General features: G+C 60.2%; 53 protein-coding genes and 5 pseudogenes (1 of these 58 cut by a window edge). 34 read left to right on the top strand and 24 right to left on the bottom strand.

The annotated features are described in order from the left end of the window. Positions 1-85 precede the first annotated feature (85 nt). Together LB571_RS04310 and LB571_RS04305 are read left to right on the top strand one after the other, a co-directional pair. Positions 86-2,203 (top strand): ParB/RepB/Spo0J family partition protein, encoded by a 2,118-nt coding sequence (locus LB571_RS04310; RefSeq protein ID WP_224592449.1) that lies wholly within the window; start codon positions 86-88, stop codon positions 2,201-2,203. Positions 2,204-3,052: 849 nt separating this feature from the next. Continuing rightward, entirely contained in the window at positions 3,053-3,364 is a 312-nt protein-coding gene (locus tag LB571_RS04305) for a DUF736 domain-containing protein (protein WP_140787357.1), read from the top strand. A 94-nt stretch (positions 3,365-3,458) separates the two neighbouring features. Here LB571_RS04305 and LB571_RS04300 read toward each other — a convergent pair whose 3' ends face one another. Further along, complete coding sequence (locus LB571_RS04300) at positions 3,459-3,983, bottom strand: MucR family transcriptional regulator (RefSeq protein WP_411961422.1); 525 nt, start codon at positions 3,981-3,983, stop codon at positions 3,459-3,461. Between the two features lie 428 nt (positions 3,984-4,411). Between LB571_RS04300 and LB571_RS04295 the strand changes: the two genes are divergently transcribed. After that, positions 4,412-5,617 (top strand): DUF932 domain-containing protein, encoded by a 1,206-nt coding sequence (locus tag LB571_RS04295; protein ID WP_411909921.1) that lies wholly within the window; start codon positions 4,412-4,414, stop codon positions 5,615-5,617. Positions 5,618-5,845: 228 nt separating this feature from the next. Here the strand turns inward: LB571_RS04295 and LB571_RS04290 are convergent, their stop codons facing one another. Continuing rightward, positions 5,846-6,061, bottom strand: a complete 216-nt coding sequence (locus LB571_RS04290) for a helix-turn-helix domain-containing protein (RefSeq protein WP_224528487.1) — start codon at positions 6,059-6,061, stop codon at positions 5,846-5,848. A gap of 109 nt (positions 6,062-6,170) precedes the next feature. Between LB571_RS04290 and LB571_RS04285 the strand changes: the two genes are divergently transcribed. From LB571_RS04285 to LB571_RS04240, 10 genes and pseudogenes are all read left to right on the top strand, one after another. After that, positions 6,171-6,449 (top strand): DNA -binding domain-containing protein, encoded by a 279-nt coding sequence (locus LB571_RS04285; protein WP_224528485.1) that lies wholly within the window; start codon positions 6,171-6,173, stop codon positions 6,447-6,449. A gap of 135 nt (positions 6,450-6,584) precedes the next feature. Next, positions 6,585-6,794 (top strand): transcriptional regulator domain-containing protein, encoded by a 210-nt coding sequence (locus LB571_RS04280; protein ID WP_224528482.1) that lies wholly within the window; start codon positions 6,585-6,587, stop codon positions 6,792-6,794. A 70-nt stretch (positions 6,795-6,864) separates the two neighbouring features. Beyond that, positions 6,865-7,386 carry a DUF2285 domain-containing protein gene (locus LB571_RS04275; protein WP_224528480.1) on the top strand — a complete coding sequence of 174 codons (522 nt, stop codon included), beginning with the start codon at positions 6,865-6,867 and terminating at the stop codon, positions 7,384-7,386. Between the two features lie 132 nt (positions 7,387-7,518). Further along, a complete protein-coding gene (locus tag LB571_RS04270) occupies positions 7,519-7,794 on the top strand; it encodes a helix-turn-helix transcriptional regulator (protein ID WP_140787366.1) in 276 nt (91 codons plus the stop codon). Between the two features lie 60 nt (positions 7,795-7,854). Further along, positions 7,855-8,349: pseudogene (locus LB571_RS04265) on the top strand (replication initiator protein A); the annotation flags it as partial. 155 nt (positions 8,350-8,504) lie between these two features. Next, the gene (locus tag LB571_RS04260) at positions 8,505-9,269 is read left to right on the top strand and encodes an ABC transporter ATP-binding protein (RefSeq protein WP_224585417.1); all 765 of its coding nucleotides are present in this window, start codon (positions 8,505-8,507) and stop codon (positions 9,267-9,269) included. Positions 9,270-9,320: 51 nt separating this feature from the next. After that, positions 9,321-10,379, top strand: a complete 1,059-nt coding sequence (locus tag LB571_RS04255; protein ID WP_224592445.1) for a porin — start codon at positions 9,321-9,323, stop codon at positions 10,377-10,379. A gap of 103 nt (positions 10,380-10,482) precedes the next feature. Then, positions 10,483-11,658 carry a serine hydrolase domain-containing protein gene (locus LB571_RS04250; RefSeq protein WP_224585421.1) on the top strand — a complete coding sequence of 392 codons (1,176 nt, stop codon included), beginning with the start codon at positions 10,483-10,485 and terminating at the stop codon, positions 11,656-11,658. A gap of 62 nt (positions 11,659-11,720) precedes the next feature. Then, positions 11,721-12,581 (top strand): annotated as a pseudogene (locus LB571_RS04245) (M81 family metallopeptidase); the annotation flags it as partial. 27 nt (positions 12,582-12,608) lie between these two features. Continuing rightward, a complete protein-coding gene (locus tag LB571_RS04240; RefSeq protein ID WP_224593000.1) occupies positions 12,609-13,202 on the top strand; it encodes an MlrC C-terminal domain-containing protein in 594 nt (197 codons plus the stop codon). 32 nt (positions 13,203-13,234) lie between these two features. Here LB571_RS04240 and LB571_RS04235 read toward each other — a convergent pair whose 3' ends face one another. After that, complete coding sequence (locus LB571_RS04235; protein ID WP_140787409.1) at positions 13,235-13,675, bottom strand: Lrp/AsnC family transcriptional regulator; 441 nt, start codon at positions 13,673-13,675, stop codon at positions 13,235-13,237. Positions 13,676-13,809: 134 nt separating this feature from the next. Here LB571_RS04235 and rocF point away from each other — a divergent pair, with 134 nt between their 5' ends. Together rocF and LB571_RS04225 are read left to right on the top strand one after the other, a co-directional pair. Continuing rightward, positions 13,810-14,745 (top strand): arginase, encoded by a 936-nt coding sequence (rocF, locus tag LB571_RS04230; RefSeq protein WP_224585425.1) that lies wholly within the window; start codon positions 13,810-13,812, stop codon positions 14,743-14,745. Next, positions 14,742-15,797, top strand: coding sequence for an ornithine cyclodeaminase (locus LB571_RS04225; RefSeq protein ID WP_224528421.1), 1,056 nt, complete (start codon positions 14,742-14,744; stop codon positions 15,795-15,797). Before rocF ends, LB571_RS04225 begins: the two co-directional genes overlap by 4 nt. Before the next feature lie 52 nt (positions 15,798-15,849). Here LB571_RS04225 and LB571_RS04220 read toward each other — a convergent pair whose 3' ends face one another. Genes LB571_RS04220 through LB571_RS04205 form a run of 4 tightly spaced genes read right to left on the bottom strand, consistent with a single transcriptional unit; the run spans position 15,850 to position 19,857 of the window. After that, positions 15,850-16,782, bottom strand: a complete 933-nt coding sequence (locus LB571_RS04220; RefSeq protein ID WP_224528416.1) for a 3-keto-5-aminohexanoate cleavage protein — start codon at positions 16,780-16,782, stop codon at positions 15,850-15,852. 42 nt (positions 16,783-16,824) lie between these two features. Beyond that, positions 16,825-17,673, bottom strand: coding sequence for a carbohydrate ABC transporter permease (locus tag LB571_RS04215; RefSeq protein ID WP_224585429.1), 849 nt, complete (start codon positions 17,671-17,673; stop codon positions 16,825-16,827). Further along, the gene (locus LB571_RS04210; RefSeq protein ID WP_224592443.1) at positions 17,670-18,605 is read right to left on the bottom strand and encodes a carbohydrate ABC transporter permease; all 936 of its coding nucleotides are present in this window, start codon (positions 18,603-18,605) and stop codon (positions 17,670-17,672) included. Before LB571_RS04210 ends, LB571_RS04215 begins: the two co-directional genes overlap by 4 nt. A 1-nt stretch (position 18,606) precedes the next feature. Further along, complete coding sequence (locus tag LB571_RS04205; protein ID WP_224585433.1) at positions 18,607-19,857, bottom strand: extracellular solute-binding protein; 1,251 nt, start codon at positions 19,855-19,857, stop codon at positions 18,607-18,609. Between the two features lie 138 nt (positions 19,858-19,995). Between LB571_RS04205 and LB571_RS04200 the strand changes: the two genes are divergently transcribed. The 4 genes from LB571_RS04200 (at position 19,996) to LB571_RS04185 (ending at position 24,756) form a co-directional block, all read left to right on the top strand. Further along, positions 19,996-20,931 (top strand): BadF/BadG/BcrA/BcrD ATPase family protein, encoded by a 936-nt coding sequence (locus LB571_RS04200; protein WP_224585435.1) that lies wholly within the window; start codon positions 19,996-19,998, stop codon positions 20,929-20,931. After that, entirely contained in the window at positions 20,928-21,950 is a 1,023-nt protein-coding gene (locus tag LB571_RS04195) for an SIS domain-containing protein (protein WP_224585437.1), read from the top strand. The genes LB571_RS04200 and LB571_RS04195 overlap by 4 nt, the downstream gene beginning before the upstream one ends. Before the next feature lie 127 nt (positions 21,951-22,077). Then, entirely contained in the window at positions 22,078-23,283 is a 1,206-nt protein-coding gene (locus LB571_RS04190) for an ROK family transcriptional regulator (RefSeq protein WP_224592440.1), read from the top strand. Positions 23,284-24,615: 1,332 nt separating this feature from the next. Then, on the top strand, positions 24,616-24,756 hold the full coding sequence (locus tag LB571_RS04185) for a hypothetical protein (RefSeq protein WP_224585440.1): 141 nt from the start codon (positions 24,616-24,618) through the stop codon (positions 24,754-24,756). Between the two features lie 5 nt (positions 24,757-24,761). Here the strand turns inward: LB571_RS04185 and LB571_RS04180 are convergent, their stop codons facing one another. Beyond that, a complete protein-coding gene (locus LB571_RS04180; protein WP_181763205.1) occupies positions 24,762-24,968 on the bottom strand; it encodes a hypothetical protein in 207 nt (68 codons plus the stop codon). 403 nt (positions 24,969-25,371) lie between these two features. On the opposite strand from LB571_RS04180, the pseudogene LB571_RS28935 reads away from it, so the two are divergent. The 3 genes and pseudogenes from LB571_RS28935 to LB571_RS04165 all read left to right on the top strand — a co-directional run. Continuing rightward, a pseudogene (locus LB571_RS28935) lies at positions 25,372-25,791 on the top strand (PAS domain-containing protein); the annotation flags it as partial. Between the two features lie 15 nt (positions 25,792-25,806). Next, a pseudogene (locus tag LB571_RS28930) lies at positions 25,807-28,055 on the top strand (PAS domain S-box protein); the annotation flags it as partial. Then, positions 28,045-28,542 (top strand): response regulator, encoded by a 498-nt coding sequence (locus tag LB571_RS04165; protein WP_224585446.1) that lies wholly within the window; start codon positions 28,045-28,047, stop codon positions 28,540-28,542. The pseudogene LB571_RS28930 and the gene LB571_RS04165, both read left to right, overlap by 11 nt. A gap of 467 nt (positions 28,543-29,009) precedes the next feature. On the opposite strand, the gene LB571_RS04160 is transcribed toward LB571_RS04165, so the two are convergent. Beyond that, on the bottom strand, positions 29,010-29,744 hold the full coding sequence (locus LB571_RS04160; RefSeq protein ID WP_224585448.1) for a Crp/Fnr family transcriptional regulator: 735 nt from the start codon (positions 29,742-29,744) through the stop codon (positions 29,010-29,012). 210 nt (positions 29,745-29,954) lie between these two features. On the opposite strand from LB571_RS04160, the gene LB571_RS04155 reads away from it, so the two are divergent. The 3 genes from LB571_RS04155 to LB571_RS04145 all read left to right on the top strand — a co-directional run bounded on the left by LB571_RS04155 (position 29,955) and on the right by LB571_RS04145 (position 32,524). After that, positions 29,955-30,059, top strand: a complete 105-nt coding sequence (locus LB571_RS04155; protein ID WP_224585450.1) for a putative RiPP precursor — start codon at positions 29,955-29,957, stop codon at positions 30,057-30,059. 309 nt (positions 30,060-30,368) lie between these two features. Then, positions 30,369-30,692 carry an ArsR/SmtB family transcription factor gene (locus LB571_RS04150; protein ID WP_224585452.1) on the top strand — a complete coding sequence of 108 codons (324 nt, stop codon included), beginning with the start codon at positions 30,369-30,371 and terminating at the stop codon, positions 30,690-30,692. Positions 30,693-32,320: 1,628 nt separating this feature from the next. Beyond that, a complete protein-coding gene (locus LB571_RS04145) occupies positions 32,321-32,524 on the top strand; it encodes a hypothetical protein (RefSeq protein WP_140792069.1) in 204 nt (67 codons plus the stop codon). 312 nt (positions 32,525-32,836) lie between these two features. Here LB571_RS04145 and LB571_RS04140 read toward each other — a convergent pair. Beyond that, positions 32,837-33,520, bottom strand: a pseudogene (locus LB571_RS04140) (ETC complex I subunit); the annotation flags it as partial. 931 nt (positions 33,521-34,451) lie between these two features. Here LB571_RS04140 and LB571_RS04135 point away from each other — a divergent pair. Together LB571_RS04135 and LB571_RS04130 are read left to right on the top strand one after the other, a co-directional pair. After that, a complete protein-coding gene (locus LB571_RS04135) occupies positions 34,452-34,661 on the top strand; it encodes a helix-turn-helix domain-containing protein (protein ID WP_224528394.1) in 210 nt (69 codons plus the stop codon). Between the two features lie 48 nt (positions 34,662-34,709). Next, the gene (locus tag LB571_RS04130) at positions 34,710-34,973 is read left to right on the top strand and encodes a hypothetical protein (RefSeq protein WP_224585454.1); all 264 of its coding nucleotides are present in this window, start codon (positions 34,710-34,712) and stop codon (positions 34,971-34,973) included. Here the strand turns inward: LB571_RS04130 and LB571_RS04125 are convergent. From LB571_RS04125 to LB571_RS04105, 5 genes are all read right to left on the bottom strand, one after another. Further along, positions 34,963-35,748, bottom strand: a complete 786-nt coding sequence (locus LB571_RS04125; RefSeq protein ID WP_224585456.1) for an anti-sigma factor family protein — start codon at positions 35,746-35,748, stop codon at positions 34,963-34,965. The genes LB571_RS04130 and LB571_RS04125 overlap by 11 nt on opposite strands. Next, entirely contained in the window at positions 35,735-36,268 is a 534-nt protein-coding gene (locus LB571_RS04120) for a sigma-70 family RNA polymerase sigma factor (protein WP_140792079.1), read from the bottom strand. Before LB571_RS04120 ends, LB571_RS04125 begins: the two co-directional genes overlap by 14 nt. A gap of 938 nt (positions 36,269-37,206) precedes the next feature. Further along, entirely contained in the window at positions 37,207-37,695 is a 489-nt protein-coding gene (locus LB571_RS04115) for a hypothetical protein (RefSeq protein WP_224528389.1), read from the bottom strand. Positions 37,696-37,954: 259 nt separating this feature from the next. Next, entirely contained in the window at positions 37,955-38,512 is a 558-nt protein-coding gene (locus tag LB571_RS04110; RefSeq protein ID WP_224592437.1) for an SH3 domain-containing protein, read from the bottom strand. 262 nt (positions 38,513-38,774) lie between these two features. After that, complete coding sequence (locus LB571_RS04105) at positions 38,775-39,182, bottom strand: hypothetical protein (protein WP_224585460.1); 408 nt, start codon at positions 39,180-39,182, stop codon at positions 38,775-38,777. 1,036 nt (positions 39,183-40,218) lie between these two features. On the opposite strand from LB571_RS04105, the gene LB571_RS04100 reads away from it, so the two are divergent. Continuing rightward, on the top strand, positions 40,219-40,635 hold the full coding sequence (locus tag LB571_RS04100) for a BA14K family protein (RefSeq protein WP_411908856.1): 417 nt from the start codon (positions 40,219-40,221) through the stop codon (positions 40,633-40,635). 651 nt (positions 40,636-41,286) lie between these two features. Then, a complete protein-coding gene (locus LB571_RS04095; RefSeq protein ID WP_224592434.1) occupies positions 41,287-42,396 on the top strand; it encodes a helix-turn-helix transcriptional regulator in 1,110 nt (369 codons plus the stop codon). Between the two features lie 258 nt (positions 42,397-42,654). Here LB571_RS04095 and LB571_RS04090 read toward each other — a convergent pair whose 3' ends face one another. Further along, positions 42,655-43,116, bottom strand: a complete 462-nt coding sequence (locus LB571_RS04090) for a cupin domain-containing protein (protein WP_140792130.1) — start codon at positions 43,114-43,116, stop codon at positions 42,655-42,657. Between the two features lie 105 nt (positions 43,117-43,221). Between LB571_RS04090 and LB571_RS04085 the strand changes: the two genes are divergently transcribed. Further along, positions 43,222-44,784 carry a winged helix-turn-helix domain-containing tetratricopeptide repeat protein gene (locus LB571_RS04085; protein ID WP_224585468.1) on the top strand — a complete coding sequence of 521 codons (1,563 nt, stop codon included), beginning with the start codon at positions 43,222-43,224 and terminating at the stop codon, positions 44,782-44,784. Between the two features lie 637 nt (positions 44,785-45,421). On the opposite strand, the gene LB571_RS04080 is transcribed toward LB571_RS04085, so the two are convergent. Continuing rightward, positions 45,422-46,168 carry a hypothetical protein gene (locus tag LB571_RS04080; protein ID WP_224592431.1) on the bottom strand — a complete coding sequence of 249 codons (747 nt, stop codon included), beginning with the start codon at positions 46,166-46,168 and terminating at the stop codon, positions 45,422-45,424. Between the two features lie 293 nt (positions 46,169-46,461). On the opposite strand from LB571_RS04080, the gene LB571_RS04075 reads away from it, so the two are divergent. Beyond that, positions 46,462-46,911, top strand: a complete 450-nt coding sequence (locus LB571_RS04075; protein ID WP_318011582.1) for an isochorismatase family protein — start codon at positions 46,462-46,464, stop codon at positions 46,909-46,911. On the opposite strand, the gene LB571_RS04070 is transcribed toward LB571_RS04075, so the two are convergent. Both LB571_RS04070 and LB571_RS04065 read right to left on the bottom strand, forming a co-directional pair. Next, a complete protein-coding gene (locus LB571_RS04070; RefSeq protein WP_224585644.1) occupies positions 46,843-47,028 on the bottom strand; it encodes a hypothetical protein in 186 nt (61 codons plus the stop codon). The genes LB571_RS04075 and LB571_RS04070 overlap by 69 nt on opposite strands. Before the next feature lie 201 nt (positions 47,029-47,229). Then, on the bottom strand, positions 47,230-48,618 hold the full coding sequence (locus tag LB571_RS04065; protein ID WP_224585474.1) for an FAD-binding oxidoreductase: 1,389 nt from the start codon (positions 48,616-48,618) through the stop codon (positions 47,230-47,232). A gap of 111 nt (positions 48,619-48,729) precedes the next feature. On the opposite strand from LB571_RS04065, the gene LB571_RS04060 reads away from it, so the two are divergent. Next, on the top strand, positions 48,730-49,638 hold the full coding sequence (locus LB571_RS04060; RefSeq protein ID WP_224585475.1) for a LysR substrate-binding domain-containing protein: 909 nt from the start codon (positions 48,730-48,732) through the stop codon (positions 49,636-49,638). A 401-nt stretch (positions 49,639-50,039) separates the two neighbouring features. Here the strand turns inward: LB571_RS04060 and LB571_RS04055 are convergent, their stop codons facing one another. After that, on the bottom strand, positions 50,040-51,539 hold the full coding sequence (locus tag LB571_RS04055) for a winged helix-turn-helix domain-containing tetratricopeptide repeat protein (protein ID WP_224585477.1): 1,500 nt from the start codon (positions 51,537-51,539) through the stop codon (positions 50,040-50,042). Positions 51,540-51,658: 119 nt separating this feature from the next. Here LB571_RS04055 and LB571_RS04050 point away from each other — a divergent pair, with 119 nt between their 5' ends. Beyond that, positions 51,659-51,916, top strand: a complete 258-nt coding sequence (locus LB571_RS04050; protein ID WP_140792142.1) for a hypothetical protein — start codon at positions 51,659-51,661, stop codon at positions 51,914-51,916. A gap of 465 nt (positions 51,917-52,381) precedes the next feature. On the opposite strand, the gene LB571_RS04045 is transcribed toward LB571_RS04050, so the two are convergent. Together LB571_RS04045 and LB571_RS04040 are read right to left on the bottom strand one after the other, a co-directional pair. Next, positions 52,382-52,525, bottom strand: a complete 144-nt coding sequence (locus LB571_RS04045) for a hypothetical protein (RefSeq protein WP_181171421.1) — start codon at positions 52,523-52,525, stop codon at positions 52,382-52,384. A 999-nt stretch (positions 52,526-53,524) separates the two neighbouring features. Further along, positions 53,525-54,004, bottom strand: coding sequence for a ferritin-like domain-containing protein (locus tag LB571_RS04040; protein WP_224585621.1), 480 nt, complete (start codon positions 54,002-54,004; stop codon positions 53,525-53,527). A 593-nt stretch (positions 54,005-54,597) separates the two neighbouring features. Between LB571_RS04040 and LB571_RS04035 the strand changes: the two genes are divergently transcribed. Next, a complete protein-coding gene (locus LB571_RS04035; protein ID WP_224585479.1) occupies positions 54,598-55,221 on the top strand; it encodes a chemotaxis protein CheB in 624 nt (207 codons plus the stop codon). A 277-nt stretch (positions 55,222-55,498) separates the two neighbouring features. On the opposite strand, the gene LB571_RS04030 is transcribed toward LB571_RS04035, so the two are convergent. Both LB571_RS04030 and LB571_RS04025 read right to left on the bottom strand, forming a co-directional pair. Further along, on the bottom strand, positions 55,499-55,819 hold the full coding sequence (locus LB571_RS04030) for a DUF982 domain-containing protein (RefSeq protein ID WP_224585480.1): 321 nt from the start codon (positions 55,817-55,819) through the stop codon (positions 55,499-55,501). Positions 55,820-56,066: 247 nt separating this feature from the next. Continuing rightward, positions 56,067-56,455 carry the 3' portion of a class I SAM-dependent methyltransferase gene (locus LB571_RS04025; protein WP_140792150.1) on the bottom strand. 151 nt of this gene lie beyond the right edge of the window, so only the last 389 of its 540 coding nucleotides appear in the window; the start codon falls outside the window, past its right edge — the gene reads right to left on this strand; the stop codon is at positions 56,067-56,069.

The following is a 56,455-nucleotide window of genomic DNA, read 5'->3' as shown; positions in this document are numbered from 1 at the left end:
CCCCTCTCTGCCGCGCGCTCACGCGCCCCCGGAAGGCATGCCGAGGGGCATGCCTTCGGCATGTTAAGAGAAAGGACCCAGAACCATGACCATCCATGCAAAAAACGTCGAAACCGGCACCGTTAGCCAAAGCGGCACCGAGGCTTTCATTCCGCTGAACAAGCTGAAAAAGTCGCCGCGCAATGCGCGCAAGACGCCGCATAGCGAGGCGATCATCGAAGCTTATGCGGCAAGCATTGCCGCCAAGGGTGTCCTGCAAAACCTTGTGGTTGAGCCGGAGCTTGGCGGCGAGGGGACTGAAACCGGCTTCTATCTCGTCACCATCGGTGAAGGCCGCAGGCTGGCTCAGCTTTTGCGCGTGAAGCGGAAGCAGATCAAGAAGACCGAACCGATCCGCTGCGTCATCGACACCGTGAACGATGCGCACGAGATCAGCTTGGACGAGAACGTTACTCGCGAGGCGATGCATCCCGCTGACCAGCTCGAGGCATTCCGTCGCCTCAATGAGGAGCGCGGATGGGGAGCGGAAGAAATCGCCGCCCGCTTCGGTGTGACCGCACACGTGGTGCGGCAGCGTCTGCGACTTGGTTCTGTCAGCCCGAGGCTGATGCAGGTCTACCGCGATGGTAATCTGACCCTCGACCAGTTGATGGCCTTTGCCATCACCGAGGATCATGCACGGCAAGAGCAGGTTTTTGACAGCCTCACCTACAATCGCGATCCGTACATGATCCGTCGCCAGCTTACACAGACCCATGTTGCGGCTGCCGACCGCCGCGCCATCTTCATCGGTGAAGAGGCCTATATCGACGCCGGCGGCATGATCATCCGCGACCTGTTCACGGATGATCGCGGTGGTTTTTATGATGACGCGGCCTTGCTCGACCGAATGGTCATCGAGAAGCTGCAAGGCGTCGCGGAAACCGTCAGGCAGGCCGAAGGTTGGAAATGGGCGGATGTCCATATCGACTATCCGCACGCGCATGGTCTGCGCCGCACCTATCCGCAGCCGGTGGCTTTGTCGGAGGAGCACGAAGCTGCCTATGCGCAGGCGTTGGAAGAGTTTAATCGGCTGACGGAAGAATGGAGCAGCGCCGAGGAACTGCCTGACGATGTCGATAAGCGTTTTGGCAAGCTTGAGGCTGAGATCGAGCACATCGACGCACTGCGCCACGCCTACGATGCCGATGTCGTTGCGCGCGGCGGAGTGTTTGTCGTGCTTTCCCATGACGGGACGGCGCGCATCGAACGCGGCTTCATCCGGGGCGAAGACGATCAGCCGGAAACGGAAGTGCAGGAAGAGAGCGATGGCTACACCATCAATGGTGATGGTGAGATCATCGAGGAAGGTGTCGGTCCGGACGGTGATAGCGACGACGAAGCGGAGGATTCCGGCAAGCCTCTTTCCGATATTCTCGTGCGCGACCTGACCGCGCACCGGACACTCGGCCTTCGCCTTGCGCTTGGCGAGCAACCGGACATCGCGCTGATCGCCGTCACGCACGCACTTGCCGCGCAGGCTTTCTATCAGGGTGCCGAAGCTCACTGCTTGGAAATTCGCCCCACCAGCACTTACTTGGCCGGCCACGCGGATGGCATCGAGGACACGGCGGCGGCCAACGCGCTGGCGGATCGTCATGCGGGATGGGCGGCGGATATGCCGGTCGATGTGGCCGACCTATGGGGCTACATCGCCGCGCTCGACCATGTCAGCGTCATGGCGCTGTTTGCGCATTGCGCCTCGCTCACGGTCAACGCCGTGAAGCAACCTTGGGAGCGCAAGCCACGCGCTCATGAGACGGCCGACATGCTGGCAGCGGCGGTCGCGCTCGACATGACGGCACATTGGAGGCCGACCGTGAGCTCCTATCTCGGGCGTATCACCAAGGCACATATTCTTTCCGCCGTATGCGAGGCAGTGAGCGACGAGGCGGCCGAGAGGCTTGCTGCCTTGAAGAAGCAGCCGATGGCCGAAGCCGCCGAGCAGTTGTTGGCCGGAACAAGCTGGCTCCCGGCACTCATGCGCACAACGGAGCCCGCTGCGCTTGGAGAGGCGCATGACGTGACCGGTGAGGCAGCGGCGGCAGCAGACGAACCGTCCGGGGCGGACTTTGAGCCTCCTCAGGGCGAGACGGACTTGGCCGCAACGGATAGCGGGAGCGTGGCCGAGGAAGGCGAACCGCTCCACATTGCAGCCGAGTGATAGGCGCAGGCCGGAGCTGCTTCGGCGGCTCCGGTTTAGTTGCTTTGACAGGTACTAGAAATTTCCGGCCGCGCTTCCGCGCGGCCGGAACCTCGACAGCACGACACCATCAATCGGAACAACGAAAAGCCATTCCAAACGCGACACGCTTCAATCCCACGACGCGGCGGACGGCGGGGGACTTTCCCGCCGAAGCTCCGGCGGGGGACGCAGGTTTTTCGGTGGCCGATCATACTGCAACGCTGGGGAGGATCATTTGGGCATCGTCCGCGCTCTGGTCTCGACCAGGCTCGCACAGACCGGGCGGCGGTCGGATATCCCGCTGGATGTGGCAGTAGTCGCTGCCCTGGCGCGGGTATGGCTTTCCGTGCCGCTTCGAATGCAATGGGTTTCAAGGCAAAGAGCGGCGAAAGCCTGGATCTTCCATCGTCACCATCATATTTCCGCGGGGCAGGATCCCTCCCTTGCCGTGTATTGGCTTCCCTGATCCACGAGCCCTTTGCGCTGTGAATCCAATTGACCGCCATTGCGGCGGTTCCTCTTTCGTCTGCCGGCAAGCCACGCCCACGGCGTCCTCGAATGGATTGGGTCTGACCGAAGACCGGCTTCGCCTCGATCGCTTCCCGCAACGGCGGCGCTCCGTTTTCTTCCCCTGGCCGAACCACCCCACCACGAAGCGTGGCGGGGACCCCGGTTTGCGCGGCCATTCCTCGCGGTCCAAGAAAGCCTCGCCCTGCCGTCTTCCACTTCGTTTCAGCCCCTTCGGTATGCGGACCGATCGTCTCCAGTCTCACGACCACCATCGAGGCCGCGATGGGCGCGGCTCGAGCAATAGAAGGAACCACCGCAATGGCTACGATCGGCATCTTCACCAGGACCGCAAAGGGCTTCAAGGGCTCAGTCAAGACCCTCAACCTCAACGTCAAGACCGTCGATTTCGTCCCCGCCGACGGCGACAACGAAAAGGGCCCGGACTACCGCATCTTCGCCGGCGCCACCGAATTCGGGGCGGCATGGAAGAAGACCTCGCGCGAAGGCCGCGATTATCACTCCGTCAAGCTCGACGACCCGAGCTTCCCCGCTCCGATCTATGCGAGCCTGGTCGAGACCGAAACCGAAGGCGAGTTCTCACTCATCTGGTCACGCCGCACCGCCGAGTGAAATCAACACCGCCAAGAAGCCCCGGCGCGCCGCGCCGGGGCTTCACCATGCTCAGTCCGCCACCGCCCGATCGTAGTCAGTTCGATGGAGCAGGCTAGGCCTTGGCAACTTTCCGTGTTTTCTTGACCGGCGACTTTGCAGCAGGCGAGGTTACGGTCGCGGCAGCTGCACGAGTCGTCCGTTTCGGCTTCTGCGCCTTGGTTATTTCTGGTGCAACCGGCTTGCGCCCGAGACCGACCGCCTTCGCCAACGCCGAGCGGGTAGCGGCATAGTTCGGGGCGACCATCGGATACTCGGCAGGCAGGCTCCACTTCTGCCGGTATCCCTCGGGGCTCAGATTGTAATGCGTGGCCAGGTGCCGCTTCAGCGACTTGAACTTCTTTCCGTCTTCCAGACAGATGATGTAGTCCGGCGTCACCGACTTCCTGATCGAAACGGCAGGCTCCAGTTTCACCGCAGGTTCGGCCACGGATGTGCCGACGTTCTGCAGAGCGATATGAATATCGCCGATCAGTTTCGGCAGCTCTGCCGCCGGCACCGGATTGTTCGACACATAGGCGGAGACAATATCGGCAGCGATCGATACGAGATCGGCTCTGGTCTGTAGGTCCTCGGACACGGTCATGAAATCTTCCCTCTTGATTCTCTTGGGCAGCAATTAAAAATTTGTGTGGCTGTCTATCTGATCATCAAGCAAATAATTCGTTATCATCTGACGATCGCCATTCTTGCGAATATCAACTCGGCAAGCACCACTACCATGATCTGATCGCAACCGAACGACGCTGGCGATCGTTTTCAGGGAAGCGAGGAGACTTCCCCCTCGCTTCCCCGCCATTGCCGCCTGTGCAGAGCAGGACCGCCGGCTCGCAAAGCGGCCGACCGGTCGCCAACCATCAATCAATCCATCCGCTCCGCTCGACCGTGCAGCCCGGCTCCGCGCGCCGGCAATGGCCCCCATCACTCCCGCGCGCTCACGCGCCCCCGGAAGGCATGCCGAGGGACATGCCTTCGGCATTGACGGAAAAAGGAGCGACCCCAATGAACATGACCACGAACACCAACAGCATCGACAACAGCCAGCAGCAGCCAGTTTCCGGCGGCTTTCGCGTCGACATCTCGCGCGGCGAGCGGATCGGCCGTGTTTCGTCGGAATGGTTCTCGCGCCCCGACGATGAGCGCTATCTGTCGCTGACCGAGCTTTACGATGCGGTGCGCGCCCGCACGGATCACGCCACAGCCCGCACCGTTGAGAGCCGCGCCGTCCGTGTCGAGGCGAGCCGTGAGAATGCGGAAAGGCTTTCGCTAATTGTTCCCGGACAAGACCAGCCGATTGCGCCCACCCATTGGAGCTTCGGCCAACTTTGCAGCCTTGTCGGCGCTCCCGCGACTTACATGCGCCAGCTTCCCGCGCCGCTGGCAGGCATCAACCTGCAGCACGGCCTGCTCAATCACCGCGCCGAGCTTGTCAAAACCTTGGAGGCAGAAGACGGACGCGTCGAGCTTCGTGCCGTCACCGGCCCGGACTACGGGCGCATCTGGGATCACGAGCTAGTCGCCGCCGTCATGAAGATCGCAGGCAACGGAATCGGCGACACCATGTGGAAGGTGCCGGGCATGCTGGATTGGGCGACCATGACGCACAATCCCTTCATGGACATCACCAAGGACACCACCACGCTTTACGCGAGCGATCGCGACGTGTTCCTGTTTCTGGTCGACGACACCCATCCCATCGAGGCGGGACGCCTGCCGAACGGAGAGCCGGATTTGTACTTCCGGGGATTTTATTGCTGGAATTCGGAGGTCGGCAGCAAGACACTTGGCATCGCCTCTTTTTATCTTCGCGCCGTGTGTATGAACCGCAATCTTTGGGGCGTCGAAGGTTTTGAGGAAATCAGCATCCGTCATTCGAAATTCGCGGCGCAGCGCTTTGCCCACGAGGCGGCACCTGCCTTGACCAGTTTCGCCAACTCCTCACCCGCGCCGTTTATCGCTGGCATCAAGGCAGCCCGCGAGAAGATCGTCGCTCGCTCTAATGACGACCGCGAAACCTTCCTGCGCAAGCGCGGGTTCTCGAAGGCTGAAGCCGGCAAGGTCATCGAAACCGTCTTGCAGGAGGAGGGTAGGCCACCCGAAAGCATTTTTGATTTCGTGCAGGGCATGACAGCGCATGCGCGCACCAAATCCCATCAGGACAGCCGACTTGAGCTTGAAGGAAAGGCCAAGGCATTGCTCGAAAAGGCAAGCTGATTGTCCGACACTGCGCGGTCGGATATCTGGCCGCGCAATGGCCACGCAATTTGCCGTCGATCCGCGAACGCGGATCGACCGTCGCGGTGGCGCTTGGCTGGCTGCCCCCGCTCGCCGGGCTCCGCCCGGCTCGCGATGCGACTACGGTCATGGTTATCAAATGCATTTCGGACTTATGTACCCGTCCTGCCGATCCGCACGATCCGCTAAGCGGTACCCAGCGTCGACTTACCGTTTTGATATTCTGATGAGCTCGCATGGGTCCACATTCAGCGCAGCGGCGATTCTGCCGAGAACACTGACGCTGGCCGAAACTCGAGCACGCTCGATCGAGCCGACGTAACGCATGCTCAACCCAGAGCGGTCCGCCAATTCCTCCTGCGTCACATCCTGATCATGGCGCAAACGACGCAAATTGGTCGCCATGACCTCCTTGAGATCCATGACGACTACGGACCAGAAGAGGAACTATCGTTCTAGGAATGATCGTTCCTATTCGCTACAGTCAGATCCGGTCTGAAGAATGGTCTGTTGAAGCGGGACAGTTCACACTATGCTTAAACCTCTGCTTGATCCCGACGTCGCCGACGTTGCGCCGGTCGCCTCGATCCTGACCGGCTACGATGAGGAGCGTCTTCTCACCTACATCCGGCTTCTTGATGCGGCAGCTGAGGATGCCGACTGGCGCGAGGTGGCCAGGATCGTTCTGCACATCGATCCCGAGAAGGAGCCCGATCGCGCTTTCAGGGCTTGGGAAACACATCTCGCCCGTGCTCGATGGATGACGACCAACGGCTATCGGTATCTCCTGGCAGGCGGTGCACCACACTAGGCACCGTTGACCCTCTAGCTGTGCTGAATCAGCAAAGCGGTTTGCCGACTCTCTGACTACCCAGCCGAACTGGCGTCTCGGAAGCTGATTGCGAAGCTCGCTGCCGAACGCGAGCCTCCGATGAGGACCGTTGCCATGTCGCACAGCGATTGGACCGATCCGGCGGCATACGAGCACATGCGCGGCTACGAAGCCGATAAGTTTGCCGCCGAGTACCTGATCCGGAACGCTGATTTCGCCGCCGAATGCGACCGGCTGGCGTCACGTCCATTGATGGCAGGAGAACTCGCCGGTCCGCCAGATTTCGCCGCTCGTTGGGGCGCGCGATTTCGCGATCGTTGGTGACGAGCCTCTATCTCCTGAACACATCGTCTGGACCGAACAGGCTTCGCCACGAGTTCTTCGCGCAACGAAGTTGGCAGCTGCCGCCGGTTCCTCGCAGCCGGCCCTTCAACCTACCCAACTCAACACGGCTCACAGCTGGACCGAAGCCGAGCAGGTTCATATGATTCTCTGGCCGCAGGCGCCGGAGGCATGTCACATTGTCTCTGGTGAACCTGACGGCCTGCTCGACATTAACGCCATTGTCCTGCCGCTCGATGCGAACTTCGAAACCCGCCTCGACGCCGCGCGCCGGTTCTGGCGTGCGGCGAACGGTCGTCCACTCGGCACCCTCTATGGTTCCTTGCCTCAACAAACCAGGCTGAGGCACATACTCAATCTGCGCGTCTTTGATGGAAGAAGCACGCGGGTGCCCTATCGCCGGCTGGCCGAGGAACTCCTGTCGCGAGAACCTATCGCACCGCGCGACTGGCGCGATCATCATCTTCGCCACAAGCTACGGGCGATCCTGCGACGCGCCGACCGCCTGGTCGCCGGAGGCTATCGCGACCTTCTCCTCTATCCCCAGAGCCGCAGCCGCAAATCCGACTGCTGAGATTTTCAGCCGGGGGGTAGCAAAAACGCGCCCGCGATCTTTGCCCTCCTCCCATTTTCTCAATTCGGCCATCGTCCGTTTCGCGCGTCCCGGCAGGCCAGGGCGACAGCAGAACCCAATGGAGATTAAGCGATGTCGAAGGCGGACGCGCCCCAAAAATATCTTCGCACCAAGGAGGCCGCACCTATCGTTGGTCTCTGCGCCCGGACACTGGAAAAACACCGGACCTATGGCACTGGTCCCAAATACCGCAAGGTCGGTGGCCGCGTTCTCTACGACATCGCCGACCTGCATGCCTGGATCGAGCTTGGCGCGCGCACATCCACCAGCGACATAAACGCCGCCTATGTTCCGCCCGCCAAGCCACATGCGGCGCGCGCGCCCGCCTACGCCGGCAAGTCGCGCTGAGATTTCGAGCTGCGGGATCTGGACATGCGCCCAACACCGACAGACCTGGAGCCGATTGCGATGTTTCATGCGCGGCCCGGCAAGATGGCGTTGCGCGATGCGCAGGACTTGATGGCCTGGCCATTCTTCTCGCTTGCCAAATCGCGGCGTATCACGCCGATCGATTTCCGAGTGGGTGAAATCGCCATCCGTGTCGAGGCTACCATCGAGCACGGCATGGCAACTATCTGGGATGCCGACATCCTGATCTGGGCCGCCTCGCAAATTGTCGATGCCCGTGACAAGGGGCTGCGGACCTCGCGCATGATGGCGGCGACGCCGCACGAAATCCTGACCTTCATCGGTCGCGGTACGTCCGCCCGCGAGTATCTGCTGCTCAAGGCAGCGCTCGACCGTCTCCAGTCGACCACCGTCGCCACCTCGATCCGCCAACCCACCGAGCGGCGCATGCACCGCTTCTCCTGGATCAACGAATGGAAGGAACGGGCCGACCATCGCGCTCGACCGCTTGGCATCGAGCTTGTCCTGCCCGACTGGTTTTATGCCGGCATCATGGTCATGTATGCTGGCAAAGTCGTCGAGCAGCTCAAGGCATCGGAATTGAGTCAGGCCCAGCATCCCTACACGCGCGGGCTGCTCAACTGCATGCCAAAAATCGGCGCCGACCGTCACCCGCTGCCGGTGCTCGACCGCAAGCCGGAGTGGGCGCAATGACCGCAGCCATCGCCATTTCCGGCCTGGAGGTCACCTTCAAGAGGTTTCGTGCGTTAAAAGGCGTGAGCCTTGTCGTGCAGCCCGGCGGATCATTCGGCCTTGTCGGCGAATCTGGGGCTGGCAAGTCGACGCTGCTGAGGGCTATCGCTGGGCTGGCGCCGATCACATCCGGAACTGCGCTGGTCCAAGGCCGGCCGCTTGGCCACCACCGCGACATTGCATTTTATCGGCAGGTGCAGATGGTCTTCCAGGACCCGTACGGTTCGCTGCATCCGCGCCAGACAGTCGATCGGCTGCTGCAGGAGCCTCTCGCAATCCATGGCATCGGCGATGGCGAGAAGCGGATCCGGCGAGCGCTAGACGAAGTCGGACTGGGCTCTGGCTTTCGTTTCCGCTACGCGCATCAGCTGTCCGGCGGCCAACGCCAGCGCTTGGCAATAGCGCGCGCCCTTATCCTCGAACCATCAATCCTGCTGCTCGACGAGCCGACCTCGGCACTCGACGCCTCCGTGCAGGCCGAAGTGCTGAATCTCCTGCAAGACGTGCGGCAGCAGCGCAAGCTCACTTTCCTGGTGGTCAGCCATGATCTCGGTGTGATCCACCACATGTGTGAACGGCTGATGGTGATGCAGAACGGCGAGAGCGTCGAAGAAGTCGCAGCTGAAGACCTCGTGGCCGGCCAGGTGCGCCAGGAATACACGCTCAATCTGCTTCGGGCCAGCAAAGGTTTCGAGCGCAGCCCGAAAGGCCTTTTGGACTGAGGCGCTCCGAGCCGAAATAGATCAATTCCATAACCAATTAGGTGGGAGATGATGAGACAGGGCCAGATCCTTGAAGGCCAAATTCTTGGCTGGATGAGTGCTTTACTGTTCGAAGTGCCGCTCGTTCACGCGACGGACGCCGTATCTCTCAGGGATTACGATCCCTCTCAAAACGTAAGTATTTGTGCTACAATGGGGGAGGGGTTTGTTCAGCTCCCGCAAAGCCCCACCTGCGTTAGGATCGGCGGATCCGTCGAGTACGAAATTACAGCCGGCGCCGACCCTTCCTCTGGTGAGCGCCGAAAAACTTGGGGCCAATCTACCAGCGCTACCCTGTACGGTGATGTCCGGACCCAAACTGAACAGGGGATGCTGCGCGCACATTTCGAATTGGAATCCAACATCGTTGACGGCGTCAATGAAGGCGTCACCTTTTCTGAGGGGGTGATTGGCCTGGGTGGTATCCAAGTCGGCGCCTCCAGCTCGCAATTTGATAGCTGGCTGGATTCGGCCGGCAATGTTCTAAACGACGATGTCATCCCCTACGCTGGCGGCAAGACAAATCAGCTGAATTACACGGCCAGCCTCGGGAGTGGGATTTCCGCGATGCTTGGCGCCGAGCAAGGGGACGAAGGCGACGATGAAAAGGGCGATCAAGGGCATGCAATCGACAGCTATATGCCTCACCTCGTCGGCGGGCTGAAGCTCGAACGGAACTGGGGGGCGATTGGCACGGTCATCGGCTACGACTCCATGGCTGAAGAAGTCGCGGCAAAGGCGCGGCTGGACCTCAAGCTTGGCGACACCTTCTCAGTGTTCGCCATGGGTGGGTATCAATCAAATCCTGGAATCCCGAGTTACTTTGGAGCGTGGAACGGGAGTTACGCGGCCTGGGGCGGCCTTTCTGTATTCCTGTTGCCAAAGCTCACCCTCAATGGCCAAGCGGGCTATGAAGATGCCGGCACCTATGCCTTGGCGTTCAACTTTGACTACGAGATCGCTCCAGGGTTCACCGTAACGCCCGAACTCGATTACACCGTCTTCGGCAGCGATCCCTCGAAGCCCAGCGACGCGCTGGGCGGCATGATCAGCATTCAGCGTGATTTCTGACGGGAACATGTCGCCAAGCGATTGCTCCACTGACGCCACTGATGCGCGGACCGGCCATCAGAAAAATCAATCTGCCAGACACTTCAAGACAAGGAGAATGATCATGACCTCAACCCGGCGTTCGCTGCTTAAGATGGGACTGGTGGGCTTGCTTGTGCCGCAGGCGAGGGTTGTTTTGGCGGATCAAAAGCCAAACCAGACCTTCGAGACCTGGCGCCGCAACTTCGAAACCGGAGTTCCGGCACGCATGGCCGTGGCCAAGGTGTCAGGAGCCGCCGTGGGGATAATTTCGAAAAATGGCTCAACCAGCTATTCGGCCGGCTTTGGCTTTGCCGACATTCAACAGCAACGAAAATTCACTGCAGACACTCCAACGCATCTGGCATCGGTCAGTAAGTTGTTTACGGCCTCCGCCCTAGTCCAGCTGTTTGAGCGCAAGGGCCTCGACCTGCATCGAGACGTGAACGAGTTCATCGACTTTACCGTTATAAATCCCCACCACCCCAACATCCCGATCACGCCCCATCAACTCATCACCCACACGTCCAGCATCTCTGATGACGGATATGGAGACTACTCCGTCGTGGGAGATCCAACGCAAAGCCTGGCTGACTTCCTTCGCGACTATCTTGTGAAGGGTGGGGACACCTATTCGCCCAGGAAATCGTACTACAAGGCAAAACCTGGCAGGAAGTGGTCCTATTCCAACGTTGCCGTTGCCCTGGCAGGTTACGTCGTTGAGTGTCTCAGCAAACAGGGCTTCTCCTCTTATGTGGAGAAGCAAATATTCGAACCGCTCGGCATTCGCAACGCGCATTGGCATCTGAAACAATTTGCGCCGGACGTGATTTCGACACCTTACAGGTTCGAAAAGGGGGCTTTTGTTCCACTGCCTCAGGAAGGATATCCCGATGTCCCTGCAGGCATGTTGCGCTGTTCGGTCAGCGACCTTGCAAAGATGCTGCGTGCAATGCTCGGGGGTGAAACGGCCAGTCAGGCAATTCTATCGCCTGCCGCCGTCACCGCCATGCTGCGCGACCAGATCGACCCAGCGATCGTTCATTACCAGGGGCTTGGCTGGATCGAGGAGGAAATCAACGGGACACCCTTTGTTGGGCACTCCGGCAGCGATTTCGGCGCTTCCAACATGGTTATCCTGACGAAGGACCATCGCCATGCAGTCGCTGTGCTGATGAACATCGATGGAACGGAAAAGACTGACACGTTCAGGAGTTCGGTAATTGAAGATCTGCTGGCCGGCGCAGACCTCGCAACGTGAATTGGTCCAGAAGGAGACTTACTCCGAATAGCGGAGATTCATGCCTCTAGCAGGAAGAGCAAATGACGCATTGTGTTTTGACGGCCGAATTCACTCACGAAACGAACACCTTCAACGTGATCAAGACGGACTATGAAGCCTTTCGGAGCAGCCGCATCCTGGAAGGCAATGACGCCATTTCGGCTCGCGGCGATGCCAATACCGAATTGGCCGGATTTCTGGATGTTGCGCGCAAATACTAGTGGGATCTGGTGCATACGATCAGTGCCGATGCCGAACCTGCTGGTCCGGTCACGCGTGACGCGTTTGACCGCATCACCGATAAGATACTGGCTAAGGCGGCGGCTTTGGGCGACAAGCTTGATGGCATTTTGCTTGGCGTGCATGGCGCCATGGTGACCGATTTTTCTTCAGATGGCGAAGGTGAATTGCTTGAGCGTTTACGTCGAGTGCTGAAGCGCCGCATACCGATCGCCGTCACGTTGGACCCGCATGCCAACGTTACCGCCAGCATGTGTGAAAACGCGGACGTCCTGATTTCTTTCAAAACTTATCCACATGTCGATATTCGCGAAACCGCTCGCCATGCCGCCGAGTTGCTGCACAAGGCAATTCAAGGTTCCATCAGACCCAAGACTCTTTTGATGCGAAGGCCAATGCTGGAGGAGGCAAATGCCGGCCGCACGGATATCGGGCCAATGATTGATTGGATAGAAGAAGCAAGGGAGCATGAAAGGAGTGCCGGTGCACTCGCGGTCAGCATCAATGGGGCCTTTCCAGGTGCCGATGTGAAGGAAGTCGGCCCCACCGTGGTGGTGACCTATGACGGCGAGCCCGACAGACACATAGCTTTTGCGGAGCGCATCGCCGACAAAATCTGGGACAATCGCGAGAATGTCCTCAACAAGTTCTACACGCCTAAAGAGTCGGCCGAGATTGCTCGCTGCTACATGGGTGAACGGCCGCTCATCATCGCTGACTACGCCGATAATCCGGGTGCCGGCGCGTATGGCGACGCCACCGCGCTTCTCGATGCACTCTTGAAGGCGCGCGTCCAGAATGCGTGTTTTGGCCCAATGGTTGATGCCGGGACAGTTAACCAGCTATCAAATGCGAAGATCGGTGATACCGTTTCCGTTTCCCTGGGCGGCAAGATGGACCCGCGCTTTGGCGGACCACCATTGCAGGTTGAGGCTAAGCTTTTGCGTCTAAGCGACGGAAAGCTTGTAGGCACCGGGCCGCAGTTGGGCGGGCTCCAATTCAGTTTTGGTCCCACGGCCGTCATCTCGGTCGGTGGAGTGAAGGTGCTCGTCGTCACTGAGCGCTCGCAGTTGCTGGATCAGGAGCAATTCCGAGCCTTTAGCATAGAGCCGACGGCACACGACGTCATCGTTGTGAAATCCCAACAGCATTTCCGCGCGGACTTTGAATCTATCGCTGGAGAGATCATCATCTGCGATTGCGGTGCCCTGTCGACGATGGACTACGTCAAAATGCCGTTCAGGAACGTGCCGCGGCCGATTTACCCGCTCGACAAATTCTAGTGCGAGAACACGGACGATCCCGAGCGCCGGTACTATGTTAGGCGTGCTCGCGTCGTGCGCGGCGTAGCTAGCAGAAGGCTGGTTTCGCTCCCGGTTATGCCGCCAATCAGACGGATGCGGCGCAGCACCGCATCGAAATCAGTCAGCGAGGCGGTTCCAAGTTCCACAACCAGATCCCAGCGGCCGTTGGTGGTATGGATAGTCGACACTTCGGGAAACCCGCCCAGTGCCCTGACGACGCGGTCGGCGGCATGACCCTCAATTTCAATAAGCATGATGCCCCGAATGCGTTGATCGACGGCGTCCGCGCGCAGCACCACCGTGTAGCCGATGATGTCGCCGGATCGTTCCAGCCGCTCCATGCGCGTCCTGACCGTGGCGCGCGAGACGCCGAGATCGACGGCAAGATCAGACACGCTGCGCCTGGCGTCATGCCGAAGCAGGGTCACAAGGCGTTCATCGAGAGCGTCCATTGAGGTACCATTTTGATCAATTTCGCTGCCATTACGATAAACAATGCTTTTCGGATTGCCAATTCACCTGCTTCATATCGCCGGCTCACCGTGATCTCATCCCGGCCATTCGAAACTTGGTCGTCGGGAAAACAATGCGTTGCAAAATCGTCGGGGCGCCAGTGCAAGATGGCGCTGGCAGGATGGGATGCGAGATGGGGCCGAGCGCGCTCAGGACCGCCGGGCTGGCCGAGGTGCTGGCCGGCCTTGGCCATATCGTCGAGGATCTGAGGGCCGTCCAGCCGCTTCCGGCAAAGCGCGTCGTGCATGGCAATCTGGCCCTGAAGGCCCTGCCCGAAATATCGGCCTGGACATCTGCCATCGCCGAAGCCGCCTATGCCGCAAGCGAGGACGCCATGCCGATCTTTCTGGGTGGCGATCATTCGATCTCGGCCGGGACCATCGCAGGCCTCGCGCGCCGCGCCGCCGAAACCGGACGTCCGCTGTTCGTATTGTGGCTCGACGCGCATCCAGACTTCCACACGCTCGACACCACCGCCAGCGGTAATCTGCATGGTGTTCCGCTTGCTTACGCCAGTGGTCAGCCCGGCTTTGGGGGCTATTTTCCGGAGCTGCCGGCAGCGGTCGATCCCAAGCGTATCTGCACCATGGGCCTGCGCAGTGTCGACCCGGCTGAGCGAACGGCGCTCAATGAGGCCGGAGTAACCGTGCACGACATGCGCGCCATCGACGAGCATGGCATCGCTCCGCTGCTGCGCGCTTTCCTGGCGCGCGTGTCGGCGGAAGACGGCCTGCTGCATGTCAGCCTTGATGTCGACTTCCTCGACCCGTCGATCGCTCCGGCAGTCGGCACCACCGTTCCTGGCGGCGCGACTTTCCGCGAGGCACATCTGATAATGGAGATGCTGTCCGATAGCGGCCTCGTCTCAAGCCTGGACCTTGTCGAGCTCAATCCCTTTCTGGACGAGCGTGGCCGCACCGCGACGCTGCTGGTCGACCTGACGGCCAGCCTGATGGGCCGCCGCATCATGGACCGCCCCACCCGCAGCCATTCCGGGAGCTTTTCATGAACACGATGAAGCTGAACGTCGTCCCCTTCGTCAGTGTCGACCGCATGATGAAGCTGGTGATCGCCATCGGTGTCGAGCGCTTCCTGACCGAGCTCGCCAGCTACATCGAGGAAGATTTCCGTCGCTGGGAACTGTTCGACAAGACGCCTCGCATCGCCTCGCATAGCCATGACGGCGTCATCGAGCTGATGCCGACAAGCGATGGGCGCCTCTACGGCTTCAAATATGTCAACGGCCATCCGAAGAACATGCGCCAGGGCCTGCAGACGGTGACGGCCTTCGGCGTGCTCGCCGATGTCGGCAACGGCTACCCGATGCTGCTCACCGAGATGACCATCCTGACCGCGCTTCGCACCGCTGCCACGTCCGCGGTCGCCGCGAAGTATCTGGCGCCGAGCGGCGCGCGCACCATGGCCATCATCGGCAATGGGGCCCAATCTGAATTCCAGGCGATCGCCTTTAAGGCGCTGACCGGCATCGATCGGCTCAGGCTCTATGACCTCGACCGGTCCGCCTCGCTGAAATGTGCGAAGAACCTGGCCGGGATGGGCTTCGACATCACCATCTGTGGGAGTGCACAGGAGGCGGTTGAAGGTGCCGGGACTATCACTACCGTTACCGCCGACAAGCAGAACGCCACCATTCTCACAGATAACATGGTCGGGTCCGGCGTCCACATCAATGCCGTCGGTGGCGATTGCCCCGGCAAGACTGAACTGCACAAGGACATCCTGCTGCGCTCTGACATTTTCGTCGAGTTTCCGCCACAAACCCGCATCGAGGGCGAAATCCAGCAACTGGATTCCACCCATCCCGTCACCGAACTCTGGCAAGTGATCGCTGCCAAGGCGCAAGGTCGGCGAGACGCCAAGCAGATCACGCTCTTCGATTCCGTCGGCTTTGCGATCGAGGATTTCTCGGCACTGCGATATGTTCGCGATCAACTGCAGGCGACCGGCCTCTATGAGGAGCTCGATCTGCTGGCCGACCCCGACGAGCCGCGCGACCTCTTTGGCATGCTGCTGAGGGCGGCCCTGCAGCCGGCAGCTTAATGAATCGGCCGAGCTAACGGAGATCGGTGACCGCGCTCATTGGTGTTTTACCTTAGAAAGAGACCTTGTCGCCGCCCTTGAGCTGCAGGATCCGCCGCGCCTCGTCGGGGGTGGCGATGGAGGCGCCGAGCCCCTCGATGATCTGGCGCACCTTGTTCACTTGCTCGGCGTTGGATTTTGCCAGCTGGCCCTTGCCGATCCACAGCGAGTCCTCCAGCCCAACGCGCACATTACCACCCAGCGCTATGGCCTGCGTGGCGATCGGCAACTGGCTGCGGCCGGCGCCCAGCACGGACCAATGATAGTCATTGCCGAACAGGCGGTCGGCGGTGCGCTTCATATGCGCGACGTCCTCCGGATGGCTGCCGATGCCGCCCAGTATGCCGAACACGCTCTGGACGAAGAACGGTGCCTTGACCAGGCCGCGCTCGACGAAGTGGGCAAGCGTATAGAGATGGCCGATGTCGTAACACTCGATTTCAAAACGAGTGCCGCTTTCCGCGCAGGTGCGCAGGATGTGCTCGATGTCACCAAAGGTGTTGCGGAAGATGCGGTCGCGAGAGCCTTCGAGATAAGGGCGCTCCCAATCATGCTCGAAGGTCTTGAAGCGCTCCAGCATCGGATAGAGACCAAAATTCATGGAGCCCATATTCAGCGAGGCGACTTCCGGCGCGAAGGTCGCGGCCGGCTTGACCCGCTCCTCGACGCTCATCGTCGCGGCGCCGCCGGTGGTGATGTTGATGACGCAATTGGAGCGCTGCTTGATCACCTTCAAGAAAGGCGCAAAGGCCTCGGTCGACTGGTCGGGCCGGCCGTCGGCGGGATTGCGCGCATGCAGGTGTACGATGGCTGCACCAGCCTCGGCCGCCCCGATCGCGGCGTCGGCGATCTCTTGCGCGCTCACCGGCAGATGCGGCGACATTGACGGCGTATGGATCGAGCCGGTGACCGCGCAGGTGATGATGATCTTGTTCTGGTTCGCCATTTGAAGGTATCCTGGTCCTTTGAGCGCTTGGTTCACCGCGCCTTATTTCACCGCACCTTGCGTGATGCCTGAGATGAACTGCTTCGACAGCACGACATAGAGCAAGGTGATCGGTAGGGCCGCCAGCGTCAGCCCGGTGAACAGCACGCCCCAGTCGGTGGTGAATTCGCCGACGAAGACCGTGAGGCCCTGCGGCAGCGTCTTGAGATCGTCGGACGTGATCAGCACCAGCGGAAAGAAGAAATCGTTCCAGATCGGCACCGCATTCTGGATCGCAACGATAACCAGGGCCGGGCGCGCCAGCGGCAGCATGATCGAACGCATGATGCGAAATTCGCTGGCACCGTCCATACGCGCCGACTCCTCCAGTTCGCGAGGCAAGGTCCTGAGAAAGCCGGTCATGATGAACACCGCGGAGGGAATGCCCATGGCAACATAGACCAGCACCAGGCCGGCATAGCTGTCGACCAGGCCAAGCGAATCCAACTGGATGAACAATGGAATGATGGCCAGTTTCAGCGGCACGGTCATGCCGCTCAGGAAGAACATCAGCACCAGCGCGCTCAGCCTGAACTGGTAGCGGGCGATGGCATAGGCGGCCATGGTGCTGAACAGAAGGATCAAGGCCACGGCGGCCATGGTGATGCCGAGGGAATTGGCGAGGTAGCGGACGAAATTGGTTTCGCTCCACACACGCTCGGCATTGGCCAGCGAAAAGTGCGCCGGCAGGGCAAAGGGCGACGAGAAGATCTCGGCATTGGTCTTGAAGGATGACATCACCATTACGAACAGCGGATAGATCATGATCAGGGCATTGATCGCCAGCATCAGCTGGATGGCCCCGTTCTTCAATAGCTCGCCGGGTTCCCTGGTGCCGACCGCTGCGCTCACAGTTCGATCTCGCGACGGCGCAGATAGCGAAGCGCGATTGCGGTAACGCCGGCAACGATGACGAACATCATCACCGCCAGCGCGCTGCCCTGGCCGAAATCTTGAATGCCTGTCGTCGTCGAGCCGAAGGCGGTGCGGTAGAAATAGAGGCCGAGCACATCCGTCGCGCCGCCGGGGGACCCGGTTAGGCCGGCCATGACATAGGGGATTTCGAACCAGTTGAAGCTGCCGATGAAGGTCAGGATGGTGACGATGGTGACGCTCGGCGCAATCAGCGGCCAGATGATGCGCGTCATCAGCACATAGTCGCCGGCGCCATCGAGACGGGCAGCCTCGATCACCTCCTTGCCGATGCGCTGCATGCCGGCGAGCAACACCAGCGTCGGGAAGCCGAGCCAGTGCCAGACATTGGCGAACAGGATGCTGCCCAACGCGGTGTTTTCATTGCCGAGCCACGGGATGGCACCGATGCCGACAAGCGCCAGCGTCTGGTTCACAAGACCAAACAGCGGATGCAGGAACAGTTTCCACAGGAATCCGACGATGACGGCCGACAAGACGACAGGCAGAAAGACGATGACTTGGTGGATGCGATGGCCGGGCAGCGCCTTCAGCAATGCGTAGGCAAGCAGGAAGGCGGTGCCGTTCTCGAACACCATCAGGGCCACGAAGGCGATGATGTTGTGTTTCAGGGCATTGTAGGTCCAGCCGCTATAAGGCTGTTCGAACAGCGCCTTGCGGAAGTTTTCGAAGCCGATGAATCCGGTCGGCTGCAGGCCGTTGAACTCATAGAAGGCAAGCCGGAAGGCCGAGAGCAGCGGCCACAGCACGAACAGCACCATGACCACCAAGGCCGGTGTCAGCAGCGACGCGATCCAGAGTGACCGGCGCCACGGGAAAGCTTTTGGGGTGTGGCGCCGACCGCTGCTCATCTCACTTGCCCTGGAAAGGCTTGTACCATTTGGCGAGGCCGTCGGTCAGGTCGGCGGCCAGTTGGTCCGGGGTGATCGAACCCGACATCATCTTGGTGATGTCGCCCTGAAGCAGCTCCGATCCCGTCGGCTTCTCGAAACGAAAGTAGACGACATTGATATGCGGCATGGCGGTCTCGTTCAATTTGGCGACCTGGGCGAGCAGCTCGTCCTTAATGACCACGCCCTTGATCGGCGAGATGTTGCCGAGCAACGCCGAGAACTTGTCGCCGAATTCCTTGGTGCCCATCCAGTTGACCAGCTTGAGCGCGGCCTCCTTGTTGGCCGACTTGGCGTTAACGGCGTAACCGCCGTCAAAGAACTTGGTCGCCTGCGGCACACCGCCGGCCTTGGCCATTGGCGGGGCGACGAAGTCCATGTTCATGGCGGGGTTCTGGGTCCGGTAGCTGGCGATGTCGAAGCTGCCGCCGGCCAGCATCGCCGCCTTGCCGCTGATGAACAGCTGGCCAGCGGTGTCGTAGTCGATGCCTTCAAAACCGGGAGGCATGTAGTTGCGCAATTCGAGCAGCTTGCCGAGTGCCGCGATGTAGCGTGGGTCCTTGAAGGTGGTCTTGCCCGACGTCAGATCTGTGACAAAGTCCTGGCCGAGGAACGGGTTGGTGAAGATGGCGACGAACATCTCGTTGAACCAGCTTGTCCCCATGCCGTTGGCCAGGGGATAGATACCCTTGTCCTTCAGCGCCTTGCTGACGGTTATGAATTCGGCCCATGTGGTCGGCGGGGTCAGTCCGGCCTTGGCGAAGACGTCCTTGTTGATGAACAGACCGAGCGTCTGCGAGGCGAAGGGCAGGGAATAGACCTTCTTGTCGGCGCGGTAGGTGCCGGCCACCAGCGCATCGGCGGGCTGGTTGGCGAGTGAAGGAACCGTGGTCAGATCCTGCGGCTCGAAATAGCCTGCTTTCACGAACTGCTCGAGCCAGCCATAGGCGTGGGTATGGATGACATCGCCACCCTTGCCGGCGGCCAGCGCCGTGGAGACGATGGTCGGATAATTCTCGTCCGGGAACGACTCGAACTTCACATGGATGTCCGGGTTTTCCTTGGTGAAGTCGGTGAAAAGCTCGTTGTAGGCGGCCTTGTCTTCCTGACGCCAGGTCCAGAACGAGATGTCGGTAGCGTGAGCCACGCTTGCCGTGAGTCCCCATGCGAAAGACGCGGCCGCGAGGGCCAGACCAATCCTTCTCCTGCTCATGTTGCAATCTCCCAATCGCGCTTGATGCGCTTTTTACGACGATCACCAAATCATAGTTGTTGCCGTCTGGGAAGATAGTTTGTAAAGTTTCCTAACTAAATGATCGGACGCGGCAACCCGCTCTGTCCGGCATGCGCGGTGGATGTCTTGACCCAGAAAATCATTGCAGGCGTGGATATAGGCGGCACCAAGACGCGCATCATGGCATGCCTGGGCGAGCGCACGATCGCCGACGAGGTGCTGGTCACGGAGAGTTGGCGTATTCGGCAGATGGAAACCGATGCCACGAGGCTCGCCGACATCGTCGCCGGGTTGTGCGGTGGCGTGGCGCCCGTTGCGCTGGCAGTCGGCGCGCACGGCTGCGACACGGGTGAACAATGCCTGCGCTTCCAGGCGCTGCTGGCGAGCAGGACCGGCGGCGCGGTGCAGGTGGTCAATGACGCCGAACTGATGGTGCCCGCCGCCGGCCATAGCGATGGCATCGGCGTCGTCGCCGGCACAGGTTCCATCGCGGTGGCGCGCACGGCCCAAGGCAAGATGCTGGCGGCCGGCGGCTGGGGCTGGATCCTCGGCGATGAGGGCAGTGCGCCGGCTTTGGTCCGCGAAGCCGCCAAGGCGGTCCGCCACAGCCTCGACAGGGGCGAGGATGGCGACCCGCTGATTGCCGCACTGATGCACGAACTCGTTACTGACGACCAGACCAAGCTCGGCATCCTGCTCAACGAAACGCGCGGTGCCGCGGTCTGGGGGCGCTATGCCAATGCCGTGTTCGACGCGGCCATCGCAGGATCGGCTCTGGCCATCCGCGTTATCAGGGAAGGCGGGGCAGGACTTGCCGCGCTTGTCGAACTGTTGATCCAACGCGGCGCCAATCCTGCTCTGGTCGTGGCTGGCGGCGGTGTCATCTCGGAGCAGCCGATGCTGATGAAGGCATTCGTCGAGGCCATGGCCGAAGTGTCGCCGGCGAGCCAGATCGTGCTGCTGCGCGAGCCGCCGGTGCTCGGCGGCGTCGCCTTGGCCCGGCGGCTGCTCGTCGGCCAGGGCTATCCTCCCACATTGGAGCTGTTTGAATGATGAAGCGTATTGGCTATCGCCCGGCGGTGACGCGCCAGACGGAAAGTCTCGAGATCGGCAGGCGCTCAGTGGCCGCGGCACTCGATGGCCTCGATCTGCGAGCCTTTGCCGGCAAGACGATCGGGCTTGCCGGCATCGGCGCCAGCTACCAGGCGGCGCTGGCCGGCGCGCTTTATCTGCGCGCCTCAGGCATCAGGGCCTTCGCCTATACGCCGACAGAGCTCTATGGCCGCACGGATGCGGCCGCCGATGCCTTTATCGCATTGTCGGCCTCTGGGCAGAGCCGAGAAATTTTCGATGTCATGCGCGAGGCATCCGCGTCGCCACGCGTGGCAGTCTGCCGTGGCAGCCACAATCCGCTGGCTGATTTGACCGGCGCTGTTCTTGCCACGGAGTCGGGCGACGACAATGGCGCCAGCTCGACCGGCTACACCGGGACCTTGCTGGCGCTTGGCATGCTGATCGACAGCCTTGCCGGCAACAGCTTCGACTGGACGCGTTTGCCCGGCGCGGTCGCGACCGTCCTCTCCGGCTCGGAACATGCTGCCGGGCAGGCGGCGCGGCTGCTGCAGGGCAGAACATCCATCGACATCGTCGGCGCCGGTGTCAGCTTCGCCAATGCCGGCGAGGCGGCGATGCTGATCCGCGAGGCTGTTCGCTTGCCGGCATCCGGATGGGATACGCTTAACTATCTGCATGGACCAATGGAATCGCAGGATACGGCGACCGGATTGATCGCCATCGGCGATGGTCGTGAGGTGAAGATCGCGCAGGATGTCGCCGGCTTCGGCTGCCCATCGGTGCTGGTCACGCGGCGCATGGACGTCGTTTCGGCCGACAGGCTGGTGGTGATTTCCATCCCAGCCCTTGGCAATACCATCGCCGATGCCATTCTGGAGATCGTCGCCATCCAGCTTGTCGTCGGCGATATGCAGGACGCCGCCGGCCTGACCGACATTGTTTTCCGTTACCGGCAGACCGATACCAAGCTGAAGCCGTGGTCGCCGACGGAAGTCTGACATCCTTGTAAATTGCCAAACCGGTCACCAATGGGGCATTGAGGACGGGATGCGACTTTGAGTCGTGGCGGCGTTGTCGCTGCACCGACCGGAGACAGGATTTCAGGGCAAAGGTCGAACGGCTTAGATGACGGCTGCGGAAATCCCCAATCTGACCGACAGCGCCCGAGCCGTGCTGCGCGTGCTCGCCGCGCATGGGCCGGTCACGCGGCCGAAGCTCGGTGCCATGCTCGACCTGTCGAAGCCGACGATGTCGGCAGCCGTGTCGGAGCTGAGCGCGCTCGGTCTCGTCGCCTCACGCGGCCTGGAACGCGGCGCCATTGGCCGCACCGCGACCATCTACGGCATCGGCTCGGGAGCGGGCTACGCGATAGGCATCGATGTCGGCGCCGCCCAGGTGCGGGCGGTTGCCTATTCGATGGACACACAGAAGCTGGCATCTGCGGAAGAACCGATTCCGGAAGCCAACGTCGGCGATGCCGACGAGGTCGGCGCCATCGTCCTGTCGGTGGCGCATGCCACGATGGCCAAGGTCGGCAAGAGTTTTCGCGCGCTGCGGGCCATCGCCGTGGCGGTGCCGCGCATTGTATCCAATGATCGTTTCGACCGCCCTGGTGGGCCGTCCGCGGTGCTTGACCTGCTGCGCCGTAGCATCGAGGTGCCGATCATCCTGGAAAACAACGTAAACTGCGCGGCTATCGGCGAAATGCATTTTGGCGCCGCGCAGGGCCACCGGACCTTCGCCTTCCTGCAGGTGGGCGTACGGATCGGGCTCGGCTTCATCACCGAAGGACGCTTGTTTCGCGGCGCCGGCGGTGCGGCCGGCGAAATTGGCCGCATGCCGTTTCCGTGGTCAGCCAGCGAAACGCCTTATCGTGAGGGGCTCGAACATTATCTCGGCTCACGGGGGCTGATCGAGCGTTGCCGTGCCGACTGGCCCTCCGGAGAGGGGGCGCCGCCGGATTCGGCCAAGGGTCTGTTCGCGCGCGCGCTTGAAGGGTCACGGCCGGCCATAGTGGCCGTCGAGGGTCATGCCGCCGATATCGGCAGGCTGGCGGCCGGCTGCATCGGCATGCTTGATCCCGGATTGATCGTGCTTGGCGGCGGGGTCGGCCGAAACCCGCTGATGACGGAAAGTGTTGGAAGGGTGGCGGCGGAACTTGCATGGCCCACACGGATCGCCGTCAGTTCGCTTGAAGATGGCGGCACCGCGCTGGGGGCGGTGAAACTGGCCATGGACTACAGCCTCGGACTGATGCTGCGCGAAGGCCGGCATCCGGCTGTCGTGCTGCCGCCGCTGTCCGAGTTGCAGACGGAAGCAAGGAACACTTGATAAAAAGGAAAGGCAGGCCCGGGGCGCGCCTGCCTTCGATGCGGGATGACGCCGTGCCCTACGCGGCCGCAGCGGCTGCGCGTCGGGGCCCACAACGGCAGAAGCTCGATGCCTCGTGGAAAAAGAAGCAGAACTATGCAATCGCGATGAAATCTGACGAGCCCTGGAGTTGTCAGGCATGCGTTTAGGTGCCTGCGTGATGCCCGCAAGGTGAGACGCGCGCGGAGTTCGCAGCCTATGTGCGCGAGCACGTTGATCAGCTTGTCGGTCGAGCCTTCGCGCTCGACAGGCGGCTGCCGTTGAGTAGACTGCCGCCGATCGGCGCGCCCGAGGCGCCGCGTCGCGCCCTCAACAACTGCCAAAGCAGAGACGCGCCGAAAACCGCACGCGAATGCGCTCCTCCCGGCTCTTGCGGCATTTTCTCGTGCAGAAAACGGGGCGCCGCGCGGGTGTTGCTCAATGCGGTTCCACAGTGAACCCTGCCGTCTGTTCGAATGACGCCAGTCCACAGCCACAATGCTAGTGTTGTCGAAGCTTGGGCGGTTGTCAGTTAGGCTCGGTGGCGTGGCGCCTTGCGCCGCGAAACCGCCTCGCCGATGCTTTGCGTAAACAGATGCCGAGGCACCGCCATGAAACGAATCTATGAAACGCCTGTTCTGACCAGGCGTGAATGCTTGTCGGCTGTTGCGGCCGCGATCCCGCCGTCGGTTTTGATACTCACTCCGCCCGGCTAAGGAACCGCCTCGTTATGAAGAGGCCAGCTTGCGGCTGGCGGCGTTTTGACGCTTGGGCCGCGTTGGCGATGAGTTCCCTGAGCTTGACACCAAAAGCGGTAGTCCACATTTCGACCGGCGAAATTCGCCTCCAGTGCGCAACAGGCCGCGGAGATAGCCGCCTCCGGTCCGCAGAGTTCGATTGCTGCTCTGACGGCGCGCCCATCTCCCACCGTGCCATGCGGCCGACAGCGCGACCACCCTCGAATCTCGCGCTGCTGGCTCCGGTCGGCGGGCAAACTCGTGACTCGCCATTCTAGCTATGGCAGCCTACAGAGCCACTGATCCATACGGAGCAGCGGCCTTAGTCAGAGGTATAGCACTGACCGCCGAACGTCCGACATCCTCATCTTGGAGGACGAACCTCTGATCGGGCTTGAAGTCGAGGCTTTTCTGGTCGAAGCGGGCTTCAACGTCGCCATGGCTGCAAGTTGCGCTGAGGCAGAGAAGGTATTGGAGGAACTCCATCCGGACGCTGTCGTACTCGACGGGCGGGCACTGCCGCCTCTGCGCTTCCGTACCTGCCTGCCCGGCGGCTGCATTGTCGACCTGAGTCTTGATGGGACCTTGGCCACCCTGCCGCGACGGCACCAGCCTCAAGGTCAGGGGGGCCGCGGACGGAGGCAAGGAGACGGTGCTTGCCCTGGCGCTGAACGGCTTTCCCAGCGCGATCGACAGGATGGTCGCGCTGTTGAAGTAGACGTTCTATTCCCCGTATCGCTGCTCCAGCGCTTCGGCAATTTGTTCGCAAAGCAACTCCCCGCTGACAATGGTGACGTGGAGACGCATGCGTGCGCCCTGGGGATCGACCATCGTGACCACCGCGCCGCGGTCGGAGTATTCGAACGTGTCCAGAACCTTGTGAATGACGAAGTCAGCTACATTGGGCTCCGCGCCGGCGTGGTCTTCCACGGCCTTCCTCCATCCCGAAATCACTGGGCATCCCTTTGGTCGGAAGTCGTCTGCCAAGGAGGTCTCCTCCGACAGCTGCCCGATGCGGATGTATTAGCGTCGATAAGAATATCAACCGCTCCGCAGCTAATTTGCGTCATGTTTCTGGCGCGGGCGGCCTCTCGGCAGAAGCCAAGCCGGGAAACCCAAATCTTTGACGGGCTGCTTTATGGATAGGTCTGACAAGCGCCAGGTCGCGGTGATGTGCAAGCCTGCGGCGAATGGCTCGAAATCATCGAGTTACCGGATTTGCTAGCCCAGCACCGGCTCACGCCTTCCCACCATCAACATTTAATTGTGCAGCCGGTTGGAACCTGTTGTGACGTCGGGCGTTGATGTGCGTTTAGGGGGAATTCAGCCTTTCATGGAACAACGAGCTTTGCCCTCCAGCATTTCTGGCGCGAAATCCTTGGGCCGTGGAGAAGTGGAAGGGCACGGTGCGGTCCTGCTCCCCGCCAGCGAGACGGAAGATTTCTTCGAGAATGCAGCCGTTGCTCTCCACCTGGTGGCGCATGATGGCACTATCTTGCGCGCCAATCGAGCCGAACTGAACTTGCTCGGCTACGCCTCGGAGGAATACATCGGCCGCAACATCCGGGAATTTCACGCCGATCCTACCGCAATCGACGATATTTTGAACCGTCTCTCTCGGCATGAGCACCTTCAACATTATCGCGCGAGGCTGCGCGCCAGAGACGGCTCCATCCGTTGGGTGGAGATAACATCGAACGTGCGTTCGGATGACGGTCGGTTCCTCAACACGCGCTGCATCACCATCGACGTGACTGAAAAGGTCGAAGCAGAAGAGTTGTTGCGCGAACAGCAGCAGAGACTTGCCCTGACTTACCACAGCGCTGGTGTGGGAATAGTGGAAGCTGACGCTGAAGGTCGGCTGCTGCGTGTGAACGGACATTTATGCCGTCTTTTGGGCTATACGCAGGAGGAGCTTGTTGGTCGATCGATTTTCGATCGGACCTTCCCTTCCGACGTCGAGGCGGATCGCGCGAAATATTTCCAACAGGTTGCCGGCGAGATCGAAAGCTACACAATCGAGAAGCGGTTCGTCCGTAAGGACGGATCGCTTTTCTGGGCTGTCGTGACGTCTTCCAGCGTTTACGACGGCAACGGACGGTTTCGTTACGCAGTACGGGTGCAGCACGATATCAGCGAGCGAAAAGCGATTGAGGCGACACTCGCCCAAAGGGCCGAGGAGCAGGCTGCGCTGCATCGATTGACGGAAATGCTGCAGCACGCCCATACCCGGGAAGACGTCTACGAGGCTGCGCTCGGCGCCATCCAGCGCGGTCTAAGATGTCAGCGCGCTTCCATTCTGCTTTTGGAAGGCGGGATCATGAAGTTTGTCGCGTGGCGCGGCTTGTCGGACGCGTATCGAATCGCCGTGGAAGGCCATTCGCCCTGGTCCGCAGCAGACCACGACCCGCCGCCCATTTGCATCCGCGATGTGGAACAGGCAGAGCTCCCCAGCACCTTGAGACACGCAATCCGAACAGAAGGCATCGGCGCAGTTTGTTTCATTCCGATAACCGAAGGCGGGCGTCTGCTGGGCAAATTCATGGCCTACTTCGACGAGCCGCATGATTGCTCGGCAGAAGAGATTGAAGTCGCTCGGACAATCGCGCGCCAGCTCGGGTTCGGGATTGAGCGTGTGAGGACACAGGATGCGGCCCAGCGACTGGCGGCAATCGTGGAGTCGTCCCATGACGCCATCGTGAGCAAAGATCTCAGAGGCATCGTCTCGAGCTGGAACCGCGGTGCCGAGCGCTTATTCGGTTATACGGCCGCGGAGATGGTAGGCAAGCCCATCACCACTATCATTCCCGAGGATCGGCTGGATGAGGAGCCGCTGATATTGAGTCGCATCGCAACGGCGAACTCGTGGATCATTTCGAAACGGTTCGCCGCCGCCAAGACGGAACGCTGGTGGATATCTCTCTTACAATATCGCCGGTGCGGGATGCGTCAGGCCGTACCGTCGGAGCTTCCAAAATCGCCCGAGACATAACTGAAAGAAAGGTAGCGGAAACGAAGATACGAGACAGCGAGCGCCACCTTCAAGACCTGCTCGCCGCCATTCCTGCCGCGATCTACACCACTGATCGCGACGGGAAGATCACCTACTTCAATGAAGCGGCGGTGCAACTCGCCGGCCGAACGCCCGTGATTGGCACCGACGAATGGTGTGTGACATGGAAGCTTTACTGGCCGGATGGGACGCCGCTTCCCCACGATCAATGTCCGATGGCTGTCTCACTACGTGAGGGGCGGCCCATCCGGGGATATGAAGCGGTGGCCGAGCGGCCGGATGGTACCCGGGTTCCCTTCATCCCATATCCGACCCCTATGCGCGATGCGGCTGGAAACATCACCGGCGCCATAAACATGCTGGTCGATGTGAGCGAGCGTAAGCAGGCCGAAAGCCAGCAACGGATCTTGCTCGACGAGCTCAATCATCGCGTCAAGAACAACATGATGATGCTGAAGTCCCTGCTTTCGGTGGCCGCGAGGACGAGCAAGAGTTCGGAGGCTCGGATCGTTCTGGATGAGGCCAGCAAGCGCGTGGCCGCCATGGCTGCCGCTCAGCGGGTCCTCTATGACACGCCCGATGCCATCAACTTCGGTGCTGAACCTTTCCTGGGAGCTGTTTGCGAGACGGCAAAACAGATGTTCCCTCCAGCCGTTCAATTGGTCTGCCAGGCAGATCCGATCCAACTGCCAAACGACATTGCGATGCCGCTGGCGCTCATTATCAACGAGCTTTTGATCAATGCCGTGAAGTATGGCTTGCCCGGAAATGGGCATGGAACCATTCGCGTTTCCATCAGGCAAAACGGCCGACGCATTGGCCTGGTGGTCGAGGATGAGGGCCCGGGCTTCGAATTGGATTCTGTGCGCTCCTCTTCGTCAGGCCTGCGACTGGTCGAAGGCTTGGTGCGACAGATCGGCGGGACTTTCGAAGTCAGCCGGCACCCGTCCAGATGCACCGTGACCTTTCGTCAGATGCCCCAGGAGAATGGCCTTGCCAGCTAAAGCAGCAATACATGAGTTGATCCACGCGGCGGACGTCAATCGATCCTTCAAGCCGCGGGTGGTGTTCTCCCGGGATGATATGAGCGGCGGACAGGCCGAAACCACTCGGAGCCAAGTGATCTTGGTCGTCGAAGACGATTATCTGATCGCGCTGGACATAGAGGCCGGACTGCTGGCCGAAGGCTTCTCGCTGGCAGGCCTCGCCACCAACGCCGATGAGGCGATAAGCATGGCGCTCTCGACCAAGCCGGTGCTTGCCCTCATGGATATCCGCTTGCTAGGCAAGCGGGACGGCATCGAGGCCGCTCTGGAATTGTACCGCGACCATGGCATACGATGCATCTTTACGACGGCGCATGGTGATCGCGACGTGAAGCTTCGAGCTGAAGCGGCCAGACCGCTGGGATGGGTGCAGAAGCCTTATTCGATAGCGACGCTAGTCGCAGCCATTCGAAATGCTTTTCAGGAGCTCGAGAAGGAGAGCTGAACGCGGGGGGAGGTCATTAACAGTTGGACGCGCCGAGCGCGCCACGTCAGTGCTTGGTCCCTGCAATATCCGCCCCTCGGCAGCACGGCTGAGGTCACTGTGCCGAAACAATTCGCCTGCTGTGCGGACCTCCGGATCCTTAGAATGCTCCATTCAAAGTTTCGGAGGCGGAGGTTGGGGCTTGGTGGCAGCCTCTCCAGGCTCGCCGCTGGTTGAGGTCCGGGCCTCAACACCCCGCGTTTCTGCCGAGGGGCGCGGCCGACCTTTTTTAGGGCCAAAGATGCCACGCAGGTAGACAGGCTCAGGCACGTACGAACCGACCGCCAATCTCGCGGGGTCATCGACGCGGAGCGCAGAGCCGGTGAAGCGAAGACAGCTCGTCTAAGCGCCCATCGGCTGGCGCAGCGTTCCGTCCTGCATGCAAATGTCGAGCGGAAGACATGTATCGTGGGCAGGCTGGCGGCCTGTCATGCAACGTCAGGGACAGAACTCTCGCGTGGCTGGGCATGTAATTTACGGAATGGGCGCTGCTCTTCCTCGCCGTAAGCACCGTTTGACACAATGACCAATCCGGCGCGATCGAGGATCTCAACCGCACCACGTTTGGCGCTGATGAGGCCTCGATATTCCAGCATTTGCATTGCCGTGGTCACGCCGGGGCGCCTGGTTCCAAGCATCATAGCCAAGAATTCATGGGTCAGTTCGATCCTATTGGAATCCACGCGGTCATGAGCCATCAGCAGCCAACGCGCCAATCGCTCTTCGATGTTCGAGCGGCTGTTTACGAGCGATGTGCGTGACGACTGAATCATGAAAGCGTGAGCATATCTCAACACGGTATCGCGGAGGCTCGAACTTTCGGCCAGTGCCGTGCGGAGCATTGTTGCTGACAGGCACGATCCGTTGCTGGCGATTTGGATAAAAGTTTGGTCTGGCGACCTGTCTTGGCCGAGCGCCAGTGCAAGACCAGTCATGCCCTCGCGTCCGATGACGCCGACTTCGCTTTGATGTCCGCCGGCCAGCGTGGCGACGACGGAAGCAACACCCGCCTCTGGAAAATAGACAAGTTTGATGGGCTCATTGGCCACCACCAACGGCGTCTTGATGCCGAGAACGACAGGGTGCAATGAAGGCCGCACCAGCGCGAAGTCCGCGGGCGTTAGTGCCTTCAAGATATGATTGCGAAAAGTGGATTGCGGCATAGCTCTCTTCCCATTTCGGGCAAGAGCATGGTTCTCTCTCACGGTCGGACGCATCCGGCGAAAACGGCGGCCGATAGGCCACCGTATACCCCCTGTGCTGCGAATGCAAAAACGAGGATCGACGCAAAAACTGCTGATCTCACGACGGGCGATTGACAAATCTCGCTGCCGCAACGCATTTTGGGTTCGAGGTAAGCGAGGAGCACCACCATGAAGAAAACCTATGACAAGCCTGCTCTGACCAAGCGTGAACGTTTGTCCGCTATTACGGCCCTGACTGCTTCGTCGATTACCGTTACAGGCCCGGTCGACTAACTGAAACATCTGCCTTTCACCACCCGCCCGCTGGCTCAGGCCGGCGGGCTTTTTTGCTTGCGGCGGGAACCAATTCTATCTGGCCAGGTTCACTCCCCGGCGTCCCTCGACACCCCCCGGACAGGAGCGCCGGAAAGTTGCTCGACAGCTTTCAAACAAAGCCCGCCACCGTCCCCTCAGTGGCGGGCTCTGGTGTGTTTAGCGCGGCGAGGTGGGCTTGAGTACGTGAGACAGCGTCTCGCTGAAATCAAAGCTGATCCTTCACTTCGGAGGCGTTCCCGCGTCAGGCGACGGCTTAGGCTAAAACAGATGTCCCTTGCTTCGGAGCTGTTTGCACCCTTAGGTTTCCGCAAACGGCTGCTGATCGTCATCTACCTCGTTGAGGGGGAGCGATCCGTTTCCGACCTGGTGGCACTGATTGGTGGGTCACGGACCGCCCTTTCACAGCATTTGAGCGGTATGGCCAAGCTGGGTATCGTCCAAGCCCGCAACCAAGGTAGCCAGCGCTGCTATTCCTGTGTTTCGAACGAGGCGAAGATGCTTGTGCGCGCTCTCAGCGACATCGCTGACAGAGACAAACTTCCGATGGGAAGACGGTCGGCAAAGAGATCATCTTCGTGGCGCCAGGGATAGTGCGATGACCAAAGCCTGTTAGCTCCGGCCGGCGAGCTTTTTGTGCGCGGGAACATTGTCCGGTAGCGGAGGTTAAGTGGTCGATTCCTTACAGGATGCATCCACTCCATAAAGAAGCCCGTCGCGGGAGGCCACGCGGCGGCTTTCCGTTTCATAGCGGCCACAGTTTCCATTGGCACCGAAATTGCAGCGTCTATCTCAGCTTGGTTCACCAACGCCCAGGCAGTCCCTTTTACTCATCCCCAGGGACGCCCGCCGCTGCCGTGAATGGGGCGGCGGGCAATTTGGGCAAAACACGTCGAAGTGCTATTGTGATCCACAACTGGACGGAGGCGTCGCATGCGAATCCTCGTGGTTGCAATCGTGGAGCTTGTCTTTATGGCGGGCGGCTTCTGGCTGGCGGCGGACTGGGTAGTTAGCCGTCCTGCGCTGATCATCATTCCCGGTTGACAAGCGCCGACTGAGCCGCTTTACGCTGCCCAGCCATGGAAAAGGTCGATCCTCCCGAACCGATACCGGACAGCATTCTTTTGGCCGCTGCAAGGTTGCAGGCGGCTCTTCAAAGACGGTCCGGCGCCGGTAGCAAGGGGAGTGAAGTCGGCCGACGCAGTGCCTGAGAGCTACCCGTCGGCCAGGCGACCTACAGGTCCGCCGCGCGCTGACAAGACAGAATGATGGTCACGCCGTCAACTAATTGCTGGGACTTCAGTCGGACTCGCTGCAGCCAAGATTCGGGGTATTATCCCGTCTTCTTCTGTTTGTCAGCGAGGGGTCCCGATGGGCAGTTTGAAGCGCATACTTCCGCCTGGATTCACCACTCAAGAGCTTATACGAGCTGTACGTCCCGACTGTCGCCAAGGGGATGTGATCTCTATCGGGGAAACCATCCAGGAGCTTCGCGCACGCGCGCCTGGTTGCGCCGATACCGACGAGGCCCTTACGGCTGCTATCGTGAAATTCGCAACTGGTAGGGCCATGGCGGTCAGCTTCGATGGGCGAGAGCGTCCAACGTCGCATTGACACTGACCAAGAACCCCCATCCGCCGCCAATGTGTCGTTCTAATACGCATGTCCTGGCACCAGCCTTGCACGGCCATTTCATCTTGGGAGAAGATGAAAATGGCTCTATCCAATCAGCTGCTCGACAAAAACCTGACCTTTCAATGTCCGAGCTGCAAAACCCCACTGGTCAGGAAAGGCTCGTGGGTCAAGTCCGTAACGACGTTCACCTGCAAGCGATGCGGCGAAAGGGTACGGCTCTCGTACAGCGAGAAGCTTGAAATTTTCAGGTTGGGTGCCGCTGCGCTCGACACTGGAACCTGACGTCGCGTTGTCTTCTTTGTTCGTCCGTTTGAATGACCCGGGTCAATGGCCACGATGCTAATTTCAGATAAGCTGGCTACGGTTTTGCCAGTTAGGCTCGGTGGTTTTGCCCTGCGAGATCAAACCACCGAGCCGCCGCGTGGTCAGATGGGCCTTTCCATGCGGGCTGCAACATACCATGCAAAGGTCTAGAGCTAATTAGCTATAACTAATTGAATCGCGGTTGGGTAACAATCGCGGACGTGAGGGTCGGAGTATCGAGTTGAGATTATGGCCGGCGGGTCGTTGTGTCTTCGCAGGTGGTCATGGCCCAGGTGCCATTCAAAGCGGCAGAAGCACACCTCGGCCAGCCGGTCACATTGAGGCATCAGGAAGAAAACTGGCTGCGTGTCACCGAAATAAGAGGCGGGAAGCGAACCTTCGCTTATGTTCCGTCGGGTGAGGGCGGCATGAGCACTCGCCGCGTCAAACTTCTCGACAAGGCGGCTGAGCAGCCAGTCCAAACGTGATCTCGGTCTCGGAGGCTATTCAGAAGCTTTTCGCCGACGCCAAGGCGATCGGGATCAGCAGTACCGAGTTAGAGGATGGCTGAAATGGGCGGTCCGGACGGTCCGCTATCGGAGGTCGAGGATCAAATAGCGGCCGTTGAAGGGCTCCGATTCAGCGACGGCTTTCGACCTCATTTGCGTCGGCTGAGACGCGGGAGGCGCATTGTCGTGGGAAAGCGGAAGGCGGCATAGGACGGCGTCGCCACGCCGATCAGCCATTTGCCGTCGCACTGAGAGCGAGGCTCTCTTGCCTGAACCATCCCGGTTGGCGGCAACCTCGCGTTCGAGCGCGAGCAGCGCCTGCTCGACCTCATCGAGACGCGACGGCCGACTGTTTTCAGGCATGCCCTCATTGGTCGCCTGGTCGATCAGGTACTCCGTCAAGACCCAGTTCATCAGGATCGAGCGCTTCGCCTCCAGCGGCAGCGTCAGATCGCGGACCAGGTCCATAGGCGATGTCCAGCCATCCGATCCGGAGGGATCGTTGCGATTGGCGGCACTGTCGAGGGCGCGCCCGTAGCTCTCCTGAAGGACGGCAAGTCCGAGCCGCTCAAGCACAGCATCTGAGGAAGCGCGCGTAGAACTCCCGGCCTGTGCAGGCATCTCATCGAGCCGCAGGCAACGGCCCTTGCCGACCAGCGCGGTCGGCGTCTGGACGACATAGGTCAGGCCCTGCCGCTCGGCGTAGCGGATGGCCGATTCCAATGTCGGAAAGCCAAGCTCGACCTGGGCCAGCGTGTCGTCGCCGCTCGTATAGCCCATCAGCGGCTCGATGAACGGCGCTGTGCGTCGCTCGAAAACGAGGCGCCAGCCCTTCGAGCGTGCCTTGCCGAACGTGGTCACCGCGCGCGACGGCTTGTAGATGCGCGCGACCGCATCGTCTGTGAAGAGCGAGCGCCCCATCGAAAGGGGCTTGTGCAGGTTGTCGTTCGACGGCCACCCCTGCGGGTCTGGCATTCTGGTTGATCTGTCCGGAACTCGACTGGGTGCTGATGTCTTGGCACGTCTTCACCAGCCAGACTTCAGCGACTGACATAAAGATCGGACCTGCCCCTCGGCGACGCCCGATTGAGATCAGCACTCTGCGATGAGCAGACCAGGGCTCGCCCGCTGCCGTACTCAAGCAGCAGGCCCAGCGCATCGCGTCCCACCTGCTCAAGCTATTTTTGAACGGCCTGATAACCTAGGAGCAACTTCTGGACGCCGAGAGGAACCGGGCCGGACGGCTAGAGCATCCGCTTCCGCCCCAGAACGTTGTGGCCGACAGCCAGCTGCACGTCGGCTAGGAAGTTTGCCCAGCTCCCCGGCCGGGTGCCGCCTGCCTTTTCACAGACGGAAGGGAAGCAATTGAGGAAGCGTGTGTGAAGGCTGGAGCAGGCGCTGAAGCCAGCCAGTTCACAGCCGCTGTCGTGAACGAGACAACTGAGATTGGTGATGTCGGAGCTCAAGTTCCGCACCCCGTCGAGCGAGAGCCAGGTAGCGCCAAACTCACGGTCTGGATGGACGTCCGCCCGGCCTTCACATTGTTGGCCATTTGGAAGGCGGCGCGGTGGTGCCGCGGTGCCCGGCAAGACCGGCCGTAAGCACAGAGGCTCTCCCTGTGCTATTTGCTTACGATCAAGTCCACCAACCGAGGATCTACGATCGGGGAGCCGGTATATACCCGGACAAGTTCCTCAGCGTATTTTCGCCACTTGCTCTCCGGGATGCCTTCTTCCAAGACCGATTTTTGGAAGGTCGTCCTCAGAATATCCGCATCGAGTGCTGACAGTCCGTGTTTCGCCATGTTTCCTTCGTGCCCCCCGGCCCGGCTGCATCTCGAATGTAAGCCCGTAGGGGACCTGTTTCCCGAAGCTTCAAGCCGCGCGGTCAAGCGGCCTTCCTTTTGATGGACCGCAACCTCCAGGAGAAGGTGTCGGTCACCGAGATGGCGGCCAGATTGAATTGCTCCGGGCGCCAGCTGGAGCGTCTCTTCGGCATAGAGTTGGGCGCAAGCCCCATGGCCGCCTATCTAGCTCTGCGTGTGCACGATGCGAAATCGCTTCTCGACGCCAGCGATCTGCAGATCGGTGAAATCGCGTTCCGATGCGCCATCTAACGTGAGCGGTCCGGCATAAACCCCGCGGAACGCCGGACCGCTAAGGAAGTGCTCGCGCGTTCGCACTTCCTCGATCGAAAAGGCTTAGAGCTGCAACGCCGCAGTAACCGTATTCATTGGCGCCCAACCGATGCGCTGAATTTTGCAAGGCCTCACGTCGACCGCAAGTTTGTGTCCTGCGAAAATCAGGCCGATACCGCTCGCAAATTCCAGTTTTCAGTCACCTACTGCCAAGCTTCCAAAGCCCTCAATGCCGTGCTCCTGAGCCATCCGTTCGTCCCTGCTACGGCCGATCAGCAGCTTAACCTCTGACCTTGGGGGCGACATTCCTGCGGCTAGCCACTTCGATTTCCTTTGCTTCCTTCTCTAGGCGATCCGGCGTGGCAGAACCCATCAGCGCATATGCCGTGCCACCTGACTGCCAGTACACGGTGGGCACTCGACCATCAGTGGCCGGAGTTGGGGGGACGGCGTCTTCCCCGTTCATGGGAACTGCCACCAGCGTAATGCGGCCGACGCTTGGGGTATCCGCCGTCACAACCAGGCTCTGCTTCCCGTTCCAGGGTTGAACCTGAACGTCCTTCACCTGCCAAACAGTCGGAAGAGCGGGCATGCTTATGTTTACCGCTCCGATCAGCCGTTCGATCTTATCCTGCTTCGGCTCGCTGCCCTTCTCAGGGCCGGCATTGAGCTGGGCGACCCGTAAGGCGTCCCGCGCGGCGAGAATGAAAGTTTCATCCGCCTTTTGACCGCCTTGGCGAAGCGGCTCGGTCAACGAATTGGCTGACCAGCCCAAGAAGACCAGCGCCGCCGCAGCCAGCTGCAATTTGAACACGGCAAATACTTTCCTTCGTCGGAAGGCGTTCTCCAACTCCTGGGCCCTGTCCAGGCTTGATCGAGGGGGAAACAGGCGCTGGGGCTGTAGATTGCGCAACGCTTCCATGCGCTGTGCTTGTGCGAATACCTCCGCCGCTGCTTCGGGCTCGCGGGCAAGACGCGCCTGGAGTTCAGACCTCCGGGACGGCAACAGCTCGCCGTCAAGAAACCGGTTTATCTCCTCTTCGGAAATTCGGTCACTTGGCCACATCACGGCCTCCCACTATCTTCAATTGAGCACGTGCGGCGTCGTTCGTCTTTTCCATATTGAGTTTCAGGGCAATCCGGCCGCGGCTCAGACGAGACATCACTGTTCCCACGGGAACCCCAAGCACCGCGGCAGCATCCGAATAGGTGAAGCCTAAGACGGCGACCAAATGAAGCACTTCGGCTTGGTCAGACGGTACTCCCTCTAGCGCCCGTTGAACGTTGGAGAGCTCCGCGCAGTGTTCTTGTGATGGCATCAGCAACGGGTCGCATTGTTGGGCATAAGCGGCCAAGCGACGGCGCTCAGCATCAGCTCGGACAGCGCTGGTGAAAAATGTGTTCCGCACGATCGTGATCAACCACGGCATAAGCGGGCGCGACGCGTCGTAGGTGCGCGACAACCCGAGTGCCCGAACAAGCGCCTCCTGCACCAGGTCATCCGCGTCGGTGTCATTTTTTGTGAGCACCCTGCTGTAGCGCCACAGGTCCTCCAAGTGTGGAGTGACGTCGAAGTTCACCTTCATGGCCCTATATACTGACTGGGAGCCGAAACTATTCCAACCCACTCGACTACAATTTGCTTGGCTGCCGGTCTGATCCTGCCGATGGGATCAAATCGTCGCCTGGGACTGGATCCATCAACCGTGTTTCCAGCCACTCGCTCTCTCAATGAGATAATCGCGACTGACATTCATCTGGCTCGCCAGAGTTGCCAGCCCATCTACAGTTTTTGGCGCCAGTGGCACACCTAGCGGATTCCGCAACATAAAGGCTGCGCAAGGTCCGAGCGCTGCAATCCGCTACTTCGTGGCCGGCCGTGTCATTCCTGGCGCCAGACAGTGGATGATCCTTTCGACGAGGGAGGCCCAGCAGTGAAAGGACAACCAAGGAGGGCCTGCTGGGCCTGACAGGCGAGGGGCGACTAGCTTGCCTGTCTTGGAATATACCGGACAGCACCGGAAACTATTCCAAGGCCGCCGGATTTTTGCCCGCCCATGCCGAGACGGATCACAGCTGTATCTCCTTCTCGGGGGACGAAGAGATCGGCGCGGGCGTTAAAGAGATTAACGCCCCGACACCTTCAAGCGTCGTGCTTGGCATCGGGAGTGAATGGGTGCCGCCAAGCTGGATGATCACCAGCTCAGGCCGCTCTATCAGAGGCTGCGGGCAAACCAAGGCCGATGTCTGCAAGAGGCAAGCGAGAATGACCGGAACTAACAATCGGATCGGACGGACCGGTGCGAAAACCTCTTGCTGCCAGCAAAAGCAGGACAACTGCGAGCGCGACCAACGTGATCACGATAGCAGTTTTGAAAATCTCTCTCATGCCTTCCCGTTCAAGATGGTGAGAGTGAGCCTGCTGACATGCGCGGTGGCTCCCAGTCGATGTCGAGGCCATGAAGGCCTCTCACCAACCCGGTCTTTGACGAGGTCAGCAGCACAAGCAGGGCCATTGGAATTTCTATTTGCACGCGCTACTCGCCTGCAATGCGGCGCTCAATCCCATCAGGGAATATGCGTACTGGGTTTGGGTGCCCCTCCAAGACGTGGCGAAAAGCTTCATGTTGCTCCCGGCCCGCATGGCACTGACCATTGACCGATCCTCATTGGCGTTCTGAAGCCAGGCATTGTTGTCCTGCGTGAACATCGAGAAGCGCTGGTCTGCGATCACCACATGGATGTCTGACCCTGGCTTGAGCCGATACCCCATGATTGCGTCGGGCTGTTCCTCGACCGGTGTGCGCGAGACCGTTATGAAATTTTCGCCATGATCGATACCGGCCGGCAGTTTGGAAACGGGGACACTCAAGACATAGCACCTTGTCTTGTCAGCGCGATAAGAATAGACGCCCCAAGCGCCGTGCTGCGAGAGGAGTCTTGGGGCAGCCTGCACCCAAGTGATGGAAACTAATAAACATGCGACGCCCGCTCCAACTGATTTGATGCCCATTATTCCTTCCAGCTTAGCAGCGCCATAGAGTCCCCGAAGGGTTTTCGCCTGGCAAAATCGGCTTTCGGCTCCACTTGGTGATTGGAGGCTCGTGACCCCGTCAGCTTGCCATCACCACGATTCACAAAATGGTGAGTGGAAGGCTCCGGCCCGGAACAGGCAGCACGTTGTCCACAAGATAGGGGGTCGCTCAACAATCCGTCCTCTGGAATGCTTGCCTGTGATCGTCTGCAAAGCCACTCGACCCGCGTGGGCCACTTCAAAGCACCTCGCCGGGATAGACGCCCCACATACTCGTCTGCCTGATGAAGCCGGATTTGGGCCCTAGTCCAACAGCACACCATTGTCCGTCGCATCGGGTCAGTTCTACCCGCACGCAAGGCTGCAGCCAGGCAACAACCGAACTTCCAATGGACGGTTTGTCGCGCAGGGCAACGTTGTCCTTGGCCCAGGGCGCGACAACGCCCGCCCTGCGGCCTGACAGAAGCGCTCCATAAATCCATCCGCTGGTTCCGTCCCAGTCTCTGCCCCGTCGCCAATTGTCATACTGTTGATAGACTTCCAGCGGCATTCCCGGGCGCATAAGGACCCATTCAACTTGGTACCCCATGCCAGGTCCGACACGAAGGTTGGCTGATGAGGCTCTAAGCGTGGCAAAGCGAGGCAGAACAAGAAGACTAGCCTTGGGGTGGAGTCCAGTCGCCGTTGCGGATCCTGCGAGCGATGCAGCTATCAGAATGAACCGGGCAAGAGAGATAGACCAGTGATGCCCGGCTTTGCTGAGGACCTTCGGGCCGAGATTCGCCGTCGCTTTCATGCAATCTGCCACGGAATGTGGAAAGGCAATCTCGCATAGCCACAAACGAGAGCGTTGATTGCCGGACGCCGTCCTATGCTCTTGTAGAAGCCCGACTGAGCTTTGAGGCGAGGTGGATTCCAATGCCGCGAGAAGATGCACAATTCGTCGTCCAGGTAGCGTCTGGCTCGGGCCACCGCACTTCAAGTCACCACGGGTCTCAGGTCAGGGCTTACGGGTTGCGACATACGCCTGTGAGGTTCTCGCCAGCAGACGTATGGCATCAGCCCTTCGTCTGATCCTCAGACACAGTGCTCGTCGGAATCGCGTCCAACGCGATCAGTTTTTCCGCGCACAGATCGGCGGCGCCCGGTGCATCCTTTTTTATTCCGGCGAATTTGACCCACCCACCGTCAGTAATGAAACCATCCCTCTGGTAGGAAGACGTTTCCTTCAGCTTGGCCAGATTTTGGCTCGCGTCGGATGCCGTGATAAACTTTTGGACACACAGATTGGCGGCCAGTTCTGCCCTGGCTTTTATGGCGGAGGTCTTGGCGATTTCCGCCGCCCTTCCTGCCAAGGTCCAGCCGCCGGCAGTGAATCCGATGATCATGGTGAGGACCACGGCGCCTACCAGTGACCAGAACCAGAGCGTCTTGGAAGGCCGATATTCTTCGAAGGGTTGCGACATTTCCTGGTTCTCCGTTTTGTTTGTTCTCTGTGGACTGGGCCAACCCCGGGTCCTCAAAAGCTTACTGCTGGCTGTCCAGCAGGTGGAGGGGTGGGGCATCTCACCGGCAGAGCTTCCGATTTGTCTGATGCACAATATACTTAGCAATCGCGGAATTTATTCCACGCCGGTCACATGTTTCCGAAGGCAAGCGCTACAGCCCTTGCCCTCAAGACGCGGATGGGCCTAGTGATCTGATAATAAGAACCTTTGCAAATCCCCGGCCTGGCGCGTCTGGCGGTCAGCAGGGAGATACCGATTCGCTCGAACTCCCAACTATCCGTGGCCGGCCGCAGTGGATTGACGAGACCCTGACTTGGGCTTCGGCGCGCAATGTTCAAGCTGCCCGAACAAACTGCTTCAGCTCCCTTCAAAACGCGAGCAAGGAAAGTGCCCGCCGCGGCACATTCCCGAACAGCCTTTCAGGATGGAATAGTTTCCCGGCATGCTCAGTAGATGGGGTGCGAGTAAGTTTCGATGTGCCTCGAGGCCATCGGCGGCCGCAAGGAGTGGTAGCGCGGGCTAAGTCTTGGGTAGCCAGCGCTTTGCGCTTAGGGAGGAGCGCCTTCCTATCAGCCCAGCGGCTGTTCCCTGGCCGCTGGGCCGGTCCGCATTTGTGAACAGATCGGCAGTCTTGACCATGGATACATTGCTCGAAAGCAGAAGATATTACCCGTCTATTTGCCCAGTCTGCGCGGGAACGGCACTCGAAGCCGATCTCCTGACGCAGCTGTGCGAATTTCAGTGCGGCTTTTGCGGGGCCTACGAAATCACTGGCGCCGCGCGCTCCGTAATGAAAGGCATCTCCCAGGAGTACAGGGAGTTGTGGCTGTCTCAGGCCCGAGACCGGGCTGTGGGTTCGCGGCACATCCCTCTCCTGGCTTGTATCAACGAAGAACCGGAGACGGCAGGCCGTCGTTGACACAGGGGAATGCTGCCGAGAAGTCCAACGCGCGAGCTCACGGCGGTTGCAATCCATCAACCAATGGAGACTTCAATGAAAAGATATTCGATGATGCGTAGCATGCTAGCAATTGTAGTTGCCTTGGGAACCGTCGTTCCGGCCAGTGCTGTGCCGGCGTTTGTTCCAAAGGTCCAGTCCGCTTCCTCGGACGTGGTCCCTGTTCGGTACGATCGAAATCGCCTGATGTTTAGAAGAAATCACGGGTACTGGCGTGGTCATCGGGGCTATAGACATCACCGTCCCGGATATCGGCGACATAACGGCTGGTGGTTTCCTCCGGCAGCATTTGCGTTGGGCGCCATTATTGGAGGCGCCATGAGTCAGCCGCACGTGGTCGGCAATCGACACATCAGCTGGTGCTATGATCACTATCGCTCATACAGGGCATCCGACAATACATTCCAGCCATATCACGGTCCGCGCCGGCAATGCCGATCGCCCTACGACTAAGCCGTCCATAGGCTTCGCCAGTTGCCCAGTTTGGCTATGGCTCAGCGATCGTAAAGGGTGGCCCGGTAATCTCCATATCGAACTGGGCCGCAATCTCCTTGATAGCCGCTAGGTCGCGGGGAATCTCCAGTCCCTGCACGGCAACCGCCGGGAAAAAACTTTCGAGACCACCCGGGGACAGAATGGCGATCCATCGCGCAGGCTCGATGACGACGAACGTGTGTTCAACGCCAGCGGGGATGTAGAATATTTCTCCGTCGGTACGTTCGGAAATTTCCCCCGAGCACCAGAAGCGCAGCCGCCCTTGGAGAAGAGTTCGCCGGACTGGAGATGGCGGTGGCGCGGCGGTCCGTCCCCCGGGCCAGCAGCGGATGCAAATGCCCCGAGCTTGCCGCCGGTCTCGCGTACCGTCAGAAGCGTTTCGTAATGCGTACCGTTCCAATCGGTTCGAGTACCAGGTGCTGCCCACGTTTGCATCGTCGCCACATGCGGTTGGAGTGAAGCTTGACGGCGTCACGAAAGCTACATTCAGACCCTAGGCCGTCGCCTCGTATGAACATATGAGATGCGGCGAGGAGTGCTTGTCAGCAAAGCCGCCTTCCGGCAAACTGTAAAACCCCTTCAGGCGAGGGAGCGGTGAATCCGGCACGCATGCACGACTTCGACGGCATGGTTGGGCAGATCTACGATGCGGCGGTCGAACCTGGCCGCTGGCGGCAAGTTCTCGAGACGCTGTCGGATTTCCTCGAGGGCGCCGCCACCAAGCTGACGTTTCAGAACGCAAGGACGTTGCACAGTGAGGCGAACTCGGTTCGCATGCCGCCGGAGGCGGACCTCAGCTATGCGCAGTACTACTACAAGACCAATGTGTTCCTGCCGCGCATCGCCAGGCTGAGCGCCGGCACGCTGATCCCGATTTGGGACCTCCTGCCGCGCGAGGTGTACCAGCGCTCGGAATTCTATAACGACTTCTGCCGGCCCGGCGACATGTGCCACTCGATCGGAGTGGTGTTGGCCAACGGGCCGGACGTGCGCGTCGTGTTCACCTGCGGACGGGCCGACGCGACAGGAGAGTTCGGCCCCGAGCACCTTGATCGGCTGCGCCGTATCGGGCCGCATCTGGTCCGGGCGGCGGGCGTGGGACTGCGGCTCTCGCGTGCTGAGATCGTCAGGAGTGCCAATGTCGAGGCGCTCCACCGCATCGCCCAGGGCGTGCTGATCGTGGCGGCGAACTGCGAGATCCTGTTCGCCAACCGGGCCGCCGAAGCGTTACTCACCCAGGCTGACGGGATCAGGATCGAGAAATCGTCGCTGCACGCGACCAGCCCTGCGCATGCCGTGCAGCTTCGCCGGTTGATTGCCACGGCCGCAGACCGGTCGGAGGCCGCGGGCGGCGATATAGCGCTCACGCGCCCGGCGCCGCGCCGGCCCCTGAGCGTGCTGGTGGCGCCGCTCAAGATCGAGTTGACGTGGTTCGTGCCCGGCCGCCCAGCCGCGATCGTGTTCGTGGCCGATCCGGACAGCGCGCCGCACACCCTGCAGGGCCAGTTGCGCGATCTCTACCGGCTAACCCCGGCCGAGGCGGCCGTGGCCACTGCGGTCGCCCGTGGTGAAGGGCTGCAGGCCGTTGCAGACGAAGTCGGCATCAGCCTGACCACGGTGCGCACCCACCTGCAGCACGTCTTCGAAAAGACTGAGACGCGGCGACAGGCAGAACTGGTGCGCCTCATCGCCGCCAGTGGGTTCTACGAGCGACACTAGCTGCACCGAAGCGAGGCTTGGCCCAAGCTGGTAGCAGAGCCTTCTGCAACTCGACGATTAGCACTAACGCCGATCCAAGGTTCTGATCCTCACTGTCCCTCTGCAGACCGGCCGGTCTGCTTTCGGGCTCCAATCAGCCGAAGCGTATCCTCACCATGGAGAGAGGGGCCGACCTTATCAGAAGGACTCGTTTGGGGTAGTTTCCCGCCGCACGCTCTGGCCGCGGGTTATGTCTGGACGGCCTTTTGCCAAGCGTGCTTACGCGCGCGTTGTCAAAGTTGAGAGCTGATTGGTGTCGTAGCGGTTTCGCAATTCGGCAAGCGCTTTTGGATTTGGCGCACCCTGTGCCGTCAGTTTGGCGAGTTCCTCGAAATAATGCTCATGTCCGGGCGGCGAGACGGTCATCAGGACACGAGCCGGACTTTCACTGATATTGGTGATGTTGTGCGGCACCCCCGGCGGGATGAACAGATAAGTTCCGGGCATTGCGCGAATCGTCCTATCGCCGACATGCCACTCACACTCGCCCTCAAGCAGGTAAAAAGTCTCTTCCTGCACTCGGTGAACGTGCAGCCCAGTGGCGAAACCCGCCGGAATCGTCCAATCGAACATGCTCGTGTGTTTGGAATTTTCGGCGGTGACGAGGAAAACCATAGGGTGCCCACGTAGCATGACGCCCTTCTTCTCATCAGGCATGCGAACAACGGTTTCGGCGCTCATTTGATCCTCCACCCAAGTGCTTACCATTGCAAGCACCTGTCCAAGATCTGCGGTTCGCGCCGGAAAGTGGTGAATTTCTTACCAAATATCTGCTAAAGTCGTCGAATGACAGTGGGGAGCGACTTCTACCAGTTTGGCCCGTTCCGCCTCGATGCGCAGGTGGGCCTTCTATACCACGGGACCGAGCCGACGATGCTTGGGCAGCGTGCCGTGGCGTTGCTGTGCCGGCTGCTTGATCACGCCGGCGTACCGGTGTCCAAGGATGCGCTGGTCGAGGCCGCCTGGGGCGGATTGGCGGTCGCCGATAACAATCTAACGGTGCAAATCGCATCCCTGCGCCGGGTGCTGGCGGAGACAGGAGATGCCAAGCCCTGGATCGAAACGCTTCCGCGCCGCGGCTATAGGTATGTCGGACCGGCCGTTGCCACAAATGCTCCTGACGCTTCAGCGGCCGCCCGGGCCATATCCGCACCGATATTACCTGACAAACCGTCCATCGCCGTTCTGCCATTCTCGAACCTGAGCCACGATCCGGAGCAGGAGTACTTCTCCGATGGGATGGTCGACGACATCATTACTGGTCTCGCGCGCATCAACTGGCTTTTCGTCATAGCGCGGAATTCCACCTTTACTTACAAGGGACGCGCCGTGGATGTGAAGCAGGTGGGCGGCGAGCTTGGCGTGCGCTATGTACTCGAAGGCAGCGTGCGGAAGGCCAGCGATAGGGTGCGCGTGATCGGCCAGATGATTGACGCTTCGACCGGCATGCACGTTTGGGCAGAGCGCTACGACCGAAGTTCCCGCGATGTTTTTGCGCTCCAAGACGAGATCGCGCTGTCCATAGTGGGCGCGATTGCGCCGAGCTTGCGGAAAGCGGAAATCGAACGTGTCAGGCGGAAGCGCCCTGATAGTCTCGACGCCTATGATCTCGTTCTGCAAGCCCAGCCCGACGTCGATTCAGGTATGCCGGAGCAGGTAGCCAGAGCTTTGATGCTTCTTGAGCGCGCGGTTGCGCTCGAACCCACCTATGCGCTTGCACATGGCAATGCTGCGATGTGCCACCACTGCTTGTTCCTTCGCGCCGGCCTGCAGGAGGCCAACCGTGCTGCTTCGATCCGCCACGCCCGATTGGCCATTGTCCATGGACAGGACGATGCACTTGCCCTTACGTGGGCCGGCTTTTCGATAGGCATGGATGCGCACGATCGCGCCGCTGCGTTCACGGCATTGGAAGCTGCCCTCGGCATCAGCCCGTCATCGGCGCTGACCTACATACTTGGCAGCGTCGTTCTCGGATGGGCAGGCGAAGCCGAACGCGCCTTAGAATGGAGTGAGCAGGGTATGCGGCTCAGCCCCTTCGATTCCTGGGCCTGGGCCGCATTCGATGCGCAAGCAATGAGTCACCTGCTGCGCGGCCATTACGAAGAAGCTTGTCACGCAGCCTATAAATCGGTTCAAGCCAATTCGGCACATAGCATCACTTATGTGCAATTGGCCGCTGCGCTAGCCAAACTTGGCCGGCTGGACGAAGCGAGGGCCGCCGCCGCGCGTGTCCGTGAACTGCATCCAATGTTTCGCTACAGTCGACAGTTCGCCGCGGTTAACTGTGCCCCGGCGCTCGCGGACTGCCTTGGTCACGCGCTAAATATTGCCGGCCTGCCGGAATAGCGTGCATGGATTCTGCACGTCTTCATATTCACCGACTCGCGCCATCATTCATCATCTTGGAGGGCTGCGGCTCAGGCGGCGATGTCGGGCCCGGACAAATCGGTCTGCTTCTGAAAATTTATCCCCAGGAACTGGAAGGTCTATGCTCGTCCCCACTCAAGTCCGACAATTAACCCCGGAACGAACGGTAAGTTTCGGGCAGTGACAGCATAGCGCCAAACGGCGAGGAAGAGGCGACTGAGAACGGTAGCCTACCGCGGAGCGTTCCCCATAGACGCACCGTCCGGACACGGCGCCGAAGCGGACTTCCGCTGCAATGCCAGCATTGCGCCTAAATCGGGACAACGAGCAGAGCACGGCGCATCAGAGGAGCGCATTAGGCCGCGTCGCGGCAACCGCAATGGGAACCAGCGGCTCCTGGAATTTTGCGTCAGCTGGACTTCAAGCATAAAGCGCCGGCGCAGAGCGAAGTTGGCCAACGCCGCCTCAAGCTGTCGGATGTTTCGCTAACCAGACGAACCGCTGGCGCGCCTGAACGCGGCAACGGGAGGCTGGTTTTCTGAACTTTGGCCGACTAATAAGCCGAGCCTTGATCAGAAACCGGCCGCATCGCTGTTTACGATCGATGGAGGATTTCCTAACCGGTCCGAGCCAGCATCGCCTGCAAAGCGCTCCGCATGCTCCCGCTGGATATGCTGAAAAATCCCCCGTAGGGCTGACTAAGGTCTGCGATAACGAACATAACGCTGCTGAGTGAGATCGCGCTTAGAAGCATGAGGGTCCATGTCAGTTTCGTTCGTGGAGCGATGAGACCGTGGCAGGCGAAAATAATCATGAGCCACACGATCAGAATTCCGTAGAAGGGTTGCAGCAATTCACTGCGTGCCGCCTCGATCACGCCGAGACGGGCCGTAGAGACGCTATCATATCGCGCACGGCACATCGCTGCGATCGCCGTTTGTTGCGGACCGGCCGGCAAGAGTTCGTTCACCTCGAGACCGATCTTGTTCATTAGCTCTTGAAGTTCCGGTGTGGCGCCCACAACAGGCATACGCGACGTGTCAGGGTAGGAAACACCGGTGGGCCGAGCTTCGTTAGGCCAAGTGCTCGCAATAACGGCAGCGGTGTAACCTGCTAGGTCGACGCGAATGCGCGCGGCGTCAGTTCCGTAGTCATGTAGGCACGCATCCATGAGGTCAAGCTGCAACGCATATTGCTGCCGGTCCAGAGCCGAATTGTCGTAGGCCTGCTTCACCGACGCGGTGAGAAGACCGAGAACAACCGCCGCAAAGGTCGCAAGCAAACCTACGGTTAACTGCATCAGCAGCGTGGCTTCCGGAGTCTGGTGCTGCGCGGGAAGCCAATCCCGGATAAGGATGCCCAAGCCTGCTCCAACGCATAGCAGCAGAAAGACCACTATTGCTGAAAACACCTCTATCACATTGCGCCTCCATCGACTGTCCAATCCGCCCGCGATCACCGTACCTTCGTCTTTGTCGCGCGTAACCTCTCATTCTGCCACAGGACCCAAGGTGATATAGCCGGTCCCGCCCGCTGCCGTTCCACTCCGGTACGTGAGGGTAAAGTCGTCGAGCGTATGCCGGCCGGCGCCATGCTGAACCGTTGCGGGCATCGGCGATTCTCGAAGACGCGTTTCGAAAATTCGATGTCGGTCTCATGCCGCCGTGGGCGGGCCATCCTTTTAGTTGGCTTTACCTCGGTGGAATACTCTCTTCTCACGTGGCTTTCGGGAGAATGTTTAATGACTACAGCACTCATGATCATCGATGTGCAACAGGGGATCCTCGCGAATCTGGTCGATGGCGGTCAGCAGGTCGTTATCGACCGCGAACTCGAAGCCGTTGCGGCCCGGCTTGGCCGCTTGAACTCGCTGCGGAGGCGGCTGGCGTACCGGTCGTCGTCGTTCAGCACGACGGGGACGCAGGGCACCGCCTCGAAGTTGGGTCGCCGGGCTGGCAGCTGCGCGAGGAGGTGTCCGCGATCCAGGACACCATCCTCATTCGCAAGCGGAGCTGCGATGCCTTCCACAACACCGATTTAGCCTACCGGATTCGAGAGCTCGAGGTTGACCGCCTGGTTATCGGTGGCTGCATGACTCAATTCTGAGTTGACACGACCACGCGCCGCGCCGTCTCGGAGGGATTTGATGTGACGCTCGTCCGAGATGGGCACACTACGGCGGATTTCGGTTCCCTCTTGGCCGAGCAGATCGTCGATCACCATAATCGGGTGCTTTCGGGGTTTCGACGCAGGCCTGAAGAAAGTAGGCCTTCTGCATGCAGATGAGATGCGCTTTTGACGATTTCGCGCTGATGTGTGGCCCCGACGCTCTGGAATTGAAACTCCATTGCGGTGCCGGCGGCAAACAGGACAGCAAGGATCACCCAGCGACTGCGCGCGGCTTCCCCAACAAATATTCGGAATTTATGCAGGCCTAATATTCTGGTTCAACCGGAAGAAGTTGGTCGGGTCGTACTGCTTCTTGATGGCGGCGAGACGCGCATAATTTCCGCCGTACGCTTCGCGTACGCGCTCGTCACCCTCATCACCAAGATTGTTGGAATAGACACCGCCGGTAGAGAATGGCCTGACGGCATTCCACAAATCGCGCGCCCAACGCATATTTGCCTCGTCATCGGCCGGATCGTCCCAGATGGCGACGGGAAAGCAGTCAAGCGCCGCATCGCGATTGCCGTAGGGTGAGTGCGATGCAGGCACGCGAGCGATCGCGCCGCCGACCTGCTGGAAAACCAGCAGGGAGTAGCGATTGGGAGCTCTTGCGTAAGTGTCCAGCAGCGCGTCAATCGCACCATCACTAATCTCCCGCAGGAACTGCGCTTTCCAGTAATAGCGTCGTCCGCGTGGAAAGAGGCTGTCGCCGGCCGATTGAATCTGAAGATAAGGAACGGCTTGAAGTCGGCTTTCGATGGGAGATCCGAACTTCATCAGCGGTGCGATGACGGGTTCGCCCGCTTCGGGTGATCCGATATAGCAAGCCGAGATGCTGAACGCGAAGTCGCCCGAGGGCAGCGTGACAAGTGCTGCGTCGACGCTCGCCTCGTCCGGAGCGTCACGGGAGAATTCGTGGTAAAACCGCATGGCCTCGCGCGCTTGATCGTAGGCGTACAGCACCGACCCCACCAGAAGAGCCGGGCCAAGCGCGTGTAGCCGGTATTCGAACGCCGTAACTATGCCGAAATTGCCGCCGCCGCCACGCAAGGCCCAGAACAGCTCGGGATGCTCGCCGGCGCTGGTTCGCAACAGTCGTCCGTCGGCCGTGACGATCTCAGCCGCGATCAAATTGTCGCAGCTCAGACCGTGCTTTCGTCCGAGCTTGCCGAAGCCTCCGCCAAGCGTGAGACCGGCAATACCGGTGTCGCTGTTGACACCCATGGTCGTCGCAAGACCGAAGGCTTGTGTGGCTGCGTCGAACTCGCCGAGGTTCACACCGGCTTCGGCTCTGGCGATGCGGCGCTCAGGATCGACGACAATCTTCTTCATGTGGGAAAGATCGATCACCATCCCATAGTCGCAGACGGACAACCCGGCGACGTTATGGCCGCCGCTGCGAATTGCGACGAGAAAGCCATGTGACCTGGCAAATGCCACGGCATGCACGACATCTTCAGGAGTAGCGCAATAGACGATTGCCGCAGGGCGTTTGTCGATGGCTCCGTTCCAAACCGCGCGCGCTTGGTCGTAGCCGGGGTCTCCCGGCAAGATCACATCGCCCAGTAGGCCCTTCCGTAGCTGTTCCATCGCCGTACTCGAAAGATGGGATGGTTCCAACAGCACATCGGTCTGTCGTGGCATCTCCATTCCGCCGCCCTCGTTCCAAGAGGATTAGGGTCGCACAGGGTCCACCCTTCTGCAAAAGCGAAATTCTTAGCTGCTAGATGAGGGGAATTCATCTAGACTGACGGCATGACAAACGGCCCGCCTCTACGCGCTTTACACGCCTTCGAGGCGGCCGCTCGGCACGGCAGCTTCAAGGCGGCAGCGGTGGAACTCGGCGTGGTGCCAACAGCGATCAGCCACCAAGTCCGCCTGTTGGAAGAGATATGCGGTCGCAAGCTGTTCCAGCGCCGACCGCGCCCGCTCGTGCTGACGAGCGCGGGAGCGCGACTGTTTCCTATCCTCCGCAACGGCTTTGATCTGCTCGCCGGCTCCCTTACCGCAGTCGCCGAGCCGGATCCTCAAGCACCATTGCGGGTGACAAGCCCGAATGCTTTCGCGAGCCGATGGCTGGTTCCTAGGCTCGAGAAGTGGCGAGAGGCCAACCCGGCGGCAGTGCCGCTGGAGATCATCGGGACGGACACAGTTCTCGACCTGCGCGCCGGCGCCGCGGATGTGGCGATCCGCTACACACGAAGCCCGCCTTTGGGCCTCGCGGCGCAAGAGATCTGCCGCGATTCCTTCTTTCCCGTTTGCAGCCCCCGTTTGCTGGCAGGCGATAAGCGGGAAAATAAGCGTGCCGCCGATCTCCTGCGTTATCCGTTGATCCATTTTGACTGGATGAACCGGGATCCGGAGGCTCCCACCTGGCGCCGATGGCTAGCGACGGCCCGTTCAATAGACCCGGAGCTAACTGCCGACAAAGCCTGGGATTTGAGTTTCCGCGAGGAACTGCATGCGATCGATGCGGTTGTGGCCGGGCAAGGAATAGCGATCTGTAGTGACGTCGTGGTCGGTCGTGAACTGGACAACGGCACGCTCGTCAAAGCGCATCCATTGTCCTTGCCGGGCTACAGTTTCTATGTCGTATGGATGCAGCACAGTCCGCGATCCGCCGTGATAGAGTCGTTTCTGGCGTGGATGAGAACCGTCGCATGATACTGGCGGACCGGGTGGGCAGCGCGACTTTGTGATCTGACCCGGGCGAGCAGCACCCATTGCCTGAGGGGCCCCGGGCAGAGCGGGGAGCCTATGCCTCAATCGCCGACATAAGGCGCGGGAAGCGAACCTTGCCTACGTTTGCCTGAGGAGGCTGGCACTCGCGGGGCGGTCCGCTTCGCGCCCTCATCTCGGACGTTCGGCAAACTTTACCTCGCTCGAAAGCGACGGTCTGCCCAACGCAACATGAGTGCGTTGCTCGATGATGGGCCTGATCCAGCAATGACCCCGCATGTCGGGTTCCAACATGGAGGTTCTCATGTCGATGATCATTGCCGTCGTCCTTTTTACTGCTCACATGCATCCAAATGCAGCGATGAGTTTCTCGGACCGACTGAATCCTAGAAAAAGCCGGCCTTTCTGAAACCGGAGAGGAAGAGCTCGAAGGATGACGGGTCTGCGAAGGGAAGGTGGGCAATGTAGCCAAGCGAGAGGTCCGGTTGCCGGCTCAGTGTGGCCTCGACTGCGACATGCGCGTTTTCCATCTCGCCCAGATGTGCGTAGGCCGCCGCAAGAAAGGCATGGATGAAGAACTGGTCGCCGGCCTTCCGATAGGCGTCGATGGCCTCGGCATATCGGCCGAGCAGGAACAGCGCGCTGCCCTTCACCTCCCAGAACCAGACCGGGGGCAATGGGTCGAGCAGTATGGCCCTTTCGAGGACCGCCAAGGACTGCTGCGGCTGGCCGCCGTAGTTGAGCCAGCTTGCATAGTCTCCGGCAATGTTGACGTCGTGCGGATTGAGCGTCCGGGCCTGCTGGAAATACAGTCCGGCATCCCCATGCTGGCGCATATGTACAAGCACGAGACCCATGCTCTGGTTGCAGATGCCGTCATTCCGGTCGAGCAGGAGCGCCGTGCGCGCAGACTGCAAGGCACTTTGCAGCGTACCAGGATCGCGGTCGTACCAGAAGCGCGCAACCAGGCACTGCGCCAGATAGGCATGACCTTGAGCAAAAGCCGGATCGAGTTCGGCGCTCCGGGCGAACATGGATTCGCCCTTGTCCATTTCATACTGATGGTAGTGCGCGCGACCCTGCAAGTAGTAGTCGTAGGCGGCCCAATCGGCCGGCGGCGTTCGCCGCGAGCGGGTAGTCGCATCTGCCTCGGCGGCGCCTTGGACAGTTGAAGCCACGAGGGCCGCCACCTCCTCCTGAACCGAAAAGATGTCCTCAAGGGCCCTGTCGTAGCGTTGAGCCCACAAATGGAAGCCGCTGGCGCCGTCGATCAGTTGCGCCGTAATCCGGATGCGGTCCCCCAGCCGTCGCACGCTGCCCTCGACGAGGCAGTGCGCGCCGAGTTGCCGGTGGACTTCCGCAGGGTCCGGCGCTGGCCCACGAAACTGAAAAGATGAATTGCGCGCGATCACCAAGAGCGACCGGTATCGAGCAAGTTCAGTGATGATATCTTCGGTGATGCCGTCGCTCAGATATTGTTGGTCCTGATCGCCGCTCAAATTGGCGAAGGGCAGCACCGCAATGGCGGGTTTACCGGATGGCGCGATCGGTCGCTGCGCTGAACCTTCCACGCGCTCGACAGGCGCGGTGAAGCGGTAGCCGACGCGAGGCACGGTGGCGATCCAATCGCCACCTTGGCCGGTAGGGCCGAGCGCCTTCCTCAGCGTCGCAATCTGGACGGTGAGATTGCTTTCCTCGACCGCCAGGCCCGGCCAGGCAGCTTCCATCAGCTCGGCCTTGGTCAGGATGTCGCCGGGCCGGGCCGCAAGCGCGGCGAGCAGCGTGATGCCGCGATGCCCGATGGAGATCGGTATGTCCTGCCGCAGGAGCGTCCCCTTCTCAGGGTCGAGCACGAACGGACCAAAGGTAAGGTGAACCCGTTGCATCGCGCCATATTAGACGTTTCGGAATTTTTCGGAACAGTTTCGGCCGCGCTTTAGTACGCAGCTCCGCTCATCCGCCACAGTAACGTCGTCGTTAGCAGCACCAAGAAAGGATGAGCCAAATGAGCACGCAGCTTTTTCTTACCTCAAGATTATGCCAGTCTTTCTGGAGCGAACAGCCGACGTGGACGACTGGACCGGCATCGGTCTGGGCGAGACTCATCGCCCTGCGCGGCCTGGTCGCGGTCTGGCGCGAGCGCATGTACTATCGCGAGGAGCTGAAGCGACTGGCCGAAGATGGGCCTCAGCGGATCGACGACGTCGGTCTTACCCTGGCTGCCGTCGAGGCGGATCTTCAAAAGCCGTTCTGGCAGGCGTGATTTGGATCCATAGCTGTGAACTATTATCTGCCTGACTAGCAAAGTACTTGGGGACTTCAAACTCGGGGTGCCGCACTCGAAAGTGTAAGCTTATTACCGCTGCAAATGAGCCGCTGAGCAGCGGCTTTCGGGGAGTGCGGTGGGGCTTGGAGAATCCGCGATGGGGGTGATGGCGGCCATTTCGCTTGCATCGGCTAACGTCTGCTCCGCTATTATCGTCACATTGAAGGGCCCAGTCCGCACGCGACCCCGCCGCAGTTAGCTCCATCTAGTTACCCTCCCGGCCAGTCAAGGCCGAGGAGAAATGAGATGGGTCACTCTCACTATCATGCTGCAGCTCGTGACCGCCGCCTGGAAGGCGGGAAAGACCGTCGGAAGAAACGCCCTTTGACACTGAAGCAGATATGGTCAATCCGCTTCTTCTTGGATCGAGAAGGGAGGGTTCGCGATTGCGCTCTTTTTGATCTAGCCGTCGACAGCAGGCTTCGTGGCTGTGATCTGGTTAAGATCAAGACGGGAGACTTCGAGCCCGATAAGCGCGGCGATGAGACCACATTCGACGGGCGCACCAGAACCGCCGCGGATGAACTTATCAATGTGCTTCTGCATGTTTCATTTCTAGTTTCTCCTCATGGCATAGGCATCGACATTTGCCGCTCCGTTAGGTTCGTCTACCTCTTACACTGCAGCGCTTTTCAGCAGCCGGATCTTTCGTCGATCGTAAGAAATTTAATGATCGCTTTGAGACTTCGGAAGCCTTCTTCTGAATTAAGCCTTCCTGCTCCGCACCCGAGACGCTCGGCGGCTCTTTGCTATTGACACAGTCAACTTGCGGCTGGTGCAAAGCAACAGGAGAGTGTCATGAATTCTTTCGTGAAAACCTTCGCCAACATTCTTGCGAGCAGCGCAGTCATGCTTTCATTGTCGCTTCCGGCAACGGCTGCTGGTGGCGTCGGTGCTGGTTCCTCGGTCGGCGGCGGCGGCATCAATGCCGGAGCTGGTGCATCGATCGGCGGCATCGGCGCTGGGGATGGCACGTCGATTGGCGGCGCTGGTGGCGTAAACGCGGGTGCTGGAGCCAAAGCCGGTGGCCCCAGCGGCGTCGGCTTAGTGCCAATGTTGGTGGGACGGGCGGCATCAACGCCGGGCGTGGCGCCAATGTCGGCGGCACAGGCGGTGTCGGCGCAGGCGTGGCCATTGGAAACGAAACGAATCCCAGCAATCCGTCGAACCCGAGCACCCTCTCGAGCGCCAACATTCGGGGTGCAGTGGCTCAGATGTCAGGCTCGCAGGTAACGCGCATGAAGAAGCGGTGCTCCGACGTCCTCAGCGATGAGGGGACTTATGACCGGGACCTGCGCCAGCTCTGCCTGGTGATAGCACGCCGCCGAGGCTGAAGGGGAACCAGCCGTGAGGTTTTGGCCGCACTCTCCTGGCCTCCGGCCGGTCGGAAAGCCCGCCGTCCAGGCGGGCTTTCTGTTGCCGTTTCACTGCGGCACATTTGGACGGGCACCGAAAATTGCGTTCTTATCCTCAATGTATGGAAGCCATCCGCCGGCACGGCGACCGTCAGAAGCCTTGCGGATGACAGAGACCGTTGTCTCGTTCCTAAGCCGCCTCGGCAGCGACGTTCACCGCTGACTCGGCGAGCTGCGTGAGGGTTTCGTCGGTGTCCTTTTCCTCGCCAAGGGTAAGCTCAAGAAGCTTAACCGCTTCGGCCATGCCGAGCTCGCTAGCCCAGGTGCGCATCGTACCATAGCGGGAGATCTCATAGTGTTCGACTGCCTGAGCCGCCGCAAGGAGACCAGCATCGAGAGCCGGAGAGCCCTTGTACTCGTCCATGATCTCGGCGCCTTCCTCCGTTATACCCATGATGGCGGCGCAGGTCTTGCCCTGGGGTTTCTTGCCGAGAGCGCCGAATATTTTTTCCAGTCGCGCTACGTGCTCCTGGGTCTGGCCGCGGTGCTTTTCGAAGGCTGCCTTAAGGTCAGGGCTTTGTGCCGCCTTGGCCATCTTGGGAAGTGTTGCCAGGATCTTCTTCTCGGCGAAATAAATGTCCTTCAAAGTGTCGATGAAGAGTTCGTTCAGGCCTTTCGTCGAGGCCTTTTTGGCGGTGCCATGACTGTCTCCCTTTTTTCACTGCCTCACAAAACGGGGGCGGACGAGAAACAAAATTGCGGCAATCCAGTTCCATCGGGATTAGACTAGCGTGCCGAACGGCTTTTGCCGGCTGCGCGCGCAGATCCGGGCATCAACTGCAAGGAGCCGAGTTGAATGCGCCTGGCGTTAGCCGGCGCCCGTTCGCGGGAGGGCATCTGGAGAGCCTTTGGGTGCGAAGCGCCATCACCAGCCAGGTGAACCCCGAGCGCGTAGATACCAACGCGAGCCATGCAGCCGATAGCGAACACAATCGCCGATCGGCCGGTTCACAACAGACCCCGGCCAGTCAAGTACAGACCGTCTCGCACCGCAATATCATGCCGCGTGCACCATGTAGCCTGTCCGACGCCCGATGAACCGCGCCTTCTGCCGGGTACGGCCCCCTCCGTACCCATTTAGGATGACCGGAGGTCCGGCTCGGTGGTACTCATTGAGGGACCGCTGGGGGAGAAATATTGTGCTATCGCGAATGCTTTGAGGTTATCCTCGCGAAGTTGGTGCGAACCTGTTAGCCCTAGTCGATGCATATCGCGCACGCTCAGCACGAACATGGCCCTTTCTTCGTCGCTATCGGCGCATCTGGATCGGATGGCCTCAGCGACATCAAAGACCTCCTTAGCAACCTGCCCAATGACCTGCAGGCCATCGTCCTCGTGGTCTTGCATCGGCCCAGCGATAAAGTGAGTCACCTGAGAGAGGTTTTGAGTAAGAGGTCACTAATGCCGGTTATGGTCGCCGATGAAGATGACGTCTTCCACGTCCGACGCTGCTACATCGGCCAGCCAGACGCGCACCTGTCATTAGCCGCTAGAAGCAATGTGAAACTTGTTGAGGGCGCTGGACACATACATCGCGGGCAGACCGTCGACATCCTCTTCAATTCTGTGGCCGTTCACGCCAAGACGTGCGCAATCGGCATCGTGTTATCGGGCTCGCTGAGTGATGGCTCACGTGGACTTGCCGCAATAGCCCACGCCGGCGGTGCAACGATGGTCCTTACCGAGGCCGGCGAGATCAAAGCCGGGATGCCGATGAACGCGGCAATGTATGATGGGCCGCTCGACTTCACCGGTTCTGCCGATCAGATCGCCGGTGAGGTCATCCGAAGAGTGCGGCGAGCTCAGCCCCAGCCACTAATTGTTTAGATCCAAGACGAGGGGCAATTGAACCTGATATTTCGGCTGGTTCGACGGTCGGCAGCTCGCGTGCTGCTGGTCAGGGTCCCCGAGACCCGGCCGGGCTCGCTTTCCCGCCAGTGAGGGGGGCCGACTGGCGATCGGCCAAGGCGGCCGGCGCGTATGCTGGGTTTGGACCAGCGCAGCGCACTCCGACGTCCTTCGCGCTGCTGGCCAAGGGCAAACTTGGTCGGCCCGCGCTTTTTTTGAGGGCGCGGGCTTCCAGGTCGCAGGACGCGCTTGTTGGTTAAATCGAGCGCGGCATGCGATCCTGGGCATAGATGGAGCGTGCCAGCACGTCTAGGCGCTTCAGAGCCTCACTCGGTTGATCTGAAACAATCATGTCCTGATCTCTTGCGGCTTTGACAAAGGCTGCGAAAGCGATGGATTGCCGGCAGGTTCCTGCCTGAGCCTCCTCCAGCAAACGCAGTGCCTGTCGATAGGAATGCAAGTGCTTGTTCTTCCATGCGGCCGCATTCATTGCCGCTCGGGCTTCGACCACTGACTGGATGGCCGTCGCCGCTTGGAGGTTCGTAAACCTAATCTTCACAGGCAGGAAAGCACTCAAGTCAGACCCTCCTCCTTGACGGTGATAAGGCCTTCCAAACTTTTCAGGCTGAAATTGGTTGCAGTAGCCGCTCCTTTTGTGCAGAACGGGTCTTGCTCGTCGCGATCTGGTGATCGCAGCGGCGCGGCTTTTTTACTTGCGCCACGTGCCGGTGGTGCGTGCTTCGGGGCGGGTGAGCGACTTCCTGCGGGCCTGCATTCAACCCTTTTGCCTAGGCGATTTCCCACCGGCTCCCTGGCGCGTTCAATCAGCTTCGTATGGCTGTCGCGACGATCCTTGCCGTTTCCGAGGTCGGTCTGCGAATCTCGAATTCCTTGAACCCGGCATTTCGTAGCGCAGCAATTACGTCATCTGGGTCGCGCGGAGTAAAGATATCCGCCGGCATGTTCAGCCGGTCCATATGGACCTTGGGGAGGAAGCCCAACACGATGCGCCCGCCTGGCACCAAAACGCGCGCAAGCTCCGCTGATCCAGCTTCAAGGCTTTGCCAAAAGTATACCGTATGAACGCTTAGTGTCTTGTCGAATGTCGAATCCCGCAACGGCAGTTTTTCTACTGTACCGACGTGGAACTCGGCTCGTCCGGCGCTCACAGCATCGGCAAACCGGCGACGGGCGGTTTTTACCACGTCTTGAG

The organism is Mesorhizobium sp. BR1-1-4 (assembly GCF_020165375.1).
Lineage (GTDB): Bacteria > Pseudomonadota > Alphaproteobacteria > Rhizobiales > Rhizobiaceae > Mesorhizobium > Mesorhizobium australicum.
The sequence above is the reverse complement of the archived record's forward strand: the minus strand, read 5'-3'. Positions and strand labels throughout refer to the sequence as shown.

What these genes read in the sequence shown, in the direction of transcription:
- LB571_RS04120 (WP_140792079.1), bottom strand. Translation starts at nt 36,268, where the DNA reads ATGAAGGTGAACTTCGACGTCACTCCACACTTGGAGGACCTGTGGCGC.
- LB571_RS04115 (WP_224528389.1), bottom strand. Translation starts at nt 37,695, where the DNA reads ATGGGCATCAAATCAGTTGGAGCGGGCGTCGCATGTTTATTAGTTTCC.
- LB571_RS04145 (WP_140792069.1), top strand. Translation starts at nt 32,321, where the DNA reads ATGGCCCAGGTGCCATTCAAAGCGGCAGAAGCACACCTCGGCCAGCCG.
- LB571_RS04055 (WP_224585477.1), bottom strand. Translation starts at nt 51,539, where the DNA reads ATGCAACGGGTTCACCTTACCTTTGGTCCGTTCGTGCTCGACCCTGAG.
- LB571_RS04270 (WP_140787366.1), top strand. Translation starts at nt 7,519, where the DNA reads ATGTCGAAGGCGGACGCGCCCCAAAAATATCTTCGCACCAAGGAGGCC.
- LB571_RS04280 (WP_224528482.1), top strand. Translation starts at nt 6,585, where the DNA reads ATGTCGCACAGCGATTGGACCGATCCGGCGGCATACGAGCACATGCGC.
- LB571_RS04150 (WP_224585452.1), top strand. Translation starts at nt 30,369, where the DNA reads ATGTCCCTTGCTTCGGAGCTGTTTGCACCCTTAGGTTTCCGCAAACGG.
- LB571_RS04195 (WP_224585437.1), top strand. Translation starts at nt 20,928, where the DNA reads ATGATGAAGCGTATTGGCTATCGCCCGGCGGTGACGCGCCAGACGGAA.
- LB571_RS04075 (WP_318011582.1), top strand. Translation starts at nt 46,462, where the DNA reads ATGCCGCCGTGGGCGGGCCATCCTTTTAGTTGGCTTTACCTCGGTGGA.
- LB571_RS04050 (WP_140792142.1), top strand. Translation starts at nt 51,659, where the DNA reads ATGAGCACGCAGCTTTTTCTTACCTCAAGATTATGCCAGTCTTTCTGG.
- LB571_RS04290 (WP_224528487.1), bottom strand. Translation starts at nt 6,061, where the DNA reads ATGGATCTCAAGGAGGTCATGGCGACCAATTTGCGTCGTTTGCGCCAT.
- LB571_RS04260 (WP_224585417.1), top strand. Translation starts at nt 8,505, where the DNA reads ATGACCGCAGCCATCGCCATTTCCGGCCTGGAGGTCACCTTCAAGAGG.
- LB571_RS04310 (WP_224592449.1), top strand. Translation starts at nt 86, where the DNA reads ATGACCATCCATGCAAAAAACGTCGAAACCGGCACCGTTAGCCAAAGC.
- LB571_RS04225 (WP_224528421.1), top strand. Translation starts at nt 14,742, where the DNA reads ATGAACACGATGAAGCTGAACGTCGTCCCCTTCGTCAGTGTCGACCGC.
- LB571_RS04285 (WP_224528485.1), top strand. Translation starts at nt 6,171, where the DNA reads ATGCTTAAACCTCTGCTTGATCCCGACGTCGCCGACGTTGCGCCGGTC.
- LB571_RS04235 (WP_140787409.1), bottom strand. Translation starts at nt 13,675, where the DNA reads ATGGACGCTCTCGATGAACGCCTTGTGACCCTGCTTCGGCATGACGCC.
- LB571_RS04065 (WP_224585474.1), bottom strand. Translation starts at nt 48,618, where the DNA reads ATGCCACGACAGACCGATGTGCTGTTGGAACCATCCCATCTTTCGAGT.
- LB571_RS04125 (WP_224585456.1), bottom strand. Translation starts at nt 35,748, where the DNA reads ATGTGGCCAAGTGACCGAATTTCCGAAGAGGAGATAAACCGGTTTCTT.
- LB571_RS04085 (WP_224585468.1), top strand. Translation starts at nt 43,222, where the DNA reads ATGACAGTGGGGAGCGACTTCTACCAGTTTGGCCCGTTCCGCCTCGAT.
- LB571_RS04210 (WP_224592443.1), bottom strand. Translation starts at nt 18,605, where the DNA reads ATGAGCAGCGGTCGGCGCCACACCCCAAAAGCTTTCCCGTGGCGCCGG.
- LB571_RS04240 (WP_224593000.1), top strand. Translation starts at nt 12,609, where the DNA reads ATGGGTGAACGGCCGCTCATCATCGCTGACTACGCCGATAATCCGGGT.
- LB571_RS04090 (WP_140792130.1), bottom strand. Translation starts at nt 43,116, where the DNA reads ATGAGCGCCGAAACCGTTGTTCGCATGCCTGATGAGAAGAAGGGCGTC.
- LB571_RS04295 (WP_411909921.1), top strand. Translation starts at nt 4,412, where the DNA reads ATGACCACGAACACCAACAGCATCGACAACAGCCAGCAGCAGCCAGTT.
- LB571_RS04095 (WP_224592434.1), top strand. Translation starts at nt 41,287, where the DNA reads ATGCACGACTTCGACGGCATGGTTGGGCAGATCTACGATGCGGCGGTC.
- LB571_RS04190 (WP_224592440.1), top strand. Translation starts at nt 22,078, where the DNA reads ATGACGGCTGCGGAAATCCCCAATCTGACCGACAGCGCCCGAGCCGTG.
- LB571_RS04205 (WP_224585433.1), bottom strand. Translation starts at nt 19,857, where the DNA reads ATGAGCAGGAGAAGGATTGGTCTGGCCCTCGCGGCCGCGTCTTTCGCA.
- LB571_RS04185 (WP_224585440.1), top strand. Translation starts at nt 24,616, where the DNA reads ATGGGACCTTGGCCACCCTGCCGCGACGGCACCAGCCTCAAGGTCAGG.
- LB571_RS04070 (WP_224585644.1), bottom strand. Translation starts at nt 47,028, where the DNA reads ATGGTGATCGACGATCTGCTCGGCCAAGAGGGAACCGAAATCCGCCGT.
- LB571_RS04135 (WP_224528394.1), top strand. Translation starts at nt 34,452, where the DNA reads ATGGACCGCAACCTCCAGGAGAAGGTGTCGGTCACCGAGATGGCGGCC.
- LB571_RS04035 (WP_224585479.1), top strand. Translation starts at nt 54,598, where the DNA reads ATGCATATCGCGCACGCTCAGCACGAACATGGCCCTTTCTTCGTCGCT.
- LB571_RS04045 (WP_181171421.1), bottom strand. Translation starts at nt 52,525, where the DNA reads ATGCAGAAGCACATTGATAAGTTCATCCGCGGCGGTTCTGGTGCGCCC.
- LB571_RS04110 (WP_224592437.1), bottom strand. Translation starts at nt 38,512, where the DNA reads ATGAAAGCGACGGCGAATCTCGGCCCGAAGGTCCTCAGCAAAGCCGGG.
- LB571_RS04060 (WP_224585475.1), top strand. Translation starts at nt 48,730, where the DNA reads ATGACAAACGGCCCGCCTCTACGCGCTTTACACGCCTTCGAGGCGGCC.
- LB571_RS04220 (WP_224528416.1), bottom strand. Translation starts at nt 16,782, where the DNA reads ATGGCGAACCAGAACAAGATCATCATCACCTGCGCGGTCACCGGCTCG.
- LB571_RS04105 (WP_224585460.1), bottom strand. Translation starts at nt 39,182, where the DNA reads ATGTCGCAACCCTTCGAAGAATATCGGCCTTCCAAGACGCTCTGGTTC.
- LB571_RS04305 (WP_140787357.1), top strand. Translation starts at nt 3,053, where the DNA reads ATGGCTACGATCGGCATCTTCACCAGGACCGCAAAGGGCTTCAAGGGC.
- rocF (WP_224585425.1), top strand. Translation starts at nt 13,810, where the DNA reads ATGCGTTGCAAAATCGTCGGGGCGCCAGTGCAAGATGGCGCTGGCAGG.
- LB571_RS04160 (WP_224585448.1), bottom strand. Translation starts at nt 29,744, where the DNA reads ATGCCGCAATCCACTTTTCGCAATCATATCTTGAAGGCACTAACGCCC.
- LB571_RS04100 (WP_411908856.1), top strand. Translation starts at nt 40,219, where the DNA reads ATGAAAAGATATTCGATGATGCGTAGCATGCTAGCAATTGTAGTTGCC.
- LB571_RS04255 (WP_224592445.1), top strand. Translation starts at nt 9,321, where the DNA reads ATGAGACAGGGCCAGATCCTTGAAGGCCAAATTCTTGGCTGGATGAGT.
- LB571_RS04155 (WP_224585450.1), top strand. Translation starts at nt 29,955, where the DNA reads ATGAAGAAAACCTATGACAAGCCTGCTCTGACCAAGCGTGAACGTTTG.
- LB571_RS04250 (WP_224585421.1), top strand. Translation starts at nt 10,483, where the DNA reads ATGACCTCAACCCGGCGTTCGCTGCTTAAGATGGGACTGGTGGGCTTG.